This window comes from Psychrobacter sp. NPDC064578 (assembly GCF_044901245.1).
Taxonomy (GTDB): Bacteria; Pseudomonadota; Gammaproteobacteria; order Pseudomonadales; family Moraxellaceae; genus Psychrobacter; species Psychrobacter cibarius_C.
Genome location: NZ_JBJDPI010000001.1, coordinates 296,920 through 354,590, shown reverse-complemented (window position 1 = coordinate 354,590; position 57,671 = coordinate 296,920). Strand labels below are relative to the sequence as shown.

Annotated in this window: 48 protein-coding genes (1 of these 48 running past the window's edge); 35 read left to right on the top strand and 13 right to left on the bottom strand. The window is 41.9% G+C overall.

Going from position 1 to position 57,671, the window contains the following annotated elements; translation table 11 throughout:
* Together ACI2JM_RS01470 and ACI2JM_RS01465 are read left to right on the top strand one after the other, a co-directional pair.
* Positions 1–363 carry the 3' portion of a type IV secretion protein Rhs gene (locus tag ACI2JM_RS01470; protein ID WP_404641716.1) on the top strand. Its footprint begins 144 nt before the window's first position, so 363 of the gene's 507 nt are visible here — the last part of the coding sequence; the start codon falls outside the window, past its left edge; it ends in the stop codon at positions 361–363.
* Positions 364–435: 72 nt separating this feature from the next.
* On the top strand, positions 436–1,386 hold the full coding sequence (locus tag ACI2JM_RS01465; RefSeq protein WP_404641579.1) for a hypothetical protein: 951 nt from the start codon (positions 436–438) through the stop codon (positions 1,384–1,386).
* Positions 1,387–1,558: 172 nt separating this feature from the next.
* Here the strand turns inward: ACI2JM_RS01465 and gltA are convergent, their stop codons facing one another.
* On the bottom strand, positions 1,559–2,839 hold the full coding sequence (gltA, locus tag ACI2JM_RS01460; RefSeq protein ID WP_055123667.1) for a citrate synthase: 1,281 nt from the start codon (positions 2,837–2,839) through the stop codon (positions 1,559–1,561).
* A 1,029-nt stretch (positions 2,840–3,868) separates the two neighbouring features.
* Here gltA and sdhC point away from each other — a divergent pair.
* The 15 genes from sdhC to ACI2JM_RS01385 all read left to right on the top strand — a co-directional run bounded on the left by sdhC (position 3,869) and on the right by ACI2JM_RS01385 (position 24,723).
* Positions 3,869–4,255: a succinate dehydrogenase, cytochrome b556 subunit gene (sdhC, locus tag ACI2JM_RS01455; protein WP_404641577.1), complete on the top strand. Its 387-nt coding sequence runs from the start codon at positions 3,869–3,871 to the stop codon at positions 4,253–4,255.
* A 20-nt stretch (positions 4,256–4,275) separates the two neighbouring features.
* Positions 4,276–4,662, top strand: coding sequence for a succinate dehydrogenase, hydrophobic membrane anchor protein (gene sdhD / locus ACI2JM_RS01450; RefSeq protein WP_404641714.1), 387 nt, complete (start codon positions 4,276–4,278; stop codon positions 4,660–4,662).
* A gap of 463 nt (positions 4,663–5,125) precedes the next feature.
* Complete coding sequence (sdhA, locus tag ACI2JM_RS01445) at positions 5,126–6,976, top strand: succinate dehydrogenase flavoprotein subunit (RefSeq protein ID WP_404641575.1); 1,851 nt, start codon at positions 5,126–5,128, stop codon at positions 6,974–6,976.
* 211 nt (positions 6,977–7,187) lie between these two features.
* Positions 7,188–7,898, top strand: a complete 711-nt coding sequence (locus ACI2JM_RS01440; RefSeq protein ID WP_055123743.1) for a succinate dehydrogenase iron-sulfur subunit — start codon at positions 7,188–7,190, stop codon at positions 7,896–7,898.
* 924 nt (positions 7,899–8,822) lie between these two features.
* Positions 8,823–11,705 carry a 2-oxoglutarate dehydrogenase E1 component gene (locus ACI2JM_RS01435; protein WP_404641573.1) on the top strand — a complete coding sequence of 961 codons (2,883 nt, stop codon included), beginning with the start codon at positions 8,823–8,825 and terminating at the stop codon, positions 11,703–11,705.
* Positions 11,706–11,858: 153 nt separating this feature from the next.
* Positions 11,859–13,100: a 2-oxoglutarate dehydrogenase complex dihydrolipoyllysine-residue succinyltransferase gene (gene odhB / locus ACI2JM_RS01430; RefSeq protein WP_404641571.1), complete on the top strand. Its 1,242-nt coding sequence runs from the start codon at positions 11,859–11,861 to the stop codon at positions 13,098–13,100.
* A 227-nt stretch (positions 13,101–13,327) separates the two neighbouring features.
* Positions 13,328–14,782, top strand: a complete 1,455-nt coding sequence (gene lpdA / locus ACI2JM_RS01425) for a dihydrolipoyl dehydrogenase (protein WP_404641569.1) — start codon at positions 13,328–13,330, stop codon at positions 14,780–14,782.
* A gap of 156 nt (positions 14,783–14,938) precedes the next feature.
* Positions 14,939–16,105: an ADP-forming succinate--CoA ligase subunit beta gene (gene sucC / locus ACI2JM_RS01420; RefSeq protein ID WP_055123662.1), complete on the top strand. Its 1,167-nt coding sequence runs from the start codon at positions 14,939–14,941 to the stop codon at positions 16,103–16,105.
* A gap of 152 nt (positions 16,106–16,257) precedes the next feature.
* Positions 16,258–17,133: a succinate--CoA ligase subunit alpha gene (gene sucD, locus ACI2JM_RS01415; RefSeq protein ID WP_045455414.1), complete on the top strand. Its 876-nt coding sequence runs from the start codon at positions 16,258–16,260 to the stop codon at positions 17,131–17,133.
* Between the two features lie 99 nt (positions 17,134–17,232).
* Positions 17,233–18,264, top strand: coding sequence for a UDP-glucose 4-epimerase GalE (galE, locus tag ACI2JM_RS01410; RefSeq protein ID WP_404641567.1), 1,032 nt, complete (start codon positions 17,233–17,235; stop codon positions 18,262–18,264).
* Between the two features lie 39 nt (positions 18,265–18,303).
* Positions 18,304–19,443 (top strand): non-hydrolyzing UDP-N-acetylglucosamine 2-epimerase, encoded by a 1,140-nt coding sequence (wecB, locus tag ACI2JM_RS01405; RefSeq protein ID WP_404641565.1) that lies wholly within the window; start codon positions 18,304–18,306, stop codon positions 19,441–19,443.
* Positions 19,444–19,482: 39 nt separating this feature from the next.
* Complete coding sequence (wecC, locus tag ACI2JM_RS01400) at positions 19,483–20,730, top strand: UDP-N-acetyl-D-mannosamine dehydrogenase (RefSeq protein WP_404641563.1); 1,248 nt, start codon at positions 19,483–19,485, stop codon at positions 20,728–20,730.
* 2 nt (positions 20,731–20,732) lie between these two features.
* Positions 20,733–22,802, top strand: a complete 2,070-nt coding sequence (locus ACI2JM_RS01395; protein WP_404641561.1) for a glycosyltransferase — start codon at positions 20,733–20,735, stop codon at positions 22,800–22,802.
* A 4-nt stretch (positions 22,803–22,806) separates the two neighbouring features.
* Complete coding sequence (locus ACI2JM_RS01390) at positions 22,807–23,886, top strand: hypothetical protein (RefSeq protein ID WP_404641559.1); 1,080 nt, start codon at positions 22,807–22,809, stop codon at positions 23,884–23,886.
* Between the two features lie 18 nt (positions 23,887–23,904).
* Positions 23,905–24,723 carry a hypothetical protein gene (locus ACI2JM_RS01385; protein WP_404641557.1) on the top strand — a complete coding sequence of 273 codons (819 nt, stop codon included), beginning with the start codon at positions 23,905–23,907 and terminating at the stop codon, positions 24,721–24,723.
* Between the two features lie 153 nt (positions 24,724–24,876).
* On the opposite strand, the gene ACI2JM_RS01380 is transcribed toward ACI2JM_RS01385, so the two are convergent.
* On the bottom strand, positions 24,877–25,593 hold the full coding sequence (locus ACI2JM_RS01380) for a DUF6270 domain-containing protein (RefSeq protein WP_404641555.1): 717 nt from the start codon (positions 25,591–25,593) through the stop codon (positions 24,877–24,879).
* 127 nt (positions 25,594–25,720) lie between these two features.
* Here ACI2JM_RS01380 and ACI2JM_RS01375 point away from each other — a divergent pair, with 127 nt between their 5' ends.
* The 4 genes from ACI2JM_RS01375 (at position 25,721) to ACI2JM_RS01360 (ending at position 30,797) form a co-directional block, all read left to right on the top strand.
* The gene (locus ACI2JM_RS01375; protein ID WP_404641553.1) at positions 25,721–26,740 is read left to right on the top strand and encodes a glycosyltransferase; all 1,020 of its coding nucleotides are present in this window, start codon (positions 25,721–25,723) and stop codon (positions 26,738–26,740) included.
* 51 nt (positions 26,741–26,791) lie between these two features.
* Positions 26,792–27,664, top strand: coding sequence for a UTP--glucose-1-phosphate uridylyltransferase (locus tag ACI2JM_RS01370; RefSeq protein WP_404641551.1), 873 nt, complete (start codon positions 26,792–26,794; stop codon positions 27,662–27,664).
* Positions 27,665–27,667: 3 nt separating this feature from the next.
* Positions 27,668–29,335: a glucose-6-phosphate isomerase gene (gene pgi, locus ACI2JM_RS01365; RefSeq protein WP_404641549.1), complete on the top strand. Its 1,668-nt coding sequence runs from the start codon at positions 27,668–27,670 to the stop codon at positions 29,333–29,335.
* A gap of 79 nt (positions 29,336–29,414) precedes the next feature.
* The gene (locus ACI2JM_RS01360) at positions 29,415–30,797 is read left to right on the top strand and encodes a UDP-glucose/GDP-mannose dehydrogenase family protein (RefSeq protein WP_404641712.1); all 1,383 of its coding nucleotides are present in this window, start codon (positions 29,415–29,417) and stop codon (positions 30,795–30,797) included.
* A 100-nt stretch (positions 30,798–30,897) separates the two neighbouring features.
* On the opposite strand, the gene ACI2JM_RS01355 is transcribed toward ACI2JM_RS01360, so the two are convergent.
* Positions 30,898–32,379 (bottom strand): phosphomannomutase CpsG, encoded by a 1,482-nt coding sequence (locus ACI2JM_RS01355; protein WP_404641547.1) that lies wholly within the window; start codon positions 32,377–32,379, stop codon positions 30,898–30,900.
* A 155-nt stretch (positions 32,380–32,534) separates the two neighbouring features.
* On the opposite strand from ACI2JM_RS01355, the gene mazG reads away from it, so the two are divergent.
* From mazG to yjgA, 8 genes are all read left to right on the top strand, one after another.
* Entirely contained in the window at positions 32,535–33,416 is an 882-nt protein-coding gene (mazG, locus tag ACI2JM_RS01350; RefSeq protein WP_404641545.1) for a nucleoside triphosphate pyrophosphohydrolase, read from the top strand.
* A gap of 71 nt (positions 33,417–33,487) precedes the next feature.
* Positions 33,488–33,787 (top strand): ComEA family DNA-binding protein, encoded by a 300-nt coding sequence (locus ACI2JM_RS01345; RefSeq protein WP_227676043.1) that lies wholly within the window; start codon positions 33,488–33,490, stop codon positions 33,785–33,787.
* A gap of 166 nt (positions 33,788–33,953) precedes the next feature.
* The gene (gene pcnB, locus ACI2JM_RS01340; protein WP_404641543.1) at positions 33,954–36,230 is read left to right on the top strand and encodes a polynucleotide adenylyltransferase PcnB; all 2,277 of its coding nucleotides are present in this window, start codon (positions 33,954–33,956) and stop codon (positions 36,228–36,230) included.
* Entirely contained in the window at positions 36,223–36,744 is a 522-nt protein-coding gene (gene folK, locus ACI2JM_RS01335; protein WP_404641541.1) for a 2-amino-4-hydroxy-6-hydroxymethyldihydropteridine diphosphokinase, read from the top strand. Before pcnB ends, folK begins: the two co-directional genes overlap by 8 nt.
* Positions 36,745–36,883: 139 nt before the next feature.
* Positions 36,884–37,684, top strand: a complete 801-nt coding sequence (panB, locus tag ACI2JM_RS01330; RefSeq protein WP_404641539.1) for a 3-methyl-2-oxobutanoate hydroxymethyltransferase — start codon at positions 36,884–36,886, stop codon at positions 37,682–37,684.
* A 41-nt stretch (positions 37,685–37,725) separates the two neighbouring features.
* Entirely contained in the window at positions 37,726–38,634 is a 909-nt protein-coding gene (gene panC, locus ACI2JM_RS01325) for a pantoate--beta-alanine ligase (protein WP_404641537.1), read from the top strand.
* A gap of 42 nt (positions 38,635–38,676) precedes the next feature.
* Positions 38,677–39,642 (top strand): RNase adapter RapZ, encoded by a 966-nt coding sequence (gene rapZ, locus ACI2JM_RS01320; protein ID WP_314885865.1) that lies wholly within the window; start codon positions 38,677–38,679, stop codon positions 39,640–39,642.
* Positions 39,643–39,742: 100 nt separating this feature from the next.
* Entirely contained in the window at positions 39,743–40,261 is a 519-nt protein-coding gene (gene yjgA / locus ACI2JM_RS01315) for a ribosome biogenesis factor YjgA (RefSeq protein ID WP_045443152.1), read from the top strand.
* Between the two features lie 81 nt (positions 40,262–40,342).
* On the opposite strand, the gene ACI2JM_RS01310 is transcribed toward yjgA, so the two are convergent.
* Both ACI2JM_RS01310 and ACI2JM_RS01305 read right to left on the bottom strand, forming a co-directional pair.
* Entirely contained in the window at positions 40,343–40,999 is a 657-nt protein-coding gene (locus ACI2JM_RS01310) for an IS1595 family transposase (protein ID WP_404641534.1), read from the bottom strand.
* A 186-nt stretch (positions 41,000–41,185) separates the two neighbouring features.
* The gene (locus ACI2JM_RS01305) at positions 41,186–41,806 is read right to left on the bottom strand and encodes a thiol:disulfide interchange protein DsbA/DsbL (protein ID WP_045443155.1); all 621 of its coding nucleotides are present in this window, start codon (positions 41,804–41,806) and stop codon (positions 41,186–41,188) included.
* 449 nt (positions 41,807–42,255) lie between these two features.
* Between ACI2JM_RS01305 and ubiG the strand changes: the two genes are divergently transcribed.
* From ubiG to ACI2JM_RS01285, 4 genes are all read left to right on the top strand, one after another.
* A complete protein-coding gene (gene ubiG, locus ACI2JM_RS01300; RefSeq protein ID WP_404641532.1) occupies positions 42,256–43,095 on the top strand; it encodes a bifunctional 2-polyprenyl-6-hydroxyphenol methylase/3-demethylubiquinol 3-O-methyltransferase UbiG in 840 nt (279 codons plus the stop codon).
* 75 nt (positions 43,096–43,170) lie between these two features.
* Entirely contained in the window at positions 43,171–43,881 is a 711-nt protein-coding gene (locus ACI2JM_RS01295) for an HAD family hydrolase (protein WP_045443161.1), read from the top strand.
* Between the two features lie 99 nt (positions 43,882–43,980).
* Entirely contained in the window at positions 43,981–44,817 is an 837-nt protein-coding gene (locus ACI2JM_RS01290) for a YciK family oxidoreductase (RefSeq protein ID WP_404641530.1), read from the top strand.
* 162 nt (positions 44,818–44,979) lie between these two features.
* Positions 44,980–45,246, top strand: coding sequence for a DksA/TraR family C4-type zinc finger protein (locus ACI2JM_RS01285; RefSeq protein WP_045443167.1), 267 nt, complete (start codon positions 44,980–44,982; stop codon positions 45,244–45,246).
* A gap of 62 nt (positions 45,247–45,308) precedes the next feature.
* On the opposite strand, the gene ACI2JM_RS01280 is transcribed toward ACI2JM_RS01285, so the two are convergent.
* Positions 45,309–46,550 carry a CobW family GTP-binding protein gene (locus tag ACI2JM_RS01280; RefSeq protein ID WP_404641528.1) on the bottom strand — a complete coding sequence of 414 codons (1,242 nt, stop codon included), beginning with the start codon at positions 46,548–46,550 and terminating at the stop codon, positions 45,309–45,311.
* 134 nt (positions 46,551–46,684) lie between these two features.
* A complete protein-coding gene (gene ompR / locus ACI2JM_RS01275) occupies positions 46,685–47,443 on the bottom strand; it encodes a two-component system response regulator OmpR (RefSeq protein WP_055123637.1) in 759 nt (252 codons plus the stop codon).
* Between the two features lie 510 nt (positions 47,444–47,953).
* On the opposite strand from ompR, the gene ACI2JM_RS01270 reads away from it, so the two are divergent.
* Positions 47,954–50,503: a helix-hairpin-helix domain-containing protein gene (locus tag ACI2JM_RS01270; protein WP_404641525.1), complete on the top strand. Its 2,550-nt coding sequence runs from the start codon at positions 47,954–47,956 to the stop codon at positions 50,501–50,503.
* A gap of 175 nt (positions 50,504–50,678) precedes the next feature.
* On the opposite strand, the gene ACI2JM_RS01265 is transcribed toward ACI2JM_RS01270, so the two are convergent.
* From ACI2JM_RS01265 to ACI2JM_RS01255, 3 genes are all read right to left on the bottom strand, one after another.
* A complete protein-coding gene (locus tag ACI2JM_RS01265; protein ID WP_314885873.1) occupies positions 50,679–51,074 on the bottom strand; it encodes a hypothetical protein in 396 nt (131 codons plus the stop codon).
* A gap of 469 nt (positions 51,075–51,543) precedes the next feature.
* A complete protein-coding gene (locus ACI2JM_RS01260) occupies positions 51,544–52,383 on the bottom strand; it encodes a hypothetical protein (protein ID WP_404641523.1) in 840 nt (279 codons plus the stop codon).
* Between the two features lie 459 nt (positions 52,384–52,842).
* A complete protein-coding gene (locus ACI2JM_RS01255; RefSeq protein WP_404641521.1) occupies positions 52,843–54,135 on the bottom strand; it encodes a saccharopine dehydrogenase family protein in 1,293 nt (430 codons plus the stop codon).
* 571 nt (positions 54,136–54,706) lie between these two features.
* On the opposite strand from ACI2JM_RS01255, the gene ACI2JM_RS01250 reads away from it, so the two are divergent.
* Positions 54,707–54,862: a DUF1328 domain-containing protein gene (locus tag ACI2JM_RS01250; protein ID WP_021814049.1), complete on the top strand. Its 156-nt coding sequence runs from the start codon at positions 54,707–54,709 to the stop codon at positions 54,860–54,862.
* A gap of 114 nt (positions 54,863–54,976) precedes the next feature.
* Here ACI2JM_RS01250 and ACI2JM_RS01245 read toward each other — a convergent pair whose 3' ends face one another.
* The 3 genes from ACI2JM_RS01245 to ACI2JM_RS01235 all read right to left on the bottom strand — a co-directional run bounded on the left by ACI2JM_RS01245 (position 54,977) and on the right by ACI2JM_RS01235 (position 57,511).
* Positions 54,977–55,270, bottom strand: coding sequence for a 4a-hydroxytetrahydrobiopterin dehydratase (locus ACI2JM_RS01245; RefSeq protein WP_055123632.1), 294 nt, complete (start codon positions 55,268–55,270; stop codon positions 54,977–54,979).
* A 375-nt stretch (positions 55,271–55,645) separates the two neighbouring features.
* Positions 55,646–55,939 (bottom strand): GNAT family N-acetyltransferase, encoded by a 294-nt coding sequence (locus tag ACI2JM_RS01240; protein WP_404641518.1) that lies wholly within the window; start codon positions 55,937–55,939, stop codon positions 55,646–55,648.
* Positions 55,940–56,161: 222 nt separating this feature from the next.
* Positions 56,162–57,511, bottom strand: a complete 1,350-nt coding sequence (locus ACI2JM_RS01235; protein ID WP_404641516.1) for a fatty acid desaturase family protein — start codon at positions 57,509–57,511, stop codon at positions 56,162–56,164.
* Between the last annotated feature and the right edge of the window lie 160 nt (positions 57,512–57,671).

Genomic DNA, 57,671 nt, shown 5'->3' with positions numbered 1-57,671 from the left:
AAGACTGCTTGGTGGGTGTTGAAACATTATGCCGTTAGTCCTAATGGCCATATTTATTTTAACCAAGCAGATTGGATAATAGATTTTAGCGATGCTCCATTGAGTAAAAAAAGCTGGCTGATACATGAATTGACCCATGTATGGCAATTACAGCAAGGCTTAAAAGTGGTGCGCGGTGCACTTATTGATCGCCGTTATGATTATGTTATCAAGACAGGCAAATCCTTCTTTAACTACGGTATCGAACAGCAGGCGCGTATGGTTCAGGATTATTTTATTCGTCGTCAGCGTGGACAAGACTGTCAAGCATTAGAAGCTTGTATTCCATTTTTAATCGTGAAGTCTGACGACAATATGAAGTGATATCCATTGGCAATGGATTGCCATGACGACTTTGGTTTTTATTATTTTGCCTTAACAAGGACACGTACCCTTATGTTTAAATTTTTGCCAAAAAAGCCCAATTATAAAATGAGTAAAGGTGTGGTTGATGATTCTATCAATCAAAAAAACACCCTTTTACAGCACTCGTCAACCTTGCTTGCGGCAACACTCAGCGGCGTATTGCTGTTAAGTGGTTGTCAGCAGCAAGCAGAGATTCAACCTGCGCCAGAAGACAGTCAGAGCGTTGAGAAAACGAGCACTGAAGACAGTCAGCCTATGCGCCCAAGTGATTCTGCTGCTACCCGTATAAAGCAGTTTCAGCCTATATATGTCGCGCAAGCACAAAGGCTACAGCGTCGTTTACAAGCAGAGTATGAATCCCTACAAGCCGCTGATAGCTCAGATAGTGAGGATTCATTACTGCTGAATGATGATACTGCTGCTAGCGATATTAATACTAATAACGTGATGAAGAATAACAACGACACAGCTGATAGCAGCTCACTATCTGCTGACACCACAGATGATGAAGTGGATATCTCCGCTGAGGCTGATATCAATACCAGTACGGAAGTTGGCGAGCGTGATTTAACGGTGTTAAAGCGCATTAGCCTTGAGCCGCGTAAGCCTGTCATGCTAACAGAAGATCAAATCATCGAAAGCTACCAGCAAGCGATGGAAGCGCTTTATCAGCCTGTGACGACGCCTCTTAGCGCAGAAGATGTTGATACGTTAATTAATATCGCAACATTGGCTCCGCAGTTATTTGAGCATGCAGAAATTGCCGGTAGGCTCAGTGCCAAGAGCCCAGCATTAGCGCGTTTGATTATTCAGCATCAGGTTTGGGAGCAGATAGAAGCTCAGCAAGTGATTGATATGCAGCAGATGAAACTGAATCAACAAAAAGAATTTGAGACGCTTATGACTAAGTTTAATGACACCATTAAAGGTTATGATGAGCAAATTGCCAAATATGAGCAGACACTAAAAGAATTCCAGTAGCCGCAATTTTGTCACTCAACCAGTTATTCATTCAGTAACGGATAGGGTTTTTATAAAATGTAATGTGGCTAACCGTATCAAATGAGACAGTAAGAACCATAAAAAAAGAACCATAAAAAATCCCGCACGATGGCGGGATTTTTTATGGTTCTAAAAACTAAAATATAAGTGACTATTTACGGTCTTCAACTTTAACGAAGTCGCGATGCGTTTCACCAGTGTATAACTGACGTGGACGACCAATTTTGAACGGTGTGCTGTGCATCTCTAACCAATGGCTGATCCAACCAGAAGTACGAGCCAATGAGAAAATAACGGTAAACATTGACGTTGGGATACCGATGGCTTTAAGGATAATGCCCGAGTAAAAATCAACGTTTGGATACAAGTTACGCTCAACGAAGAACGGGTCTTCTAAAGCGATTTTCTCAAGTGCCATGGCAAGCTCAAGCTTAGGATCATTGATGCCCAATGCGCCTAATACTTCGTCACAAGTTTCTTTCATCACTTGTGCGCGTGGATCAAAGTTTTTATAAACGCGATGACCAAAGCCCATCAGTTTCACTTCACGGCTTTTCACTTTTTCCATGAATTCAGGCACATTTTCAACTGAACCGATCTCATCTAACATCTCAAGCACGGCTTCGTTCGCGCCGCCATGTGATGGTCCCCAAAGGGCGGCGATACCAGCAGCGATACACGCATAAGGGTTAGCGCCAGTAGAACCTGCTAGACGTACCGTAGACGTTGACGCGTTTTGCTCGTGGTCAGCATGTAAAGTAAAGATTTTGTCCATGGCGCGAGTGATGACGTCATTGGTTTGGTAATCAACATCAGCAGGCGTGGCAAACATCATGTATAAGAAGTTTTCAGCATAGCTAAAGTCATTGCGTGGATACATGAACGGTTCGCCTTGCGAGTATTTATAACTCATCGCAGCAAGCGTTGGCATTTTAGCGATTAGACGGATAGCCGTGATTTCACGATGCTCTTCGTTACTGACGTCTAATGCTTCATGATAAAACGCGGATAAAGCACCAACGACACCAACCATAATGGCCATCGGATGCGCGTCACGGCGGAAGCCTTCAAAGAACTTGCGCAATTGATCATGAACACCCGTATGCTTACGGATTTTTTCAAAGAAATCTGCTTTTTGCTCAGCGTTCGGCAAGTCGCCATGAATCAAGGCATAAGCCACTTCTAAATATTCAGCATTGTTTGCCAATTGATCGATAGGGTAGCCGCGGTGTAGTAGCTCACCTTTACCGCCATCAATATAAGTAATCTTTGATTCAACAGGAGCGGTTACTTTAAAACCAGGGTCATAAGACCAAAACCCTGATTCTTGTAGAGCAGCAATATCTAGAACTGGACGCCCTAAAGTACCTTCGATAATAGGAAACTCGTATTCTTTACCATTGACGGTTAGTTTGGCATTAGTGTCAGCCATAAATTGCTCTCCATTGGTTTTAGCTTGTTAGAATAAAATTACGACAGACGCATACCCTCGGTCTATCGTTAGTCAAATCATAAAAATGCATTTAACTCATTTAATACGCAGGGTATATTAGCAGTAATTACTTATGATTTGAAAAGACTTTTACCATCAATAGCACCAATTGGCACGGTTTAGTCGTGTTTATTCACTGTAATTTTTGTATCAAAATATGTCTGATTGGTTATTTTGCTTAGAAAGCTTGTTTTTATGACAGTAAGTACAGCTACATTATCCGCATAATTTTTAAAGAATTTTACGATAATAATGTAGCAGGTTTTATTAATATTCGGGTTAAAAACAGACAGAGTATGCGTAGTAGACGAATTGAGTTTGGCGTAAATTTCCTCAAAATTGAGCAATTTTGGCAAATACGTATGACCGCTGTCTATTTATTTGTTAACCCAGCGTTTGCCTTTTACTACTTAGGGGATAAATTTGTAATTATCGCCCAGTCATTTTATAATTGTAGGAACTTAACTGGCACTCGCTTTGTGCGAATTGATAAGTGGTCATGATGTAGTGTCGTTTTTCTATTCATACTCGGTTATGGCTGAGTAGCACAAGAGCAACGACGCACTAGCGTTTTGATAGACAATATCTGTAATCCATGGTTTGAATGCTTTTGTTAACTGTTCTATTTTTAAGTCATTAGTAAAAGGGCTGTATTGATATCGATGACGGAGTAGCGTTGTTTTTATTGATATGACCAGTAAAAATAGACTAGTTAATCGATCTTACTCATGTTTATTTTCTTTGTTGTATAATAGACGGGTTGTTTTATAGACCTGTCGATTTGACGAGCGATATTAAACAGTTTATCAATACCTTGAACCCCACGATCCTTTCTTCATATTTAGCGCAAACTAAACGAAGTCAGCTAGCTCTTCCTTACTTTATTCGTCTCGTGTGTTGCTCAATGCTTAATCGACATCAGTGATATCAAGCGTTGATAGCAGATACAGGAGTATAACCGCAAAAAGGATGCCCGCTGTGAAAAGCAACCGACCTATTGATCTGCCTTTAAGCCAAGTGATTAGCGTTAATCGCTCACCGATTGCGATCGCCTCTATCTTGCATCGTATCTCTGGCATTATTTTATTTTTATTGATTCCTGTCATGCTGTGGTTACTACAGAACTCATTGGCTTCGGCTGAGAGCTTTAAAACCGTATTTGACAACGTACTTGTGCGCTTCTTAGCATGGATATTTGTTGCCGCGATTGCTTATCACTTTGTGATGGGTATTAAGCACTTATTCGCTGATATGGGCATGAACGAAGAGCTAAAATCTGGCCGCACTGCGTCTATGGTTAGTTTTGTGATTGCAGCAATTCTAATTGTCGCGTCATTTGTATGGGTGATGTTCTAATGATAAAAAATGATTCAGGAATCAAAAGTGCGACTGGTCTGACAGGTTCAGGCTCACGCGATTGGATTATCCAGCGTATTAGCGCTGTCGTTTTAGCCGTTTATAGTGTGGTATTGCTGGGCTTCTTTTTGATGCACGGCGAGGTTACTTATCTTGAATGGTCATCATTCATGACCAGTTTGCCTATGCGCCTATTTAGCTTGGTGGCGGTACTTGCCCTAGCTGGTCATGCTTGGGTTGGTATGTGGACCGTGTTCACCGACTATATCACGACTGGCAAATTGGGCTCAAGCGCAGCGGGTCTACGCTTAGTGCTACAATCATTGATGATTATCGCTATTTTAGTGTTTCTATTTTGGGGCATTATGATTTTTTGGGGTACTGGTTTCGGTGTGGTTGCTGTTTAACGATAGCCAATCCCCTATAATCTGGATACGGTGTCAGGCTCGCTTAGTCTACTATTTGTAGTTCTGGTGACATGCCTTCCTTGTATCCATATTATATTGAACAGACTATGTATTGATAATATTTATTTATCTGTAACTTGATTTATCTATAAACAATAACGGACGCGACTAGCAAATGTCAAAGTCATCCGTTAGTAGCCAAAAATAGTCATAGCCAATCATAGCGTTGGACATCATTGACTTAGCCAGTCACTTATATAATAGGTGCGCTATGGTTTAGTCAGTGAGCGAACCCAATATAACGATAGATATGCAAATTAGGTGGTTAAAGGTTGTGAGCGTCATCCACTTTGATAATTGCAAATAGTGGCAAGACAATAAAGTGTTTTGTCCAGCAATAGGATGATTTTGAGACAGCCTTTTTATTTACTTCTAAGCATTAATAGGCATTAGGAAAACCGTAATGGCAACTAGACAAGATAATACCATTAGTAATATTAAGACGCTAAACTATGACGCAGTCATCGTTGGTGGCGGCGGCTCAGGTATGCGTGCTTCACTACATTTGGCAGAAGCAGGCATGAAAGTTGCCGTTTTGACCAAAGTATTCCCAACCCGTTCGCACACGGTTGCGGCTCAGGGCGGTATCGGCGCAAGTTTGGGCAACATGAGCAATGATAACTGGCATTTCCACTTTTATGACACCGTTAAAGGGTCAGATTGGTTGGGTGACCAAGACGCGATTGAATACATGTGCCGTGAAGCGCCTAAAGTAGTCTATGAGCTTGAGCACATGGGTATGCCGTTTGACCGTAACGAAGACGGCACGATTTATCAGCGTCCGTTCGGTGGTCATACCTCAAACTATGGCGAAAAAGCCGTACAACGTGCGTGTGCTGCAGCTGACCGTACGGGTCACGCGCTATTACATACGTTATATCAGAAGAATTTGCAGCAAGGCACTGAGTTCTTTATCGAGTGGATTGCGCTTGATTTGATCAAAGACGAAGCGGGTAATATCAACGGTGTTATCGCGCTTGAACAAGAAACCGGTACGGTTGCCGTATTCCAGTCACCGATTACTGTCCTAGCGACAGGTGGTGCTGGTCGTATCTTCGCCGCTTCTACTAACGCTTATATCAATACTGGTGACGGTATTGGCATGGCCGTTCGTGCTGGTATTCCATTACAAGACATGGAGTTTTGGCAGTTCCACCCAACGGGCGTTCATGGTGCAGGCGTACTGTTAACTGAAGGTTGCCGCGGTGAAGGCGCAATCTTACGTAACAAAGATGGTGAAGCGTTCATGGAGCGCTATGCGCCAACGGTTAAAGACTTGGCACCACGTGATTTGGTTTCTCGTTCTATGGATCAAGAGATCAAAGAAGGTCGCGGCTGTGGTCCAAACGCTGACCATATCGTAATGGATATGACGCATTTGGGTGTAGAAACCATCATGAAGCGTTTGCCATCGGTATTTGAGATTGGTAAAAACTTCGCTAACGTCGATATCACCAAAGAGCCAATTCCCGTTATTCCAACTATTCATTATATGATGGGCGGTATTCCAACCACTATTCATGGTCAAGTCATTAAGCCTGATCTAGAAGCAGGTACGGATGAAGACGGTCTATATGCAAAAGGCAACGTGGTTAAAGGTCTTTATGCTATCGGCGAATGTGCTTGTGTCAGTGTTCACGGTGCCAACCGCTTAGGTACGAATTCACTGCTTGATCTATTGGTATTTGGTCGTGCTGCTGGTAAGCATATCGTTGATGAATTCCATCATGCCGATCATAACTATAAGCCTCTAGATCCACGCGTACTAGATTATACGGTCGGTCGTTTAGACAAGCTGCAACAGTCGATCGAAGGCTATAATGCCCAAGACGTGGCTGACGAGATTCGTGCGACCATGCAAGCGCATGCGAGTGTGTTCCGTACGCAAGCGATGATGGACGAAGGTGTTGAGAAGATTTTAGCGCTTGGTGACAAGATTGAAAAAATCCATTTGGCCGATAAATCACAAGTATTTAACACAGCGCGCATTGAAGCATTCGAAGTGGCTAACTTATATGAAGTGGCAAAAGCGACAATGGTATCAGCGGCAATGCGTCACGAAAGCCGCGGTGCTCATAGTGTGTCTGACTATGACCGTCCAGAAGATGATGATTACGCACCAAATGGCCGTAATGACCACGAGTGGATGAAGCATACCTTATGGTATTCTGAAGGCAATCGCATCATTTATAAGCCAGTTCGTAAAGTACCACTAACGGTTGATTATATCGAACCGAAAGTTCGCGTCTATTAATTCTGGACTGCGCAATTTAGCGATACGAACAGCGTAAACGTTTTATTTTTTATTCATTTATTAAAAGGTGACCGCCAGCTACATGCTCATGCCAGCGTGACAATATGATTAGTTGATATTTGATAATTACTGTCAATATGGGCTAATCAATAGCGCTGATATGATGCAACCTTTGTATGCCCGCCATCACCTACGTGTGGAGTTTAGCATTATGAGCCGAGGTACTCGCACCATCGAAATCTATCGCTACGATCCTGATCTGGACGCAGCGCCGCGCATGCAAACGTATACGATTGAGTTGCTAGACTCAGATCGTATGTTGCTTGACGTGTTATTACGCCTGAAAAAGGAAGATGAAACACTGACCTTCCGTCGCTCTTGCCGTGAAGGTATTTGTGGCTCTGATGGCATGAACATCAATGGCAAAAATGGTCTAGCGTGTCTCATTAACATGAACACTCTGCCAGAAAAAGTCACGGTTCGTCCATTACCAGGTCTACCTGTTGTTCGCGATTTGGTTGTTGATATGAACCAATTCTATGAGCAATATGAGAAAGTACATCCGTACTTGATCAATGACCAGCCAGCACCGCCGACAGAGCGTTTGCAGTCACCTGAGCAACGCGAAAAGCTAAACGGTTTGTACGAATGTATTCTATGCGCATGCTGTTCAACCAGCTGTCCATCGTTCTGGTGGAACCCTGATAAATTCTTAGGTCCATCAGCATTACTGCATGCTTATCGCTTCGTAGCTGATAGCCGTGATGGTGATACGCAAGCACGTTTGGCGCGTTTAGATGATCCATTTAGCCTATTCCGTTGCCGCGGTATCATGAATTGTGTATCAGTTTGTCCAAAAGGCTTAAACCCAACCAAAGCAATTGGTCATTTACGTAATATGCTCATTGACCAAGCAGGTTAATCGTTTATAATTGTCTGGTTTTTTTGCAGATAGCGTACGAAAAACACCACCTAATCATTAGGTGGTGTTTTTTATGAACAATATATCTGAGATTCTTTGGTTGTCTTTCAGTGCCAGATAGGGCTTATAGAGACGATTATTCGACATGGTTAAAGGTAAGGCTGGGCTATCAATACGTTGGTTGTATGTAAGAAGGCATGATATATACGTCAGCAATCTATATAATTGGTGTTAGAAAAAAGTATTCAGCCAGAGATATTCACCACGTTAAATGTTAGAATAGCGCATTATTTTAATAATTAGTCGTTTTGACGAACCACTATCAGTCGTTAATGGTTAACTTACTGATAAATAAGTATTCAAAACAAGTAATAGACTGGAATAATACATCCAAAATGATAGTAGATATTCATTACCTAAATAGTTAGTATTGAACAAACAAACTATGGCGCGAAACGCTGTCATGCTACTCTATACAGCAACGCATGTTTGCCATAAAAGCAATGATAGCTTGGAAATAACCAGACGTTCCAGCGAGAATAGCCAAATGATAGGCCAGCTGAAGGCGTCAATAATTCATCGATCGTTTATCTTTGATGAATTGGTTATAACTAACTTCAGTATATATAAATTAATGTTGTGAGACGAGTCAGATAACAAAACTGGACGTTCACAAATAATTATATTTTTAATATAGCTATTGTAATGGCACTTATTATCACTATTTAGCATCACTGTCTGTCATAAGCAAAAGCACAGACAAGCGTACTTTTCTTTTATAGTAATAAGTGTGGTTCATAGAGCAGTATTGAACAGAATACGATTGAGTTTTTATAGCATTAAGTATTTAGATGTCTCACATACAACAGATTACACAATAATAAGCACGATTCCATTCATTTATCTATCAAATAGACGATTATTATGAATAGTATAACTAAAGAAGCCGCAAGCCTAGGACATACAGAACTGGCTGCTGACAACGCCAGCTATATAGAAGCTCTTTATGAGCAGTACCTAAACGACCCTGATAGCGTTGATACCGATTGGCAAACGTATTTTGAACAATACAAATCGCCAAACGATGCACAGCATAACGCTATTAAGGAACAGTTTTTGTTGCTTGCTCGCAACCAAACTGCCAACAAAGCCAGCACTCAAGCGCCTGATGCAGATGCAGGCTTAGCTGACTGTGCCAACCCTAAACAAATGGGTGTACAGCAGCTAATTTCAGCTTACCGTCGCCGTGGTCATCGCCGCGCCAAGCTTGATCCGTTAAATCTACATCCACGTGCAGAAGTGGAAGATTTGACCCTTGCTTATCATAATCTTTCAGAAGCAGATCTGGATACCGTATTTCCTACCAATGATTTGAACATCGGTAAAGACGAAGCGCCTTTACGTGAAATCATCGAAATTATGGAACGTGTTTACTGCCGTTACATTGGTACTGAATACATGCACGTTACCACCAGTACTGAAAAACGCTGGATGGAAAAGTATCTAGAAACCAACTTAGGTTACATCAAGTTTGATAAAGAAAAGCGCTTATCTATTCTTGAGCGCCTAACAGCAGCTGAAGGTCTCGAAAAATACTTAGCACGTAAATATACGGGTGTTAAGCGTTTCGGACTAGAGGGTGGCGAAAGCTTTATCCCTGCTATCAATGAAATCATTCAACGTGCAGGCGGTTACGGCACTAAAGAGATGGTCATTGGTATGGCTCACCGTGGACGCCTAAACCTACTGGTCAATATCTTAGGTAAAAACCCTGCGGACTTGTTTGACGAGTTTGATGGTAAAGTACAGCCAGAAAAAGGCTCAGGTGACGTTAAATACCATAATGGTTTTTCATCAAACGTGATGACGCCAGGCGGTGAAGCGCATTTGGCTTTAGCATTTAACCCATCACATCTTGAGATTGTCGCACCGGTATTGCAAGGCTCTGTACGTGCCCGTCAGGTGCGCCGCAACGATCAGCCGCTACTGGATAATAAAGGTGGTAATTCAGTATTGCCAATCGTTATTCATGGTGATGCTGCGTTTGCTGGTCAAGGCGTGGTTCAAGAAACGTTCCAGATGTCACAAACCCGTGCTTATACCACTGGTGGTACTGTACATATTGTGATCAATAACCAAGTCGGTTTCACGACCAGCCGTCAAGAAGACGTGCGTTCGACTGAGTACTGTACTGATGTTGCAAAAATGGTACATGCACCTATCCTACATGTGAACGGTGATGATCCTGAGTCGGTCGTATTTGCCGCGCAGTTAGCATTAGATTACCGTCACGAGTTTGATAAAGACATCATTATCGATCTGTTCTGCTATCGCCGTAATGGTCATAATGAAGCCGATGAGCCGTCAGCGACTCAGCCACTCATGTATGCAGTTATCAAGAAGCTACCAACGACTCGTACGATTTATGCACAAAAACTCATCGAAGACGGTATTTTGAATGCTGAAGAAGAAAAGCAGTATGAAGATGACTATCGTGAGTCTTTAGACCGTGGTGACTATGTTGCAAACTCATTGGTTAATGAGCCTAACGAAGAATTGTTTGTCGATTGGAAACCTTATTTAGGTCACGATTTGGTGGATGATTGGGATACCAGTGTCGACATCGAGATTCTAAAAGGGTATGGACGTCGTATGGCGGAAATGCCAGAAGGCTATAAGTTACAACGCCAAGTCCAAAAAGTGGTTGAGCAGCGCTTGGCCATGCAGACAGGCGAAGAGCCATTAAACTGGGGTGCAGCTGAAACGTTGGCATACGCATCACTAGTCGATAACGATAAAGTATTGGTACGTATTACTGGTGAAGACGTTGGTCGTGGTACTTTCTCACATCGTCATAGCGAAATCTATAATATCAATGATGGCAGTATGTATGTGCCATTGGCTCATATGAGTGACACTCAAGCCCGCTTTGCCACTTATAACTCATTGTTATCAGAAGAAGCGGTATTAGCATTTGAATATGGTTATGCAACGACAGTACCAAACGCCTTGATCGTTTGGGAAGCGCAGTTTGGTGACTTCGTCAACGGCGCGCAGGTGGTGATTGACCAGTTTATCTCAAGTGGTGAGACGAAATGGCAGCGCGTTTGTGGTCTAACTATGTTATTACCACATGGTTTTGAAGGTCAAGGTCCTGAGCATTCATCTGCTCGTCTTGAGCGTTTCTTACAGCTATGTGCTGAAGACAATATGCAAGTAATAACGCCAACGACACCTGCACAGATCTATCATGCGCTACGTCGTCAAGCGGTTCGCCCAATTCGTAAGCCATTGATTGTCATGTCACCGAAGAGTTTACTACGTCATAAGCTAGCCACGTCAAATCTTGAAGAGCTAGCGAATGGTAAGTTTGAAACGGTACTGCCAGAGATGGACAACCAAAATGCAGACAAAGTCACTCGTATGGTGCTTTGTGGTGGTAAAGTTTATTACGACTTACTTGAGCAGCGCCGCGCATTAGGTCTAGATCATGTCGCTATTGTTCGTATTGAGCAGCTCTACCCATTACCAGAGCAGCGTTTGATGGCTGAGATTGAAAAATACAGCAACTTGGCTGAGATCGTCTGGACACAAGAAGAGCCGCTGAACCAAGGCGCTTGGTATTATTTAGCACCGCATATGTTCCGTATCGTCGTACCACACCCAACCAAGGCGAAAGTCATGGAGCCAGTGGCGCGTCCTGCGAGTGCAGCACCTGCTACAGGGTCACCGAAACTGCATGCTCAACAGCAGCAAGCGTTGATCGCTGGTGGTCTTGGTATCAGTGTCGATGAGTTGGCTAAGTAACAGATTATTGAAGATAAATGAATCAGGCGATAACAGTCAGTATGTTGTAATAAAATCTAGATAGTATTATCTAAGATCGCTATGCAAGATGGCACTGACTGCCTATCACGACTTAATAACAAATATGAATATCCCAATCTAAGGAGTATATCGATGGCTGATATCAAAGCCCCCGTTTTTCCAGAATCAGTTGCCGACGGTACTATCGTTGAGTGGCATGTCACTGAAGGTCAGCAAGTCAATCGTGATGACCTATTGGCTGAAATCGAAACTGATAAAGTCGTATTAGAAGTTGTGGCGCCTGATAATGGCGTTATGACCAAAATCGTTAAGCAGGTTGATGATACCGTGTTGTCTGACGAGATCATTGGTCAATTCGAAGCTGGTGCAAGCGCCAGTGCAGATAATGCTCCTGCGGTAGATCCAGATCAACCAGCAGCGCCAGTACAAGCTAAGCAAGCAGCAGATGGTGGCGAGCCTGTCCAAGCAACAGATAAAAAAGACGAAGCGGACCATAAAGATCAAAGCCCAGCGGTGCGTAAAGCAGCGAAAGAGTCTGGCGTTGATCCTAAAGAAGTTGAAGGTAGTGGTCGCGGCGGTCGTGTGACCAAAACCGATATGGCTAACCCAACATTGAAAGCAGACAGCAGCATCAAATCTGATAGCGGCCGTCCAGTGGCTGAATCAATGGGTGAGCGTACTGAGAAACGTGTTCCAATGACACGTCTACGTAAGACAGTCGCCAATCGTCTGCTAGCAGCTTCACAAGAAACGGCGATGCTAACGACGTTTAACGAAGTGAACATGAAGCCATTAATGGACATGCGCGCTAAATATAAAGACCAGTTCGAAAAACGTCATGGCGTACGTTTAGGCTTTATGTCATTGTTCGTGAAAGCGGCAACCGAAGCACTTAAACGCTTCCCAGCAGTAAACGCTTCACTAGACGGTGATGACATTGTTTATCATGGTTTCTACGATATCGGTGTTGCTGTATCATCTGATCGTGGTTTGGTTGTTCCAGTACTACGTGATACTGATCGCATGAGCATGGCGGACGTCGAAAGCCGTATCCGTGAGCTTGGTGGCTTGGCTCAAAAAGGTAAACTTGGTCTAGATGACATGACTGGTGGTACGTTCACTATCTCAAATGGCGGTGTATTTGGCTCATTAATGTCTACACCTATTTTGAACCCACCACAAACAGCTATCCTAGGTATGCATGCGATCAATGACCGTCCTATGGCTGTTGATGGTAAAGTTGAAATTCTACCGATGATGTATCTTGCATTGTCTTATGACCATCGTATGATTGATGGTAAAGAAGCGGTACAATTCTTAGTAACCATCAAAGAATTGGTTGAAGATCCAGCCATGTTGCTACTAGACCTGTAAGCTTTTAAGCTTGTATTGGCAACCGCTGATACAAGCTTTTTAACTTTAGTTTAAACAGTGGTGCTCGTTGTTTATTAATAAATAAGAATGCTTCGCTGATATGGTGTATTTACCATAGAGTAGAAACGAAACATATGGACTAAAAAAATCGCTTATTTATTAACGAGACAATCCTCAGTTTAAACGATATTTACAATTAGAACGATAATTAGAAATAGGAACGTACTATGAAAGACAATTATGATTTAGTCGTCATCGGCGGCGGTCCTGGTGGTTATGAAGCCGCTATCCGTGCAGGTCAGTTAGGTATGAGCGTTGCTTGTATCGAAAAGCGTGTCTATAAAGGTGAGCCAGCACTTGGCGGCACTTGCTTAAACGTTGGTTGCATCCCATCAAAAGCACTACTTGATAGCTCGCATCGTTACGAAGCGACTAAGCATGACCTTGCTGAGCATGGTATCAGCACTGGTGATGTCGCTATCGATATCGAGCAAATGATTGCTCGTAAAGAAGGCATTGTTAAGCAATTGACGGGCGGCGTTGCTGCACTATTGAAAGGTAATGGCGTTGACTGGCTACAAGGCTGGGGTACGCTGGTTGATGGTAAAGGCGCTGATAAGCAAATTAAATTTACCGCCCTTGCAGATGAAGCAGAAACGACCATCACTGCTAAAAACGTGATTCTTGCGGCAGGTTCTGTGCCGATCGATATCCCAGTTGCTAAAACTGATGGCGATCGCATCGTTGACTCTACTGGCGCCCTTGATTTCACTGCTGTACCTAAACGTTTAGGCGTGATTGGTGCTGGTGTTATCGGTCTTGAGCTTGGTTCAGTATGGCGTCGTCTAGGCGCTGAAGTGGTTGTTTATGAAGCGTTGCCAAGTTTCTTAGCAGCTGCTGACAAAGATATCGCAAAAGAAGCGGGCAAAATGCTGAAGAAGCAAGGTCTTGATATCCGCGTTGATACCAAAGTAACCAATGCTGAAGTCAAAGGCGATCAAGTTGTTGTCACGAGCGAAACCAAAGGCGAGTCATCTGAAGAAAGCTTCGACAAACTGATCGTTTGTGTTGGTCGCCGTGCTTATTCTGAAAAATTACTTGGCGATGACAGTGGCATTCAATTGACTGAACGTGGTCTTATCGACGTCAACGATCAATGTAAAACCAATCTTGATGGTGTTTATGCCATCGGTGATTTGGTTCGTGGTCCAATGCTTGCACATAAAGCGATGGAAGAAGGCATGATGGCCGTTGAGCGCATTCATGGCGAAAAAGCCCAAGTTAATTACGACACGATTATTAACGTCATCTATACCCATCCAGAAATCGCATGGGTTGGTTTGACTGAGCAAGAAGCTGAAGCCGCTGGCTACGAAGTTAAAACAGGTTCATTCAACCTAGCAGCGAACGGTCGTGCATTGGCTCAAAGCGAAGCGGAAGGCTCTATCAAAGTCGTGGCTGATGCTAAAACAGATCGCCTATTAGGTATGCATGCTATCTCTGCTGGTGCTGGTGATATCGTCCATCAAGGTATGATCGCGATGGAATTTGTCTCTAGTATCGAAGATTTGCAATTGATGACTTTTGCTCATCCAACCATTTCAGAAGCCGTGCATGAAGCTGCTCTGTCTGCTGATGGCCGTGCTATTCACGCCATTCAGCGTAAAAAGCGTAAGAAATAAGTCGTTATTTTGATCAGTACCAACTTATAACCTGATCGCGGTGGGGTTGTTATGGCTTCCACCACGGTCATGAGTGCGCCATATGCTTGTCTAATATGTATATACGCGCACTTGTTTTCACTTTTTATTAATTGTAAAAAATAAAGGATACAATCAATGAATTTACATGAGTATCAAGCAAAAGAGCTATTAAAAAGCTATGGTTTGCCGATTCAAGAAGGCATTATTGCCTATAACGGCGACGAAGCTGCTGCTGCTTTCGATAAAACGCCAACAGACATTGCGGTTATTAAAGCGCAAGTACATGCTGGTGGTCGCGGTAAAGCGGGTGGCGTAAAGCTGGTTAAAACTCGTGAAGAAGCCAAGCAAGTTGCTGAAGAGCTAATCGGTACCAATTTGGTTACTTTCCAAACTGACGCTGATGGCCAACCAGTTAACTTCGTATTGGTTGCAGAAGATATGTATCCAGTACAAACTGAGCTATATCTTGGTGCAGTCGTTGATCGTTCTACGCGTCGCGTAACGTTCATGGCATCAACTGAAGGCGGCGTTGATATCGAAGAAGTCGCAAATGAGACACCAGAAAAAATCTTTAAAGTAAACGTTGATCCTTTAGTTGGTTTGATGCCTTTCCAAGCACGTGATGTGGCATTCAAACTAGGTTTAGAAGGCAAGCAAATCAATCAATTCGTTAAATTGATGACAGGCGCGTATCAAGCATTTATCGATAACGATTTTGCCTTGTTAGAAATCAACCCATTAGCCGTTCGTGAAAATGGCGAAATCGTTTGTGTTGATGGCAAAATTGGTATCGATTCAAACGCACTGTATCGTCTGCCTAAAATTGCAGCACTACAAGACAAGTCACAAGAAAATGAGCGTGAGCTTAAAGCGGCTGAGTTTGACCTAAACTATGTTGCTCTAGAAGGCAATATCGGTTGTATGGTTAACGGTGCTGGTCTTGCTATGGCGACCATGGATATCATCAAATTGTACGGCGGCAAGCCTGCTAACTTCTTGGACGTTGGCGGCGGCGCGACTAAAGATCGCGTTGTTGAAGCATTCAAGATTATTCTTGAAGACAGCAGCGTTGAAGGTGTTTTAATCAACATCTTCGGTGGTATCGTACGTTGTGACATGATTGCAGAAGCGATTATCGCTGCTATCAAAGAAGTTGACGTAAAAGTACCTGTTGTTGTCCGTCTAGAGGGTAACAACGCTGAAAAAGGCGCGCAAATCCTAGAAGAGTCTGGTCTGAAATTGATTTCTGCCCAAGGCCTATCAGATGCGGCTCAAAAAATTGTCGATGCTGTTAAAGCTTAATATATTTGAGGCATAGTCCTCTAAATATACGTGCTTAAGCATAGTAGTCAACGCGTAATAGCAGCTTGTTGGTATAAATTTATCATTAACATTTAATGGATAACACATCATCAAGTGGCTATTGCAAGACAACCGAATACAAGGAATAAATAATGAGTGTATTAATCGATAAAGATACCAAAGTATTGGTACAAGGTTTTACTGGTAAAAATGGTACGTTCCACTCTGAGCAAGCGATCGAATACGGTACTAAAGTCGTCGGCGGTGTAACCCCAGGTAAAGGCGGTCAAACGCATTTAGGCCTACCAGTATTCAACACGATGGCAGAAGCTATGGAAGCCACCCAAGCTGACGCTTCTGTTATCTATGTACCAGCACCATTTGTACTAGATTCTATCGTTGAAGCGGTAGATGCTGGTGTTAAATTGATTATCGTTATTACTGAAGGCGTGCCTACTTTAGACATGCTAAAAGCAAAACGTTATATCGAAGAAGCTGAAGGCGTACGCATGGTTGGTCCTAACTGCCCAGGTGTTATCACGCCAGGTCAGTGCAAAATTGGCATCATGCCAGGTCATATCCATTTGCCAGGTAAAGTGGGTATCATCTCACGCTCTGGTACATTGACTTATGAAGCCGTTGCTCAGACCACCAAGCTTGGTTTTGGTCAATCAACTTGTATCGGTATCGGTGGTGACCCTATCCCTGGTATGAACCAAATTGACGCATTGAAACTGTTCCAAGAAGATCCACAAACTGAAGCGATCATTCTAATCGGTGAGATCGGTGGTACTGCTGAAGAAGAAGCCGCTGCTTATATCAAAGACCATGTGACTAAGCCAGTGGTTGGTTATATCGCTGGTGTTACCGCTCCAGAAGGCAAGCGTATGGGTCATGCAGGCGCGATTATCTCTGGTGGTCAAGGTACTGCTGAAGAGAAATTTAAAGCGTTTGAAGATGCTGGTATCGCGTATACGCGTGACCCATCTAAGCTTGGCGAGAAATTGAAAGAAGTTACTGGTTGGTAAGATAGGCATAAGTCTACAGTTTAACTACCAAAACTGCATTGAAATATCGAGAAGACACCCCTACAATGGGGTGTCTTTTTTTGTCTCGAAAATAAATTTATGAAAAATAAGATACTAGTTACGGGCGGTGCGGGTTATATTGGCACACACACCTGTATCGCACTGCATGAAGCTGGGTATGATATTGTAGTTTACGACAACTTATCTAATAGTAGTCGTGAAGCAATCAATTGCATCTCGGCTCTCATTGGTCAACCTATTGATTTTATCGAAGGCGATATTCGCGATGCTGAGTCACTTAAACAAGTATTTTCGTTCCATCGTTTCTTCGGCGTGATTCACTTCGCTGGACTAAAAGCAGTTGGTGAATCTGTTGCCAAGCCATTGCTGTACTACAATAACAACGTCAGTGGTACCATTACCTTACTACAGGTGATGGCAGAGTATGATGTCAAAAACCTCGTTTTTTCTTCCTCTGCGACTGTTTATGGTGATCCCGAAACTCTACCTATCGATGAGAACTCAAAGCGCTCTTCTACCAATCCCTATGGTCAGAGCAAACTTGCCGTCGAGCACATATTAGAAGACCTTGCCGTATCCGATGACAGTTGGAACCTGATTCCTCTGAGATACTTTAATCCAGTAGGGGCGCATCCATCAGGTCAGATTGGCGAAGATCCAAATGATATACCGAATAATTTGATGCCTTATATCTCTCAAGTAGCTGTTGGTAAGCTTGTCAAACTTAATATTTTTGGTAATGACTATCCAACTATTGATGGTACTGGTGTGCGTGATTTTATCCATGTCACTGACTTGGCAACAGGTCATGTCGCTGCGTTAAATTATTTAGAGCGACAAGTGGCACCAGTAGGATTTTTACCGATTAATTTAGGCACTGGTAAAGGTACTTCTGTATTAGAGTTAGTAACGGCATTTTCTAACGTTTCTGGACAACCAATTCCTTATCAATTTGCAGACCGCCGCGCAGGTGACATTGCTAGTTGCTATGCAAGTGCTGATAAGGCAAAGGAGCTATTAGGCTGGGAGGCAAAACTATCTATCACTGACATGTGCCAAGATACATGGCGGTGGCAAAGCATGAATCCTAATGGGTATTATATAAAATAATTTATATCGAAAATATATTGTAATTAATAAGAGAACTTTATGATAAAAGTACTAAGCATTTTTGGCACACGTCCTGAAGCCATTAAAATGGCACCAGTGGTCAAAGCCTTAGAAGCTAACCCTAATATTCAATCATTAGTTTGTGTGACAGCACAGCATCGTGAAATGCTTGATCAGGTATTGTCGTTATTTGAGATCACACCTGATTATGACTTAGATATTATGAAGTCTGGTCAAAGTTTGACTCAAGCCAGTTCAAGAATGCTACTTGCTCTTGAACCTATTCTTGAAGAGTGTCAGCCAGATTTAGTATTGGTTCACGGTGATACCTCAACTACCTTATGCGGAGCGCAGGCTGCTTTTTATCAACAGATTCCTATTGGTCATGTAGAGTCTGGATTACGTACCTACAATATTTACTCTCCATGGCCAGAAGAAGCTAATAGACAACTAACCAGCATTATTACTAAACTACATTTTGCACCCACCAAAACGGCTGCTCAGCATCTATATGATGAACATAATAATCCTGACTTCATTTATGTCACTGGGAATACAGTCGTTGACGCACTATTAGATGTTAAAAATAAACTAGAAACTAATGAGATGCTGAGATTTGAATTACAGCAACAGTTCTCAGAATTAGACTTTACCAAGCGTCGTGTATTGATTACCGGGCATCGCCGAGAAAATTTTGGTGATGGTTTTGAGTCGATCTGCCAAGCAATTCAGGAGCTTGCTCAAAAATACCCAGATTATGAGTTTGTTTATCCTGTACATTTGAACCCCAATGTGAAAGAACCAGTTGGACGTTTATTACGTGGTCTTGATAATGTTAGGTTAATTCAACCGCAGGACTACCTACCATTCGTCTATTTGATGAGTACCAGTCATATTATCTTAACTGACTCTGGTGGTATTCAAGAAGAAGCTCCGTCGCTCGGTATTCCAGTTCTAGTGATGCGTGAAACAACTGAGCGTCAAGAGGCAGTTGAAGCAGGAACCGTTAAATTAGTTGGTACTCATCACGCTACTATTGTGGCTGAAGTTAGTAATCTCATTGAAAATGAGGCTTTATACTTAAAGATGAGTGAGGCACATAATCCGTACGGTGATGGGCAGGCTTCACAACGTATAGCAAAGACGATTGTTAATTTTTTTGGACATAAAGAAGCTTAGAAAATTGAATCGACTATGAATAAATTAAGTGAGAGAAAGATGAAAAATATTTGTGTGTTTGGTCTAGGATATATTGGTTTACCGACAGCCGCGATGTTCGCACATCATGGTGCCAATGTTATTGGTGTCGATGTTAATCCGCATGCGGTTGAAACGATTAATCAAGGCAAGATTCATATCGTAGAGCCAGGTCTAGAAGCGATTGTCAAACAAGCGGTAGATAATGGTAAGCTTAAAGCTAGCCTTACACCAGTACACTCAGATGCTTATCTCATCGCAGTACCGACGCCTTTCAAAGGCGATGATCACGAACCTGATTTATCCTATATTCATGCTGTTAGTAAAGCATTAGCCCCTCTGTTAGAAAAAGGTGACGTGGTAATTCTAGAGTCAACCTCACCAGTGGGTGCCACTGAGAAAATGGTCGAATGGCTCGCTGAAGAGCGCCCTGATCTTACTTTTCCTAAGTATCATGAGCCTGAAAATGAAGCCGATATCTTTGTTGCTTATTGCCCCGAGCGTGTACTGCCAGGTAAGGTAGTAGAAGAGCTGATTTCAAATGATCGTATTATTGGTGGAATGACCAAAGAATCGACGGAAAAAGCCCAAGAAGTGTATCGTATATTCGTAGAAGGTGATTTGCTCGCAACCAACTCTCGCACTGCTGAAATGGCAAAGCTCACTGAAAACGCCTCTCGTGATGTGAGTATTGCTTTTGCTAACGAGCTCTCTATCATATCTGATAAATTAGATATTAACGTATGGGAACTGATTGAGCTGGCCAATCATCATCCACGGGTGAACATTCTACAGCCTGGTGCTGGAGTCGGGGGTCATTGTATCGCTGTGGACCCTTGGTTTATCGTTAATCAAAACCCAGACGAAGCTAAGATTATTCGTGCTGCACGTGAGATAAATGATAATAAGCCTAAATGGGTAATCGAGAAAATCATTGCTGAAGTAGATAAGCTAAAAGAACAAGGTGTTGAGACACCAGTTGTAGCGTTGCTAGGTTTAGCCTTTAAGCCCAATATTGATGATCTACGTGAGAGTCCAGCAGTGCACATTGCTCTTAAAATATTAAATAATAAGAATATGGATGTTCTTTTAGTAGAACCTAATATATCGATGCTCCCTCCTATACTAGGAGATGGAAAATTGGTTTCACTCGATATAGCTTTAAAACAAGCAGATATTGTGGCAGTGTTAGTGGGCCATTCTTACTTTCAAGATATATTAAAAAATAATTTACATACAGACATCATTAGTTTTATTGGGGAGTTATGAGTATGAGTCTTTTTAGTAAAAAGCTTTCTGATTCTAAGAAAGATAGTATGGAATTTGAAAAATTGAGAGAGGAAATATTAAAGCTCAATGATATGATTATTAATAGTCATAACGATCATACAATCTCTTATTTAGTTGGAAGAGGTTTTTTGGACATTGCTAACGGAAAAGGAGGTTTTCATTCCGCTTATAAAAATTTAAAAAATGCTTATATAATATCTTTAAGAAACAAATTAAATAAAAGACAAGACCTAAAGTTCATTGAGAAATTAGCTATACCTATTCTGGATTTAGATTTGTTAGCCATTATCAATAATAAAAACAACTCAGTACACATTTCTAGTCCAAAAAATATTAATAAAAAAACCAAGATTTTTAAGTCTACAGAAATAAAGATACCAAAAAAAGATAAAAGTAAATTGAAAGATAGTTTTATACAAGGTCTTACCTTGCTTGATCCTATTTCTGAAGAGTGTTGGAGAGATGCTTTTACAGGGTTCGGAATTGTTAAAAGTGATTACGATAAACAAATCGAAAAAACGCAATCTGATTTTGCTTTCTTTGAAAGTGCTTGGAAGGCAAATAATAGCCAATGGTTATATGCATTCAATTCTCCAAATTTACAACATGATAATGCACAAAAGCTTTTAGATGCAATTGGAAAATTAAGAACGAAAAATATACCAGTAATATTCTGGAATAAAGAAGATCCGATGCATTATGAAATGTTCAAGCCAATTGCAAAAGAAGCAGACTATGTATTTACTACAGACTCACAAATAGTAGAAAAATATAGAAAAGAGCTAAATAATCCTAATATCTGGTCTTTGCCATTTGCTGCGCCTATTAACAAAACTAATCCAATAGGAAGATTTTCTACTGACACTGAAAATATTTGCTTTGCGGGGACTTATTATGCTCAAAATCATCCAGAAAGAAAAAAGCAAATGGATGCATTGTTGCCAGCTCTATTAGATAATGATGGCTATATATACAATCGAGCTTCTCAAGACAAATCCGAGAAATATGCTTTCCCTTTTGAATATAATGAAATTATTAGGGAAGGTGTTGGATTTGAGGAGATGATTGAATTATATAAAGAATTCAAAATTTTCTTGAATGTAAACACTATTATTAACTCTCCAACGATGATGTCAAGAAGAGTATATGAGTTATTAGCAAGTGGCACTCCTGTAGTATCCACACCGTCAAAAGCAATAACGGCTCAATTCCCAGGTATTGTATTAACTGCTACCAATAAAAATGAAGCTAATATAGCAGTAGAAAAGCTATTAAAAGATAATTACTTTTGGCATAGACAGTCTGTACTAGGTATACGTGAGATTATGTCCAAACATACCTATCAAATACGCTGGGATTATATCAAAAATTGCATAATTGGTAATGAAGATATTTCTAATGATTTAACTGATTTATCTATCTTAGCTAGGTATACAGGTACTATAGAAATTGAAAGCTTTATATCAATGCTATTAAACCAAAAAGATATAACAATTAATAAGCTTGTTATTATAAATAATAGTAATAAGTCAATTAATTTGAAAAAAATCGTTTCAGAATCTAAATATAGTAATGAGTTAGTTGTTGTAGATAAATATGACGATGCAATTACTCAATTAAATGATATAAGTGACCAGTATATTTACTTTACTGAAGATACTGTTATTAACTTTCAAAATGCTATTTTAGACTTGCTTTTAGCAACCAAATATAGCAGATCTAAAGCCATCTCACGACCAGTTTATTATGAGTTCGAAAGACTTAAAAATAAATCTGTGGATAAAGCTTGTTTAGACATAGGTGATGTTAATTATTATGAAACCGTTAACGAAAGTCCTTTAACAAGCTTACTAATCAATATTTCTCATTTAGATGACTTTATAATTAATATGAATGAGTGGAAGATTAAAAGTAATATAGGAAAAAATGATATCTTTACGATAGATCCTTTTAATATTGTAGCTATCAAGAAGCCTAAAAACAATAGAACAATTAATAACAAGTACATTAATGATTTTATATATAAATATAATAGCTGGTTAGGAGCTTAGATAAATGAAAGTTGTATTATTCGATACTATTCTTGAAAGGCATTTAGCAGAAAGTCTCCAACGTGCTTTAATATATCTTGGACATGAAGTAGATTTTACTGATCTAATATTGCATGGTCATTCAATGATTGAAAAAAAAGCAGATCTAGATTTTATGTGGCAAAAAGTGAAAGAAGTAGAGGATGAGGGATATGATTTATTTATATCTTTTAGACCAATGAATCTGACATCAGAAATGGTTTATCATCTTAGTAAATCAATGAAGACAGCAATTTGGTTATCGGATGATCCAGTTCTATATAAGACTTGTTATAAACATGTTGTTGATGCTTACGATATAGTGCTTCACTGTGGTTACACTGAGGTGTTGGAGTTTTATGAAGCCAAAGGTCATGTAAAAGGTTTCAACTTTCCCTTTTGGACAGATCATACTAGTTTTCCCATAGTATTCAACAAATATGTACCAGAAATGGATTTAGTATTTTTAGGTAATATGCATGGGCAAGTGCGTCGTAAGAGATATCTTGAGTTTGGCGCCCTTCCCTTTATAAAAAAGGTATATGGATTAGTAGACTCTGATCCTTATGGTATTCATGGTGGATTTCTTAAAGAGGCATATATCCATACTGATTTGGTCAGTGATGTTCTTTCACGTGCAAAGATAGGTGTGAGTATACCTCAATTCTTTAAAGACTATGATGGATTAGATTACGACTTCCCTGAATTAGCAGACCTTGGCTATTTTCAGTTTCCTAGTCGCATTATTCAATATGCAGCAAGTGGGTTACCAATAGCAGCGGTAGGTGATAGTAAACTAAAAGAGGTTTATCCAGCAATTCATGTGCAGGAAAATATCGAAGATTTAATCCCGTACTTAAGTAAAGTGGCTAGTGATCAAGAGTTCGCTCTCAATGAGTCAAAAAATATTATTAGCCATTTCCAACAATACTTTTCAGCTTTATCTCGCGCGCAGATGCTGATAGATTTATATAATAATTTAGATACTCTACAAGAGCTTTCGTCTGAGATGCGTGCTAAATTATTTTTGAATTATACTGCAGATTATAATTCAAACACTTACTAGAAGGAATAAATGAGTATCATGGATATATCACAGATTGTTGAAGATAAATTTAAGGATGTTGACACTGGCTCACGAAAAGAGATTAGTTTTAAAGGTGAGATAGGCAACTTACCTTTTTCAGCATATCTATATATAAAACCTAATACTGATAAGTTATTTGTCATGCTCAATGGTGCGATAAATCAAAAACGTGAAGCTGGAATCCCTGTCTATCAACGTTGGTCATGGCATGAAGAGTTTCCGGGTTCTGTTCTGTATATAACTGACCCCACGTTATTAAAATATACCGACATTATTCTAGCGTGGTATGTCGGCGATAAATTAAATAGAGTAGATATTAGATTAGCAGACTTCGTTACTAGAGTAGCAGCAAAATTGAATGTAAGTAAAATCGTACCCTATGGCTCGAGTGGTGGCGGGTTTGCAGCTATTCAACTAGCTTCAAATATAGGTAATGGTTGTATTGCAGTTGCTATAAATCCTCAAACTATCGTATTTAACTATCTTGAAGAAGCTGTAGATAAATATATTCATCTCTGCTGGCATGGTTTTGATAAAGCTAATTTAAGAAATGATTTGAGTTTTAATGCTATAGAAAACTATCAAATAAAAAAACCAAAGATATTATATGTTCAAAATAAAGTAGATATATTTCATTATGATGACCACTTTATACCTTTTGTAAATGCTTTAGGGCTTGATAAGGACCTAATTCAACAGCCTTTAAATGAGCAAAGTGGAGCTGTCAAAGTCTTGCTATATGACCATGAATCAGGGCATGCAGCTGAACCAAAAGATCTCTTACAAGAGATTTTCAGCGCTATTGATGATTTTTAACCTTAAAGCTGTTAAGCAACTTGATATAGTTAATAGTACATCAAAGCCTGTTAGTATTAACGGGCTTTGACTTTGGAGAAATATCTATTAGTCAGTCTATTGATAAAGTATTCTTGGAAAGTTAATAGCAATTTTGCATTAGTACTAGTTTATTTATTTTTTGAGAGTGTGCATATATTTAATGTAAAAGTCATAGACTTCTCTAACATAGTGAAATGGTGAAGCCCCCCATCTGTGTTCAACATCTCCAATTAGGATATCATGTGGATAATTAACAAAGTTTCTTTCAGGGATTCCTTCTTTTTTCGCTATATTATATAATTCTGAAACCATTTTATTGCAACGCTCTACGTTTTCTTTTGTAGAAATGGTCTCTCCGTTATTTAGATTATTTGTCCAATATATATTATTTAAAATTATTTTATTTACTCCTATCTCTTCTATTATTTTTTTCAATCCATTGCGCCAAAAATGATGAAATTCTCTCTCATCACAAGGGATTTTTAAAGCAGTTTTTGTATTAATTAAATCAGCTTTTCTCAACTCATCAGAGTTAGTTAAATAGCTTAAGTGTTTGTAACGAACTAAACCAAATCTCTCATCTACACAGTCTATCACTAAGTAATCAAAATCAGCCCGACGAATATTTTCAATCAAGTTATTGGAAAAGTCGTTCTTTAACAACTTTCTCTGAAATGCCGAAGGAACCTTCTTCTCGAATATAGTGTCAGATATATCAAGAGTAACAGCTGGGTAATTTAGCCTTGCTAATGAATATCGAGCATAATAGTCTATAATTTCAAAATCTATTTTAGTATCTGGTGTAAAAGCATCTCTAGTCACACATGAGCCTGCAATAAAAATTTTCATTATTATATTTCCTAGTTGGCTGTAGAGGTTAGATTTTTAGTATAGTATAATTTATAACCAATTGAGAGTTTTATGCTGTTCTTATATCAGACTCTCTAAAACTCAAACTATTTTGACGTGTTACTAAATGAAATTTCCTAAACTAAGTTTAAAAGTTAAGCGGGGCTTAAAATTTGCCTTAATTAGTGATGAGTTAACTACCACAGCCTTGGATGAAAGTTCATCTAGGGTTTTTAATCTTACTAATAAAAATTGGCTTTGGCTATTTAATGTTTTTATACCAGAATTTATCATAGTAGAATCATGTTGGCGCGGACAAAAAGATAGCTGGCGCTATAAAATTGCTAATTACCCCGATTACCCTGAACGCAATAATGTCGAGTTGCGCAAACTCCTAGAGATGGCAGATAAATACAATATTCCTGCGGTATTTTGGAATAAAGAAGACGGTGCTCACTTTAACCGTTTTATCGATTCTGCCAGTCTATTCAAGTACGTGCTAACCGTTGATGAAAACTGTGTTGAGCGCTACCAAGCTATTTTGGGTAATAGTGTGAAAGTAGGGGTGCTGCCTTTTGCAGTGCAGCCTAAGTTTCATCATCCCACTGATTTTCCACCTCGCTATAATGAAAGTCTGTTTGTTGGTAGTTATAGTCATCATATTCACAATGCGCGCCAGCAATGGCAGGATATGGCGTTTACTGCAGCCTCTCCTTATGGACTGACCATCGTTGACCGTAACTCTGATCGTAAGTCTGATGTCTATCGTTACCCTGACCTACCAAATATGACTATCAAGCCTGCTGTGCCCTACGACCAGACGGGTGAGCTTTTTAGACAGTACTCGCACTGCCTTAACGTCAACACCGTGACCGACTCTCCAAGTATGTTTTCCCGCCGTCTGATTGAGATTATGGCATGTGGGAGACTGGCAGTGACCAATCCTAGCTTATCGGTCAGTACCCGCTTTGAAGGGATGTGCGAAGTCATTGATAGCAAAGAGCAGGCAGATAAATTGTTCGCACAGTTATCTAAAGGCTATACTAAACAACAGGTAGAGATGATGCGCTATGCCAGTGACCATGTATTGCAAAACTATACTTATGATCAATGGATAAAGCGTATTATAGAGTTTATCGAGTTATGATCAATTGCCGCTACTTTCTGAATCCTATTCTTCTATGACAGTTTAAAAATTATGAAAAAAATAACTCACGCCGTTATCCCTGTTGCAGGCTTTGGTACTCGTATGTTGCCATTGTCTAAATCTGTGCCAAAAGAGCTATTGCCGCTTGGCAATCGTCCTGCCATTCATTATGTGGTCGAAGAGGCGATTGCTGCTGGTATTAAGCATATTATCTTGGTTGGTCATGCACAAAAGAGCGCGATTGAAAACTACTTCGATATCAATGCTGAGCTGGACAACCAGCTGCGTCATAAAGGTAAAGATGAGCTAGCCGATAGCTTGAACTGGCTACCAGACGATGTGACAGTTTCGATGATACGTCAAGGTAAGGCGTTAGGTTTGGGTCATGCGGTACTCGCGGCTCGCCCCATTATTGGTGAGCATGATTTTGCCGTATTGTTGCCCGACGTTGTGCTTGATCCTTTTACGGGCGATATGGCTGCTGAGAACTTAGCCTTTATGATTGATGCTTTTGCTGAAGACAACCATTCACAGATATTGGTTGATAAAGTCGCTGATGAAGATGTGCATAAATATGGTATTGCTAAGCTGAGTGATACCAGCAATATTGATGATCAAATAGACATAAATGCCAGCTTTAAAGTCGCGGGATTTATAGAAAAGCCTAACTTAGCCGATGCTCCTTCTAAGTTAGCAGTCGTTGGTCGTTATGTCTTTAGCAATCACATTTTTGACTATTTGGCCAATACCGAAGCCTCGGTCGGTGGTGAAATTCAGCTGACCGATGCGATTGATGCCTTGATTAGTGAATACGGCGTGAATGTCACAACCATGCGTGGCGACAGCTATGATGCAGGCGATATGCGCTCATATATGCAAGCATTTATCTATTTTGCCGAGCAGCAATTAGCAGAAGATGAATAGCTGATGGCTGAGATAAAGGGCAATAGCGCTTATAACAGTGCTCGAAACTCTACATACTGGCAGCAGCTACAAATGCTAGCAAAGCAGCCATGGTCACTGGCAGCTTTGTTTGCACAAGATGATAGTCGTGCAACGCGCTTTAGCATGCAAGCTGGCGCGCTATATATGGACTATAGCAAGCAATGTATTGACGAGCAGGTACTGGCAAGTCTTTTGCAGTTAGCAGAAAGCTGTGAATTGTCCACAAGGATTGATGCACTTATGCAAGGTGCGATGGTCAATACTAGCGAGGAGCGTGCTGCCTTGCATACAGCACTACGATTGCCAGAGTCTGCCAAACTAGACGTTGATGGGCAAAATGTCGTCGCTGATGTGCATGATAGTCTATCGCAAGTAGCACGTTTATCTGAACGTGTCCGTAGTGGTACATGGCGCGGATTTTCTGGTCAAGCTATTACGGATGTGGTCAATATTGGCGTTGGTGGCTCTGATCTTGGCCCGCTTATGGCGACGACCGCGCTAGATGAGTGGGCAGATACCGACATTGAAGTACATTTCGTCTCTAATATGGACGGCACTCAGCTTGATAACTTGCTGAAGCACCTCAATCCTGAGACCACCTTGTTTATTATTTCATCTAAATCCTTTGGTACGGTTGATACGTTATCTAATGCTAAAACAGCATTATCATGGCTGCTTGCCACTGCCAAGCGGCGTGCAGGTACTGAAGACAGTGTGCTACGCCGCCACTTTATTGGTATCTCCGCTAACAGCGAAAAAATGAGTGCTTGGGGTATTCATCCTGAGCATCAGCTACAGCTTTGGGAATGGGTTGGTGGGCGTTTTTCTTTATGGTCGGCGATTGGATTGGCGATTGCCATTCGTATCGGCATGGCAGGGTTTAAAGCGTTATTAGCTGGTGCGCATAGTATGGATGAGCACTTTGCTCAGGCTGATTTTGCAGAAAATTTACCAGTATTGTTGGGTTTGCTTGCTGTTTGGAACAGTACCTTTTTACAGGTGAATGCTCACACTGTATTGCCCTATGATGGTCGTCTTAGCTATTTACCAAGTTATTTAACCCAGCTTGAAATGGAGAGTAATGGTAAGTCGGTTACTCAATATGGCGAGTGTATTGATTATAATACTTGCCCGATTTTATGGGGTGAGATTGGCTCTAATGCTCAGCATGCCTTTTATCAGTTGCTACATCAAGGCACACAGCAGGTGTCTTGTGATTTTATCGCTTGCGTCGGGCGTTATAGTGATAAGGTTGAAAATGCACCATTGCAACAGCAGCATGAATTGTCATTAGCCAACTGTCTAGCACAAAGCCGCGTACTGGCTTTTGGTAATGCGGCGCTCCAAGAGTCTGAGGTTCAAGTAGCTTCTGCCGCTGATAAATACAAATATTACCGTGGCAATCAGCCATCAACGACATTGCTGATCGACGAACTAACGCCGCACAGTTTAGGTGCACTGATTGCGCTTTATGAACATAAAGTCTATGTCATGGCCAGCATTTGGGATATTAACCCGTTTGATCAATGGGGCGTCGAGATGGGTAAGCAGATGGCAGAGTCCGTTCATGATGCCATGCAGAAAGCAGGCGAGAGCCAATTTGACAGCTCCACAAACCAGCTGTTAAAACACATTCAGCAGCTATCTTAATCGTTTTGCTACTGAGTCGATAATCATTAAAGGTGAACGCATGAGCACTGTTTCTATAAATGACAATACACCTAAATATATGCATGAACCTAAACCACAAAGCACTGCAAGCAAGCAAGTTTGTGTGCTTATTGGTCATAGCATTGAGGCCATTACTAGCGCCGTGGTGCTGGCAAGTCTAGGTCAGCGCGTGCATCTTTATGCAGATATTGAGCTATTGACGCAGCAAATACAGCAATACGGCTTTGAGCATCATTTGCAAGCACTGTGGCAGATGTATGAGCAGCAGCAGGTTATTATCAGTACAGCATTACCAGCTAGCGCTGACACGTTAATACAATATTATGAAACGACAAATTTTAGTGACAGTCGTCACACCAATGAGAGCAATGAGATTAGTAAGGTTGACGACCAAAGCACCGTTGCGCTGTATTGGTTATTTTTAGACAGTATCAAGCCAGTATGGGCAGAAGCCAGCTGGATTACTGCCTTCAACCATAGTCATCAGCAATCGTTACCCGTGATTATAAGTGGCATTGAGAAACTAGGGGTTGTCTCAGCACTGGCGAAAAATTTGCAGCGCGCGTGGGTCTACTATGTGCCGTTTGTATTCTTGCAAGACGGTGATGCTTATAGCTCAATGTTAAATCCCTCACTGTGGTTGCTTGGTGAAAAAACAGCCAACAGTAGCCAGCATCTAGTAGTATTGAAGCCGTTAATGCAGCATGCGCGTGCCGCTCATCACACTGATATCGCAACGATAGAGTTTGCCCGTAGCAGTATCATGGCGATGCTGGCGACGCGAGTGAGTTTTATGAATGAGATGTCACGCTTGGCGGACAGTCAACAGGTAGATATCAAGCAAGTCAGTCGTATCATGGGGCTAGACGCGCGGGTCGGCAGCAGTTATCTGCAAGCAGGCTGGGGCTTTGGTGGTAACACACTACCCACTGAATTGGCGAAATTACAGCAGTCCAGCCAAACGCACAGTTTAAATATGCCGCTGTTGCAGTCAGTCATGCACATCAACGAAGATCAAAAAGAGCTGATATTCCGCAAATTTTGGCAATATTTTGATGGCTTTATTGACAATAAAACGGTGATGATTTGGGGCGGTAGTTATAAATCAGGCTCAGGACGTACCGCAGGCTCAGCCATACATCCATTATTAGCGTTATTATGGTCTTATAATATTCGTACTTTGGTGTATAGCGACAAAGCACAAGATGAGATTGCCATGCTTTATCAGCAGCAATCATTACTGCAATTGATTAATAATCCTTATCAGCAGCTAAGTGCCGCACAGGCGATTTTTATCATTAGTTGGTCGTCACAAGATCAACTAGATATTGCCAAGCTTAATCAACACGCGATGCCAGTATTTGATGCGCAAAATGCACTGACACGATTGCAGATCGATAGTCTGGTAGGCGACTATATGGGCATTGGTCGGTCTAAATAGCGTTATTCAAGTTTGTCAGTTGCTAAAAAAGCTCGTTGATAATTATCAGCGAGCTTTTTTTGGTTTTTAATCGAAATCACCCATATTAAGTCGTATTCATTTACGCTGGTACAGCACCTTGGCTAGCAAGCCATTGCTGAATCTCTTGGGTTTTAGTTTGTAGTAAATCCTTATCCCCGCGACTTTCAATATTTAACCTGATCAGTGGTTCTGTATTTGAGGCACGTAAGTTAAAACGCCACTCGCCAAAGTTAAGACTCAAGCCATCAAGCGTCGATTTGGTCGGATTTTCGCTGCTACATTTTTCCTCAATAGCGCTAATAATCGTTGGCGCATCATTTGTTGTGAGCCGAAAGTTAAGCTCGCCTGAACTTGGATAGACTTGAATATAGCCAGTAACCAATTCTGATAAAGTCTTACCAGTGACAGACAACAGCTCAATGGTTAACAACCATGGAATCATGCCGCTATCGCAATAGAAAAAATCACGGAAATAGTGGTGGGCAGACATCTCGCCGCCATAAGCAGCGCCAGAGTCACGCATGACTTGCTTAATAAATGAATGTCCAGATTTACTAATGACCGCCTTGCCGTTATGTCCTTTAATCACTGCTTCAGTATTATAAATCACCCGCGGGTCGTAAACGATTGACTCATTTGGATACTTATTCAAAAATGCTTGCGCCAGCATCCCAACGATGTAGCTACCATCAATAAATTCACCATGTTCATCGAATAGAAAACAGCGGTCAAAGTCGCCATCAAAGGCAATACCAAGGTCTGCTTTATTTTCCAAGACCGCGTGTCGGGTCGCCACTCTGTTGGATTCAATCATTGGATTGGGGATACCATTGGGGAAGCTGCCATCAGGAGAGTGATGCAATTTAATCACTTCAATGGGCGCACCAGCTTGTGCAAGCTGATCAATTAATAAATCAACCACAGGGCCCGCACTGCCATTGCCTGAGTTAATAACCAGCTTTAGCGGTTTTAATTTATCAGTATCAATAAAAGTCATGACATGATCGACATAGGCGCTTTTATCAGTTAATAATTTCAACGTTCCTGATCGGTTTTTAGTGATAAATTGCCCAGACTCTGCCAATGCTTGAATCTCTGCCAAACCATCATCAGCACTGATCGGTTTTGAATGTTCCTTAACCAATTTTAAACCATTATAGTTAATAGGATTATGACTGGCTGTGACCTCAATACCACCCAATGCCTGATAATAGCTGGTGGCAAAGTATACTTCTTCGGTACCGCTCATGCCCAAGTCAATCACGTCGACACCAGCATCTAGCATACCTTTGATGGTCGCTTGTTTTAACTGCTCGCTTGAATGGCGGATGTCACTACCAATAACGACCGCCAGATTTAAGTTTTTTAGTTCCGCTGTGGCATCAGCCGCGCTATAACGCTGACATAAAATCTGTGCAAAGGCACGACCAATACGGTAAGCAATATCTTCGTTGAGATTGACGCCAAGCTCGCCACGGATATCATAAGCCTTAAATGAATCGATAATAATGGGATTGAATTCAGTCGCTGGCTGATAGTTAGTGGTCGCAGACGTAGACATAATGATAAAGTTCCTTGCGCGTGAGCGGTGGTAAAATAATAAAGTAAATAGCACAATTATAGGCTATTAAGGGTTCAATGCTACACTAATGACAAATCGTTATGAAGTTAACGCGATTCTATTCAATAACAACTAAAATTATAAGAGCACCCTTTATGAGTACTGTAGAAAACAAAATCGCAGCACCCAAACCTGTGCAAGGCAATCCAGAAGCAAGCGGGCAACTTGATGACCTGTTGACACTGATGGCAAGATTGCGCGCCGACTGTCCGTGGGATAAAAAACAAAGCAGTCATAGCTTGATTCCGTATGCCATCGAAGAAGCTTATGAGCTCGGCGAAGCGGTACAAAGTGATGATGACGAAGATATCAAGGGTGAGCTTGGTGATGTGCTGCTGCAAGTTGTTTTTCATTGCCAGATGTATGCGGAGCAAGGTCGCTTTGGCATGAGCGATGTTATCACCACTTTACAAGAAAAGCTCATTCGTCGTCATCCGCATGTATTTGAGGCTGAAACCCTTGAAGATGACACGGCGGTAAAAGCTCGTTGGGATGAGATTAAAGCAGAGGAGCAGCAAGCGCGCGCGGCACGAGGCAAACCAAAACGTCGTTTAGACAATACCAAAGCGGGCAGTGCGCTTATGCAAGCGCAAGATGTACAAAAACAGGCGTCAAAGTTAGGGTTTGACTGGGAGGGCGTTAGCGGTGCTTTTGATAAGCTAGATGAAGAGATTGCCGAGTTAAAGGCTGAATTGATAGATAAATCAAAAGATGCTGCTGAATATGACATAAGCAAAGCCAATATTAGCGATATTGAAAAAGAGCTGGGTGATTGTATGTTTGCGCTGGTGAATGTGGCGCGTAAACTCAATCTTGATGCAGAAGCAGCCACTTTAACGTGTGTGCATAAATTCAAATCACGTTTTGGTTATATTGAAGAACAGTTAGCTGCGGCTGGCAAGCGTTTAGAGGATAGTGATATTAACGAGATGGATGCGTTATGGGAAGCGGCGAAACAACATGAACGATCGTCATGAACGCTTATCATACGGCCTCGTTTGTTAGCTTGGTCAATATGGCTGTTTTCAGTCTAATATTGGCGGTTTTTATGTTGAACAGTGTTCAAGCTGCGCCTTGTTTTGATAATCCTCAAAGGGCTTATGAATATCTATTGGCGCAAGAAAGTGCCAAAATACAAGTACGTGACCAAGCCACTGTAAATATCAATCGTGCTAGTGAAGGCGAGCTAGTTTCGCTAGATGGTATCGGCAGCAGCAAAGCCCAAGCGATTATTTTATATCGTGAGATGTTTGGTGATTTTAAGACAGTGGATGAGTTAGCAAAGGTCAAAGGTATTGGTGCAAAAACGGTTGAGAAAAATCGAGGACGTTTACGCGTACAAGATTAAGGGCAGTATTTTGCTTTAATTAACCCCAATATTGACAAAATAGCACGTAAGTATCAGTCATAACACACCTACTAGGCGCAAAATTTGTTAAACTAGCAGGTACATCCGCCTGATAAACGCTGTGTTCATCAGGGGTGGTTAAAGAATACCGGCGAGGAGTAGATGCATGGCCGAGCGTGCCGCCAAGCAGTTAGAACTGAATAAATCTGAATTACCCAATTCCATTACTGAAGTGATTGCCACCTTAAACCGAGCTGGGTTTGATGCCTATATCGTCGGTGGCGGTGTGCGTGATACCTTATTGGGTTTACGTCCAAAAGACTTTGACGCTGTCACTGATGCCAAGCCGCATGAGATCAAAGACGTCTTTGGCAAGCGCTGCCGCATTATCGGTCGCCGCTTTCAGTTGGCGCACGTGTATTCAGGCCGTGAGTTGATTGAGGTTGCTACCTTCCGTGGTCCACCAACCAATGATGCTAATACCAATCAAGACGGTATGATCCTGCGTGATAATGTTTGGGGTGATATCAAACAAGACTTCTCTCGTCGCGATTTCTCTATTAATGCGCTTTATTATCAACCGCTTAAAGGTGTGGTTCATGATTTTTGTGGTGCGCTTGACGACATTGATAATAAAATCATTCGTCTGCTCGGCCATGCGCCAGTGCGTATCGAAGAAGATCCAGTCCGTTTGTTGCGTGCTTTACGTTTCAAAGCCAAGCTCGGTTTTGAGTTTGATGACGAGTTAGCCGATCAGTTTCATGATGGCAACTGGGCATTGCTTGAGCAAATATCACCGCATCGTCTCTATGATGAAACCCAGAAAATGTTTACCGGTGGTTATCTGGTGCCATTATTGCCGCTATTGTTTGAGTCAGGGGCGATTGATAGCTTAATTATCTATCCACCATCTGAGCCGAGTGCACTGGTCAATCAAGTCGCTATTAATACCGACAAACGTATTGCTGCTGGCAAAAGCATCAATCCGGCGTTCTTTTATGCTGCGCTATTATGGGAAAACTATCTGCATCAGTTGGCAAAAGCCAAGAAGCGCAATATGCCGTTTGCTGAAGCGCAAATGCACGCCGCTGGTAAAGTGATTGATCGTCAACGTATCAAGACCGCGATTCCTAAATTTGCAGAGCAGTTTATCCGTGATATCTGGATATTGCAGCCAAGACTTGCCGCCCCGCGTAGCAAACAAATCGTTCAGCTCTCTGAGCATCCACGCTTTCGCGCAGGTTTTGACTTTTTGTTATTGCGTGAGCAATGCGGTGATGCTGAGCATCCGTTATCAGAGTCGACCAATGGTATGGGCGATTGGTGGCAAACCTATCAGACATTGTCTGAACGAGAGCAGCAGCAAGCCATTGATAATTTTGATGAAAATATTCGTCGCGGTGCCTATAAAAAAGGGCAACAAGCGCAGCGTGGTCGTGGGCGTAATCATCAAAATTCAGAGTCAAATAGCATCGATCACTCAATATCTCATCAAAAAAATACCAAGCACAGCAAAGCCAATGATACTGCTGAGCAGGGTAGGAATGATCAGAATATGGTAAATGACCCGTCAAATATTCCAGCACGCCGTCGCCGCGCTGTCAGTCAATCAGACTCTGTTAAGCAATCTGGTGGCAGTAACAACAAGCACTATGAATCGCAGCAAGTAAGTCAAGACAGTCATGAGCTTGCTCAGTTACGACTGCTATCCCTTGCCAATAGCAGCAACCAAGCGGCAAATAAACGCCATCATTCCAAGCCTGCACCACTTTTTGTAATTGAGCACGAAAAAGTCGTGCCGCCATTGCAGAAGCAGCTATCAAATGGTGATAAACCTGATAGTCGTCAAGGGGCGGCGCAGAAAAAACCTGCTCAGAAGAATGTATCGGCTGAGAAAGTGCTAAAAAATCAGGATGCCAATTCTGATGCTAACTTTTATAGTAAGGCTGACAGTAAGCCTGATCGCTCAAATCAAGCTCAGCAGCCAAAAGCAACACAGTCAAAGGTTACGCCTTCATCTGTGGCTCGTTCGGTAGCAAGATCGCCTGCGCTCGTCAGTATGAATAATGAGCCGATACCGCATAAGCGTCGCCGTCGTCAGCCGAGTGTAGAGAGTATAAATCTTGCTAGTAACACAGAGATGCAAGTAACGACTAACAACGATGTTAAAGCTGCAGCAAAGTATGCAAAAAAAGCACCTAAGCCAGCAGCCCAGCCTACTGATAAAACAGATATTCCGGCTAAAAAAACGGCTGAGCGCAAAAAAGTGGCGAAGGTTACGACACCTGCAAGCGCTAAAAAACCAGCCAAAACGACAGAAGTAAAGTCTGCTAAAACCAGCCAAGCTGCTAACGGCAATGTTGGTACGAGTAGTATGAATGACAATAAAGGCCCTGTCCCATCGAAACGTCGCCGTCGCCAACCTAGTACTGACAATGTCTAATATTACTAATGATGCGGGCAACGCGAATTGGGTAACCTGCTACGTAGGTTTGGGTAGCAATTTGTCTAACGACTTGGGTTCACCAGTAGAACATTTGCAGCAGGCAATCGCAGCGATGCAAGAGCATAAGCAAATACGTGCGGTTCGTGTTTCTTCGTTTTACGCTTCAGCGCCTATGGGGCCGCAAGATCAGCCTGATTTTGTTAATGCCGTCGCTGAGTTTGAGACGATATTGCCGCCTTTTGAGTTGCTTGCTTACTGTCAACAGTTAGAAAAAGAGGCTAAGCGTGCACGAATACGGCGTTGGGGTGAGCGTAGTTTGGATGTCGATATTTTGTTATACGGTGAGGCGCAAATCACTGAGCCACAATTAACCGTACCGCACGCTGGATTGTTTGAGCGTAATTTTGTCTTATTACCACTGCGAGAGTTAACCCCAGCGCTTATCATTGCTGGCAAATCGATAGATGACTATCCGCCTAGCAAAGATTGGACAGGCTTAAAACTACTGTAGCCAATCTATTATAAAAGAGTGACAGCGTTCACCTCTTTTAAGGTAAATCACCTATACCAAACGATTGCTAAAAGTTTTGATCACAATCAGAATAATAGCTAGAGACAGCTAAAGGTACTAAAGGTTAATCGAGGATCATATGACGACGTTATCTACTTTAAAAAAATTCAAAAAAGATGGCACCAAGTTCACTTGCTTAACGTGCTATGACTCGATGTTTGCACGCATGATGGAAAAAGCAGAGATTGATACCATTTTAATCGGTGACAGTTTGGGCATGGTGGTGCAGGGTCATGACTCAACGTTACCCGTGACTGTCAATGACATGGCTTACCATACGGCCAATATTGCCCGTAGCAATAAACACGCGCTGATTTTGGCTGACTTGCCGTTTATGAGCTATGTCACCCTGCCAGAAGCGGTTGCCAATAGTCGCCAGCTGATGCAGGCGGGCGCGCATGTGATTAAGATTGAAGGCGGTAGTGAGCTTTGCGATTTAATCACGACTTTGGCGCAAGCAGGGACGCCTACTTGTGTGCATTTAGGATTAACACCGCAATCAGTCAATGTGTTTGGTGGTTATAAAATCCAAGGTCGTGGTGACGAAGCGGCTGATAAATTGCTTGCTGATGCGAAAGCAGTCGTTGCGGCAGGTGCTGCGCTGCTAGTGTTAGAGTGCGTACCTGCTGAGCTTGCAAAAGTAGTGACGGAAGCCGTCGCAGTACCAGTTATTGGGATTGGTGCTGGTGCAGATACGGATGGTCAAGTGTTGGTCATGCATGACATGCTAGGTATGACGCACGGCCGTGTCCCGCGCTTTATTCATGACTTTTTGACCGATAAGCGTAATAGCGCGCACAGTATCGAAGGCGCATTTGCCCTTTACCAGCAGTCAGTACGTGAAGGCAGTTTTCCAACCGAGCAGCACCAGTTTAGCTAATATTTTAGTTTTTACGATTATCAGTAGAAGAATAGTTAACCATGCCAATCATTCATCATCACATCTCCGCATTGCGTACGGCCTTACAGTCTTATCGTGGACAAAAAAATGACAATCAAGATGGCCCACAGCGCATCGCTTTAGTGCCAACGATGGGCAATCTGCATGCCGGTCATCTTGAGTTAGTAAAAATAGCCAAGCAACATGCTGATATCGTGGTGGTTAGTATTTTTGTCAACCCTACTCAATTTGGCGCGGGAGAGGACTTTGATAGTTATCCTCGCACGCTTGATGAGGATGTCGCTAAGCTAGCATCAGTCGATACTGATTATGTGTTTGCGCCCAGTATTGAAGAGATGTACCCAGTCTTACCGCCGCCAACCTCCGTTCTCGCGGGAGCTATTACCACTCAATTATGTGGTCAATCACGCCCTGGGCATTTTGACGGTGTTGGTATTGTCGTCTCTAAACTGTTCAATATCGTACAACCGGATATGGCTATTTTTGGACAAAAAGATTATCAGCAATTAGCGATTATTAAACAATTGGTACGTGATTTAAGTTATCCCATTGAAATTATAGGGGCACCTATTGTCCGAGCTGCAGATGGTTTGGCGCTTTCATCGCGTAACCAATATTTAAGTGCTACTGAACGTGAGGTAGCACCTGTTATCCATCAAGCGCTACAATATTTAGCAAAGCAGTTGGAAAAAGGCGAACAGAGCCAACAAACTGTTCAGTCGTTGCTAGCAGAAACGCATCAGCGTATTACGGATGCTGGCTTCATTATTGATTATTTAGACATTAAAACCGATACGCTAGAGTCACTCACTAATGATACTGTAACTTTTAATGCAGAAAACAAGAATTTGATGATTCTAGTCGCTGCTTGGCTGGGACGCGCACGTTTGTTAGACAATCAATTGGTGACGGTGGATCAATCGTTGTGACATAGTAATTTGCAGGATGCAATGGACTAGAATGGGTGAATCATGGATGTGAGTCAGGGTGAAAATAACAGTCAATCTGAGCAGGCAGCGTGTAAAATAGCAACCGATAAGCTCAGTATCCTAGTGGTATCAGGGCGTTCAGGCTCAGGTAAAACCTCAGTATTGAATATCTTAGAAGATTTAGGATATTATTCTATTGATAACTTACCGTTATCCTTATTGCCGGATGCTGCGCATAAATTGGTCAATGAAAGTGGGATTCGTCGTATTGCGCTTGGTGTTGATATTCGAACACCGCGAGCGGATCTATCCAACTTTGCAGAGATGCATGCATCCCTAAAAAAAACATACGGGGCGCATGCGGTCAAAGTGGTGTATGTGACCGCGCAAGAAAGCACTTTGATAGCACGTTTTAATGCGACACGCCGCGTACATCCGCTGATGTCGCAGGATATCGATAGTGACAATGCCAAGCACATTGCTTTTAATCTACCTGCCGCGATTAAAAAAGAAGTGGAGCTGTTAGAGCCTATCGCAGGTCATGCCGATATCAGAATCGATACCAGCAATTTGAATATTCATCAATTGAAAGACAGCTTGCGTGAACATATCGGCGTGGACAATCAGATTGTGATTAATCTGCTGTCTTTTGGCTTTAAATATGGCAGTCCTATTGATGCAGATTTTGTCTTTGATGTGAGGATTTTGCCGAATCCGCATTGGAACCCTGAATTGCGTACTTCGACAGGTCTAGACATGGAAGTTGCTGCATTCTTTGCCGACTATCCAGAAGTGGCTGAGATGACTGATGATATAGATAAGTTTTTAACCCGTTGGTTGCCCGAATTTTTACACAATAACCGCCATACAGTGACAGTGGCTATTGGCTGTACTGGTGGTAAGCATCGTTCAGTATTCATCACCGATAATTTACAACGTCGTCTTGCCGATGTTATGCCGCAAAGTATAAAAGTGCTGGCGAAACATCGTGAAAAAAATCGTTGGTAGTTATTGGTAAACACTGGGGCATATCTTCATTTTTATGACTATTCCTAAAATGAGGACATGCCCCTGTTAATTTTATTATTTATTATTTTGGAAAGCTTTTATGATTGACTGGAAAGAACAGGATATGCGCGTCTCGCGCACTGAACTCAAAAAAGCCCATGAGCGCTTGCAGAAGTTGTCGATACCACTTGCCAGCTTATCGAAAAAGCAGCTCAAAAATCTGCCAGCCAGTGACTATTTTATGGCAGAACTCATGGCATTGGCCGATATCACCAGCGCTAATGCTCGTATTCGCCAAACCAAGCGCGTTGGTAAGCTGATTAGTGAAGAAAACCGTCACGAATTGGTAAAAGCATTATTTGATGCGTTTTTCCCTAAAGAACAGGTCTCAAAAATAGAAAGTTGGTTTGAGCGTTTAAATATTAATGATGAAGGGACGCTTAAGCAGTTCGTTAAACAATACCAAGCATCTGAACAAAATAGTATGTATCAATTACTATTATGGATTGAATACGCCAAACATACCCAAGATGATGAGCTGATGGCAGAGTCTAAAGCAGACTTAGCCAGTTATATTCGTGAAGTCACTATTTTGTCGCAATTGAAAAAAGAAAAATAATAAGGTGATAGCGGCTAAATAGCTTTGACCACTATTTATACAATATCTCCACTTATAAATTGGGGCTGTAGTAGATAGGGATTAAATATCACACCATTTTCTCAGCGTTTTAAGCTGAGTAGACGGTGATCCATAGTTGAATCTAAACTCGCACTCTTTTAAAAATAAATGGAAGTTCTTCTTATCGATCCCATTATATTTTCTGAGTGTTCTTTTAGACTGATTACAAAAGTTCTCAATGCCATTGATGTGATTGTTTTTACCAGAAGTAAACTCTTTAGAGTGATTGACTCTGAAATGTTTAAACTCGCTCACATCTAACGCATTGTAACTTCGATAACTATCAGTATAAACAAAGCTGTCAGGCTTGATTTTACGCTTGATGACAGGCATTAGAGTCGTCTGTTTGGTGTCTGCTACAACAATGGTATAAACCTTACCATTTCGTTTTAGTATACCAAATACAGCTGTCTTACCAGCAGCCCCGCGACCTCTTTTACCTTTACGTACGCCGCCAAAGTAACTTTCATCTAATTCGACCTCACCATCAAAGAGCTCATCAGCTTCTAATGAGAGATGGTAATCTATCACAAGTCTTATTTTATGATAAAAAAGTGCAGCAGTGTTAGGTTGAATGTCGAGCAAATCTGCGGCTGTTCTTGCCGTTACTTCAGCTGCGAAAAACTCTAACAATCGTCGCTGTACTTTTTTACTTAGTTTACAACGGGTTATCTTCATAAAAGTAGTCTAGCATAGTGCTTATCTACTACAGCCTCTATAAATTAATTTAGTCTGCAAATAAAAAAAGCCAATCATCAAGTGATTGGCTTTTTTATGGGTAAGAGCATTTAGCTACAAATGACACTTGTAGATAAATGCTAGTCCCTAATTTATAACGGTACCTAATTTATATTAGTACTTAACCTATTTCTTTTCAGCACGAACTTTGTCAACCAAATAATCAACGACTTTAGGTACAGTAGCGCTTTCACCAGTTACAACGTATTTGCCTTGTACGACGACTGCTGGCACACCAGAGAGCTGATAACGCTTAGCGCCTGCTTGTGAACGACCAATTTTCGTACCAACAGCGAATGAATTATAAAGGCTATTAAATTTCTTCTCATTAACGCCTTTCGATGCATACCATTTGCTTAATGATGATTGGTCAAAGATTTTCTTACCATCTTTGTGAATGGCATCAAATAGCGCATCATGAGTCTTGTCTTCAAACCCTAGCAGCTGCGCGGCATAGAAACCACGAGCGTTCGCTTCCCAGACAGGGTTAAGCGCTGCTGGCGTTTTGAAAAAGGCAACGTCTTTATCTTTGTTTTTAGCCCATTTTTCCATATGTGGGTTAAGAACGTTACAATGCGGGCAACCATACCAAAAAAACTCACGAACAATGATAGCATCACCGCTGATTTTTTCTGGATTGTCTAGCACGCGATAGTCTTTTCCGGCGACATAGTCGGCAGCTTGTGCGCCCATAGTGGCAAGTCCAATGGCCATGGCCAGACCAGTCAGTGTGATGACACGTTTCATACTTTATCCTTGAGGTGTGAAAACTTAGGGTTTGTTAAGATGTTTTAGTATCGTATGGTTTTGGGTATAGCGCACAGGTTTTTAAAGTGCCCAAACGAGACAGTGTCGAGTATAATCGAACTATAGCGACGTATCGACTATAATAACGTAAAACATGGTCGCTTGTGAATCCGATTCTTAACTAATGGTTGTAAAGCTGTGAGCCATTATTTAAGGCTTATTTCACCGCATTTTTTGGAATTATTTTAGCGTTTTATTATTTAGGTTTTAAGCTGTTTGAAGCATCTATCATCTAAAAAAACGGTACAGAAAGTATGAACGTTTGCTAAGAGCATTCACAATCGGTGACGATGTACTCACGACAAAGCTGCCGCTCTCATGCTAATATTAGGTACATAATTGTGCACTGTATATGATTACAACGATAATGACAATAAAGGAAAAATGCAATGAGCTCAGCTCTATCTTCCTCGCCTTCTTTGAATGAGCAAGCAAACAGCGGTCTTGATGATACAACGGCTACCGCCATTAATGTAGATCCTAGCGAAGTCGACAAGTTTAATCAGTTGGCAAGCGAATGGTGGAGTAAGACGGGTGCATTTGCGACTTTGCATGAAATAAATCCACTGCGTTTAAATTGGATAGAAGAAAACGTCAAGCGCAGTTATCAAAATGACAGTGCTGATACGGATATTCATAAAACGGCTAAAACCGGCTTGGCTGGGAAAAAAGTGCTCGATGTCGGCTGTGGCGGCGGTATATTGTCAGAGTCTATGGCACGTCGCGGTGCGGATGTGACAGGGATTGATTTGGGTACCGAAAATCTAAAAGCGGCAGCGCTGCATGCAGAGCAAAGCGCTTTACATGAGAGGTTGCGCTATCAGCATATTCCAGTAGAAGAATTGGCCAAAACTCATGCAGGTCAGTTCGATGTGGTGACTTGCATGGAGATGCTCGAGCATGTGCCTGATCCCAGCTCGATTGTGCAGGCTTGTTTTGAGTTATTGGCACCAGGCGGTGTTTGCGTACTATCGACGATTAACCGAAACCCTAAATCATATCTATTTGCCATCGTTGGGGCAGAGTATGTATTGCGCTTGCTCGATCGCGGCACTCATGACTATGCCAAATTTATTACGCCAGCTGAGCTAGACAAAATGGCAATTGATGCTGGATTCACACGTCAAGATATCATTGGCTTGCATTATAATCCGCTGACCAAGCGCTATTGGCTGGCTCAAAATGTCGATGTCAATTACATGATGGCAGTACACAAGCCACTGGCTTAAGCTGAATGACTTATTTGGTTGTTTTCATGCCATACTATTTCACTCAACACCTTATTTATATTAAGAGCATTCACTATGAGCCAATTTGTAAAAGCGGTTTTATTTGATCTCGATGGGACATTAATCGATACGGCTGCTGATTTTGTCCGTATTATCGGTAAAATGAGCCGCGAAAATGATTGGCAAGCACCGCCTGAAACAGAAATTCGCGAGCAAGTTTCTGCTGGTGCCTCAGCGATGGTACAGTTGATGCTACGTCATAACGATCAAATTGAGGTTAGCGAAGAAGCTTTGCAGGAGTTTCGCCAACAGTTTTTAGATGATTATGAAGCTGAGATATGCGTCGATAGTTGTGTGTTCGCTGAATTAGAAGACGTATTGACTGCTCTTGAAGAAAAAGGGGTGCCATGGGGTATTGTGACCAACAAGCCGCGTTATCTGGCAGAGAAGTTACTAGACAAGATGCAGTTAGACGGGCGCTGTTCTGCTTTGGTCTGTCCTGATGATGTGTCTCGCTCAAAACCCGATCCAGAGCCTATGTATGCGGCGTTAGAGAAGCTTGGTATCCCTCGCGGCGCCGCTGAAAGCGTGATTTATGTTGGCGATCATATCCGTGACATTGAAGCTGGCAACGCGGCTGGCATGCCGACGATTCTAGCTGCTTATGGTTATATTCCGCCTGAAGATCAAAAAAACCTGAAGAAATGGGGCGCAGATTATATTACTGATACGCCTGAGCAATTAAACAAGCTGTTGCTTTCTTCTGGTAAATTTGACTATTTATAAATCAAATTATAAATCGAGTTCGCCACACCCTATGTTTTTAAAGAAATACGATAAATACTTAGCATCCCAACTATTAAACGATAAGCAGTGAGTAATGCCATGAGTGACAATATTAATCAGCCGGTTAATCAGCAAGACCACCAAAAAACCGTTCAAAGTCTAACTCAACCTTTAACTCATAACGATATTCGCAACTTTGTGCCATCTGATAATTGTTTGGATGGTAAGACTATTCTGGTCACGGGGGCAGGTGACGGTATCGGCCGCGTTGCCGCGCTGACTTATGCTCGCTATGGAGCGACAGTCCTGTTATTAGGACGTACCAGCAGCAAGCTTGAATATGTTTATGATGAGATTGAAAGTCTTGGTGGCAAACAGCCTGCCATGCTACCGATGAATCTAGAAGGAGCAACTTATGCTGAGATGCAGCAGTTAGAGGGGTTGATTAATAAAGAAGTCGGTCAGCTCGATGGTATCTTGCACAATGCGGGTATGCTTGGGCAGCTAACCCCACTTGAGATGTATGACGTCGATACTTTTGCACAAGTTATGAAGGTTAATTTTACCTCGACGTTTATGCTTACCCAAGCGCTGCTACCACTACTTAAAGATGCTGAGAATGGCTCTATTGTTTTCACCTCTAGCACGGTCGGTACACATCCTCGCGCGTTCTGGGGTGCTTATGCGCTGTCCAAGCAAGCCGTAGAAGGCATGAGTGATATCTTTACCCAAGAGACGCAGAATACGACTAATTTACGTTTTAACTGTGTCAATCCTGGTGGCACTCGTACCAATATGCGCGCCCATGCTTATCCAGGAGAGAGTCCTATGAGTTTAAAAACGCCTGAAGATATCATAGCAGGCTATGTCTGTTTGATGAGTGATGCCAGTATCGGGGTACGCGGGCAAGTGGTTGAGCTACAGCCAAAAGATTAGCCATGTGATTTTTTGCTAGGAAATGTCATTATTTAGCGCATTTATTCGCATACTTTCAGGTTGATAGCACGCCCTAGTAGGTTGCAATCAATCATAGATAACCCCATCTATTTGTTATTAAAGCGATTTGTAATATCTAATGATAATAAATAGGATAGGATTATGGCAGGTGGTTGGTCGAGAGATGGTGCTGAGCATGAGCAAATGGATGCAACGGTAAATGATGCATTAGAGCGGGCAAGACGTGCGTTGCCAACTGGCATCAGTGCCGAGATGTGTGATGAATGCGGCAAGCCTATTCCAGAAGCACGGCGGTTAGCAGTGCCTGGTATTCAGCATTGCGTCAGCTGTCAGACAGAACTTGAACAAGAGGCGAGAGCCGCTGAGTTGTTTAATCGGCGCGGTAGCAAAGACAGTCAATTACGTTAAAAAAGAAAAAGAGCAGACATTGCTATATCGAACAGCAATGTCTGCCCTTTTTTTGTCTATTACTATATAACCAGTGCCATTAGTTCACGGTCGCAGGTATCCCAATCGATAGAAGGTAGCGTCTCTATAGAAGATAAAAATGCTGTCCTATCTTTTTCTTCTGAGCGGTCGCTTTCTACCGCTGTATCGTTGTCGTTATTAGCATTTGCCTCCAACTGTAATATAATCTCTAGCCGACTATCAACTTGTGCGCTGACCGTACTGGTGGTTAAGCTGTCAGGGGTAAAATTGATTTGTAGCCAGCCGTCAGAGGTATGCACCACACCTTTGATACGTTGCCAGTTCGGTAGCGTTAATAACCAACTCTGTAACTCATCCGCTTTTAATATGTAGTGCGCTGGCAGTCGCCAACCCGCCAACTGTAACTCTTGCTGTGTCTCATGATAACGATAAGGTAGCTCAATATCTGTGCTGGTCTGCGGATCATCTTTGTTTGTAAAAGCGTCGGATGATAAGGTGGTCAATATCGATAGGGCATTACTCTGTGGTTGCAAGCTAGTAATCGATTTTTGAGGGTGAACAATATTGACTGTGCGCTGTTTCGAGATAACCTGACTGGGCTTGGTTAGCTGGGTTTTCAGCTCTGACACGCTTGATTTAGATAAAAGAATATTGGATGAGTTATTTGTATCATGAGATATCTGCTCAGATGCTGCCCAAATAATTTTTACCTGTGCATTGAGCTTGGCTATCCATTGTTGCAGTGCTTGTTTTTCGCTATCGCTTAATTGAGCATAGCGATTAATGACTAACACATCGGCATCACGGACATGCGCTTGAAAACCGTCATGATGACGATATTTATTTTGTTGCCATTGCACACCACTCAGTACCGTTATTACTGCCTGCATATTGAGCGCTGTTTGCCAATGCGGTGCACTGAGCTGCATGATAAGCTCACGTGGATGAGCAAGCCCTGTGGGTTCGATGAGCAACCGCTGTGGATGATGCTCACTAAGTAGCCGACTGATAGCAATTTGTAATGGCAGCTGACTGGTACAACAAATACAGCCACCACTGACTTCGCGTATAGCAATATTATCTTGCTCAGGCTTACTATCTTGCGCGCTTGCCAGCAGCGCACCATCAATACCGATACGACCAAACTCATTGATTAGTAATGCCCAGCGCTCATCGGCAGGTTTGATAGCAAGCAGCTGATTAATCACTGTGGTCTTGCCAGCACCCAAAAACCCTGTCACCAAGGTGCAGGGTATGTTTTGAAAAATAATAGGTTTTTTCACAGAGACACTCATCATATAGGCCGTATTTGTGAGTAATCAAACACGGCCTATATTAAAAGGAAATGATGTTAGCGTGTGTCCTCAATTCAATCGATAATCGGAATTTTCGAAATGAGGACACACATAGTCAAAAGTTACTCACTTTTAACGGTTTCTACTTCAGCTTCGTCAGGAACGAATACGTAGCCTACACCCCAAACGGTTTGGATGTAACGCGCTTGTGAAGGGTTGTCTTCAATCAAACGGCGCAAACGTGATACCTGTACGTCGATAGAACGCTCCATCGCACCCCATTCACGACCACGCGCAAGGTTCATCAATTTATCACGTGTCAACGGCTCACGTGGATGCTGCACCAGTGCTTTTAGCACCGAAAATTCACCTGTCGTTAAAGTGACAACATTGCCGTCACGTTTAAGCGTACGTGTCGATAAATCAAGCGTCCACGGTCCAAACTCAACCACTTCAAGCTGATGGCTTGGTGCGCCAGGCAGCTCGCGATTTTGACGACGTAATACCGCTTTGATACGAGCCAACAGCTCTTTTGGGTTAAATGGTTTTGGCAGATAATCATCTGCGCCCGCTTCTAGACCAGCGATACGATCGGCATCACCACCTTTGGCTGTCAGCATGATGATAGGAATGTCGCCATTGTCTTCGCGTAGACGCTTACAGATACTGATGCCGTCTTCGCCTGGCAGCATCAAATCGAGTACCACCAACGAGAAAAGCTCACGCTGTAACAGTTTGTCCATTTGACTACCATCATGAGCGGTACGGACGACAAAACCGTCGTCTTCTAGAAAGCGCTGTAATAAAGAGCGCAAGCGTGCATCGTCATCAACGACTAAAATTCGTTGAGTTAAGGTATCAGGGCTGTTATTTTCAGACATACAGGCATCCTCTTATAAAAATTATTATTAGTAGAAATTATCGTTAACAGTCAAGGCTAAAGGTTATATAGTTAAAATGATATAAAGAAAATACGGTGTCAGGCTCGTTGAGTCTACTATTTATAGTATTTTAACGTGCTGTCCTCATCGCTAAATTATCTTGAATCGACTATACAAAAAAACCTGAGCAAAAAAACTGTCTTTATTCAATGAGTGGTCAAAAGTAAAGGTCCGTCTCAATCCATCATAAATTTGAATACTATTGTTCAATGCGTCAGCGCGTACCAATATTTGCGCCTTTGATACTTTAGTGTATAAGATTGCACCACTAATTGCATCACCCATCAGGACAAATGCTGTATGCGTTTGTTTAACAAAGCGACAGAACCTATGATATGAGACGATTTTTGCCATAAAATAGGCGATAAATAACGAAAAGATAAAAAGGATTTTTATTCATGCAGCTTTTGCTATAATGCAAAACTACATTTCTCAACGATTGATACGTCTATGAGTAGCACTGATACCTTAACGCCATCTCAAACCTCGACAAATGCACAGGTTTTGGATGCAACCACACACGCGAATATTCACGACAAGCTTGCTCGCGCGCTTGGCATTAAGACTGCTCAAGTCAATGCGTTTGTCAAACTTTACGATGAAGGCGCGACCGTTCCATTTATTGCCCGTTATCGTAAAGAAAAGACGCAAAATCTTGACGATGCGCAATTGCGCGCGCTTGAGAAGTCTCTTAATTATGAGCGCGATATGGCAACCCGTCGCCTCAAAATTACTGAGCTGCTCAGCACGCAAGGCAATTTGACTGACGAGCTGCAGACGCGTATCGATAATGCGACGTCGAAACTTGAGCTTGAAGACATCTACTTGCCATACCGCCCGCGTCGCCGCTCTCCTGCCGCCAAAGCACGTGCTGCTGGTCTTGATGTGGCAGCGCAAGCCGTCTTGACGCAAGAAGTCACGCCAACTGACGCATTAGCAGACTATCAAGTTCAATCGAGCATTACCGATGATAGTGGTAATGAGATCGAAGTTGATTTTAGTGATATCACCAAGCAACTTGCTGGCGTACAAGCTATCATCGTTGATGAATGGACGCAGGCTTTGGCTTTGCTAGACAACTTGCGCAGTGGCTTTGCCAAGACGGCTAGTATCGTATCTGCCGTTGCCAGTGAAGAAAAACGTGAAGTCGGCGAGAAATTCAAAGATTACTTCGAGCATAGTGAAAGCCTTGCGCGTCTGCCGAATCATCGTTTATTAGCGATGCTACGTGGTCGTCAAGAAAACGTCTTAGGTCTTAAAATCGAAGGCGAAGACGCACCCTTTATCGAAAAAATCATTAAGCACTTTGAGGTTGATACCAAAGCACCTACTGAGCGCCGTGAGTTTTTAGTAGAAGCTGCGACCAGTTTATGGAAAGACAAATGGCGTCCACATATCGAACACCGTTTATTGACGGAAAAACGTCTGACTGCTGAAGCCGATGCGATTGATGTCTTTGCCAATAACTTACAGCATTTACTCATGTCAGCGCCTGCCGGTCGCAAAGTAATTTTAGGTGTCGATCCTGGCATTCGTCATGGCGTAAAAATGGCCATCGTCGATGCTCAAGGTCACGTCATGTTAGACAGTGAAGACAAGCCTGTCGTCGCAACCGTTTATCCATTTGCCCCTGATAATAAAATGGATGAAGCCAAAAAAGTCATCGATGAATTATTAAGTACTTATAACGTTGATTTGGTCGCTATCGGTAATGGTACAGCGAGCCGCGAAACAGATGCGATGATTAAAGAAATTTTGGCTGCCAACTCTGAATTACAAGCCAAATCAGTTATCGTCAATGAGTCAGGTGCGTCTGTTTATTCAGCTAGTGAGCTTGCCACTGATGAGCTTGGTAATTTAGACGTTTCGGTACGTGGTGCGGTTTCTATTGCCCGTCGCTTGCAAGATCCATTGTCAGAATTGGTCAAGGTTGATCCAAAAGCCATTGGCGTTGGTCAATATCAGCATGATGTCAACCAAACGCAATTGGCAGATAGTCTTGATAAAGTTACGCAAGATAGCGTAAATGCGGTTGGCGTTGATGTAAATACCGCAAGCCCTGCTATCTTGGCACATATCGCTGGTTTGAATAAAAACGTCGCGCAGCAAATCGTGACCTATCGTAAAGAGCATGGTGCTTTTGACAGTCGTGAATCATTGAAAAATGTCCCACGCTTAGGCGCTAAGACCTTTGAGCAAGCAGCAGGCTTCTTGCGTATCCATGGTGGTAGTAATCCCCTTGATGCCACTGGTGTGCATCCAGAAAGCTATGCGCTGGTCGATAGCTTATTGGCACAAACTGGTAAAGCATTGCCAGAAGTCATCGGCAATGACGGCGTACTAAATACGATAGATACCACTGCATTGGCTGCTAATGATGACAATATTAGTGTAACTGCTATCATCGAGGAGCTAGTCAAACCAGCACGCGACCCACGTCCTGAATTTAAGACTGCTAACTTCCGTGAAGACGTTAACAGTATTAAAGACTTGAGCGAGGGCATGCAGCTTGAAGGCGTGGTGACCAATGTGACAGCCTTTGGTTGCTTCGTTGATGTTGGCGTCCATCAGGACGGTTTGGTACATATCTCTCAGATGGCCAACGACTTCGTTGCAGACCCGATGAATCGCGTCAAGCCGGGCGATATCGTCTCGGTACGTGTCATCTCTATCGATGAAAAACGTGGTCGTATTGGCTTTAGTATGAAGCCAGAATCTGAAAAGCCTGCGCGCCCAGCAGCGAAATCGGCTGAAAGTACTGGTAATGATGAGAAAGTCAGTCGTCCACGTAGCGATCATACAAATAGCAAACGCCCAAACAGTAGCCGTCCAGCGACTGATAAGCGCCCGTCGAAATCTCGCGGTAATCGTCAGGATAAAGACCATGCTAATAACGATCGTAGCAAAGCGCCAAGGGCTGATAAAGCAGAAGCACCTAGCAAAATGGGTACGTTTGGGGCGCTGTTACAGGAAGCTGGCGTGACTAAAACCAAAAAATAGTTAATATCAATAGTGATAAAAAAGGCAGCCATTAGGCTGCCTTTTTTATGGAATGGATCTAAAAATAGAAATTGTTAATGAACACTAATAACTACTCAAAACTTAACTCGCTGAATAACCTCTTCTGCGTGATTTCAGTTAACAGCGGGGTTCATATCGTACTTTATTTCGTATTCTATAATTCTTCTGTGGCTTCTTCAGCTTCTTGTAATTTTTCTTGTGTATCTAACGAGTCTTCTTCTTGCATCGCTTCTTCAGAATCTTGAATCAGCTCTTGCTCGGCATCCATTGCTTCTTGCTCAGCTTGAAGCTCAGTAGTCATCGGCTGTTGATTAGCGCTGTTGTTAACGCTTGCTCTTGAGATAATCTGTGTCTCACTAATCTGAAATGGGCTAGATTGATTGTCTGCTGAAGCATTATTTGTATTGTCACCTTCCATCTCAAGTGTGGTGGCGGTAGCCGCTGCTTGCACATCTACTGCCGCAGTATCAGCAGGTGCTGCCATCGCCAAACTTGGGATAGTGAGCGCAGCGCCAATCAGTAGCGATAAAGATAAAGTACTTTTTTTCATTAATCAATTCCTTAATTTACAATCTTATAATGTCAGTTTAAAGAATTTCAAACTTGACGCTTATGTTGCTAACTGCTGTATATAGCCGTTGTATATTACACATTCATTTAGTAATTCAAATATATATATTTAATATATATAACATTTGATTGGTAGACAAAATAAAATCATGATAACCATTAAGAGACTATCATGATGGATTTGGATAAAGAGCTTTATAAGCTGACCTAAATCAGTGATAAAAATCTAAAAGGGAGAATACCAATTAAACAAGCGTTAGTTCAGTAGTCCATAGATTAAAATTCTAACAGACGGATGTTAGCAGGTGACTTTGTGCAACTATTGTATGGTTATTGTCAGATAAGAAAATAGCATTATTTTCTACTTTCCCATCTCTAATTTTCCTATCTCTAATTCTTATACCAATGATGTCTCAACGAATCTTGTTCGTTTATATTTCATTAGAGTCTTATTCAATAACGATATACTTGCCAGTGTTTGGATCAACGACGCGTTGTTGAGTGCTGCTACTAGGAACACGAATGACTGGGAAGGTTTGATTGATTTCAGTATTGTCGATGACATCCGCATCTGCTTCTTCACCAACGATTACAGTACGGTTAGCCTCGTCTTCGATAGCAATGGCTGTACCTGACGCTGTGTTTACTCGCTTGATTTGATCTTTCGGTACGATGATGACTTCTTTGACACTATATTTAGTAGGGCGGATAACACGTGTGGTTTCAACGATGACAGGCTCTACACGGCGATCTTCGATAATCGCGAGTTGTGCTTCTGGTGCTGTAGCTTCTTTTGTTTCGCTCATAATAGGCGTTGGAAACTTGGCACCGAAGTGGTTATCGCACTGCTGCATGCTTAAGCGTACTGGATTGCCAGCCTTATCCATATAGACGTTGACAGGCATATCAGCGGCGATAGGGACGTATTTCCCAACTAATGCACCCGAAACACCATAGCGACCATTTGACTGCCCAACCCCTAAATCACAAGCACCTGCTGAGTAATCACTGGCTGTTAAGTTGTTTGCATTGACCACTGTTTGAGGAATCATTACTTCAGACAAGCGCATTTTTTTGACAGTCGCTTCACCTGCTTGGCGCTTTGGGTTTTGATAAGTATAAGGGGTATAAAATTTGACCGAACCGTCTTTGACAGCGGTGACACACTCCTCATAACTGTCATAGCCAACATTGCCGTGGCTATCGGTAGTCATAGCGGCGTTAGCAGAGCTTGCAAACATAGCAAGACTGGATGTCATCACAGCAGCGGTTAATATATTCATTTTCATTATTATGTCCTTTTAATTAGATTGAGGTCTATTGATTTATTCTAAATTTACGATAAATAAGTAAAACTTAATTTTTATTAATATGATTTTTATTGCACTAGAAAATTACTCTGACGCGTTTAAAGTCTAAATGAAATATTAATGAGCCAATTATTCGTTTCAAAGCTGCTATGCAATATGGGGTAAAAAATTGCCTAACTTCTTTTATCCTACGTCATTCATTGCAATATGGCTGTGACATTACTCTAGAAATGTGTAGCTTAATGTATTAAAAAGGCAAGAAGTGCCAATATCGTTTACCAAAGAATCACGTTATTATTATTTATTAACAATCGCTCAAAATATTTAAATCTGAATAATGAGAAAAAATAGACAATAAAAAACCGTATCTCGTTGCTAAGATACGGTCATTAATTAGATATTAAGAAGTAGATTGCTTCGATTTATAAATGGGTAATCTTACGAATCGACAACTTCAAAACTAAGACCCGCATGCTCTTCTAAACGTGCTAGTAGATGATTACCCATGGCAGAGGCTGGCGTCCAAAAACCACCACCAACTTCTTCTTTGCTGATATCTTGTGCTAAGCATAACGCTGCTTGCGCTAGCATACGCGAGGTACTGCCGTAACCTGGATCTTTGTCACCCGTTACTTTCGTATTGATGGTGTCTTTATTAGCCGTTTCCCCAAAGAGGCGAATGTCAAAGTAGCCGTTTGCTTGCTCTTCTGCAGACGGACCAGAACCTGACTTGGGTAGCACGTGCTTAGCTAATAATTCACGGCTCGGTTTGACCATCATAGCAGTAGCAAATCCAAACAAGCCTGCGCTCATTGCATAGCTTGATAATTGACCTTTCACACCATCTTGCATCCACATTGCTTCGTCATATTTAAAGTCACGACCATATTCATAGCCAAGCAATTGGTTGGTGCGATGCACGATACGGGTATTGATACTGGCCATGACAAAAGGCGCAAGCCAGCGTTTGTGCTCACTATCGTATTCTGGCTTACTGACATTAGCTTGGCGCACGTTTGGCGCATCTTTATCATCGTTGAGTAGATAAGGATTTGCTACCTGCTTACGACGTGACTTGTTCTTTCCAACTTCTTCAAAAATAGTCGCCATCGAGGCAATGGTGCCACCCGATAGACCGCCTTTCGCCGCTTTGACACGCATATGAATCACATCACAAGCGCGACCAAATTTTTCTTCTGCTTGGGTTTGGGTAAAGTAGACGCCCAAATCTGATGGAATCGAATCAAAGCCACACGAGTTGACAATACGAGCGCCGCTTTGCTTTGCCGCGTCCTGATACTTATCCATCATGTCTTTGATAAAGATAGCTTCACCGGTGAGATCGACATAATCTGTCCCATGAGTGGTACAAGATTTGATCAGCGGCTCACCGTATTTGAGATAAGGACCGACGGTTGAAATGATGACTTTGGTGTGTTTGGTCATCTCATCAAGGCTGTCCGCATCGTCACTATTAGCAAGAATAATATCGATAGTGATGCCAAGTTTAGATTGCAATTCGTTCAATTTTTCTTCATCACGCCCAGCAATCGCCCACGTGACATCGGCGCCCTCTTTGTCTTTAGTATTAGATAAAAACTCTGTTAAATAGTGCGCTGTGATTTGACCAACAAAGCTGGTTGCGCCATATAAGACGACCGCGTAAGGACGCTTTTCATCGCTGCGCTGTCGTGTATTGTTTGAGGTATCCGTATTAGTATTGGTATCCATATTTATTATCCTTAATAGCTATTTTGATGAGTTGTGTGACGTTTAAAATTTGTTGCCATTTAACAGTCAGAATTTGAAGTCTGATTTTTTGATAGCAATTAGGTTAACTATATATATAAGTCATGACTAAATGAGTCATGACTTATATCTGCCTGAAAAAGATATATTAAAGTATTTTTGACCAGTAAAAATGACTTGTAAGTTACTGTTTATAGCAGATTATATGATGGAAATGTGGATGGCTAAGTGATAACTAACCATCTATACACATAACTCCCATAAAGGGAGGAAAAAAAGGTTCGATGTTAAGATTTGCTACAAAGGTTACATAACCTACCGATATTATTACCAAAATGAACGTTTTCTAAAGATAAATATTGCTAATCTATGGTCGTAAGCATTATTAATGGTTAAAAAATTAATAAATATCAAAAAAACAAAAAGTAAAGAAAAAGGAATCTTAGAGAGAGCAAGGCACTCATTAATAATAGTAGTTATTTCTTATTAATAATTGTCCATTATATCAATCTAAATATCTGGTTTTCTAATAATAATTTTTAAGGAGAAGGTTATGTTTCGCTGGGCTATTATTTTTGCCGTGATCGCATTGTTAGCAAGTTTATTGGGTTTTGGCGGTGTCGCAGGATTGTCTGCTAATTTGGCATATATTTTCTTAGCAGTCGCTGTCATTCTATTTATTGTGGCATTTGTAAGCCGCAAGATGTAATTAATACCTGTAGATTGTTAAATAAAAAAAGTCCTCAATTGAGGACTTTTTTTGGTATTTAAGAATGTATTTACTAATGAAAAATTTTTATAAACATTATAAAAAAACACATTACTATAAACGTTTCGGCTGAACAATGTGTTCCATCCGTTTAGCCAGACGAATATCATGGCTGGTTATACCGCCAGTATCGCCAGTAGTCAAGCGCACCTCTACCACGTTATACGTGTTGCGCCATTCGGGATGGTGCTCGAGCGCTTCCGCATGGAACGCGGCTTGATTCATAAAGCTTATGGCTTCGATGAAATCGCTAAAGTGATATGTTTTTACGATAGCATTGCCCTCGCGCTGCCAACCGGGCAATTCCTCTAGCTGCAAATTTACTTGCTTATCAGATAAACTACTCATATTAATCACCTTTATTATTATGTTGATTTGGTTTATTAAAAACTATATCAGGCACTACATTGTAGCTGTCAAAGCTATTGTACGAAACTTCAATCCTCTTTTTCAGCTATATCATTGACGCTATTACATCACTGTAAAGACCTTTTGGTCTATCTGCATTATAGGTCAGAAAACCCGCCTATATTTGCTATATTGCCATATATTCAAAGATAAATATACGAGGGCAGATAGCAAATAAATAGGAGGGTAGTAGCGTATTAACACTTCAATTTTATTAGCCAAGCTGAACCATAGTAGATGCTTAAAACATTTCTAAAGAAATTATGACGCTTATTAGCATGATGCATTTTCTACGGCTTATTGCTAAAGAGTGGACTATAGCAAGTCTTGGTAATCAGGATGTTTGCTGATATATGACGAGACAAATGAGCACTGTGGTATCACTTTTTTATTCTGTTCACGAGCATAGTTGAGGGCATGCTTGACCAATGCTGAGCCAATACCGCGCCCGCCTAGCTCCTGAGGTACGATAGTATGATCATAAACTAATGTATCGTCACGCTCTTGATAGCTAATATAGCCAGTATGACCGTCAATAGAGGTCTCAAAGCGTTTAGCCTGTTCATCATGGATGATGGTTAGGTTTTGTTCAGAGTTTTGATTTTTCATGAATATTCTCCGTTATTATTGATTATTATCATTAAATATTATTGGTTTTTTTTAGTATGGATCAAGCGTATTTTTAAATGAAAAGAGCTTGAATGACCGAATAGATTATTCACTAAAGTATGAGTCCTTTCGATTCACATTTATAGTTCTTTAGCGTAAGAGTCGATAGAGTAAATGTTAAGACTAAAGGGGTCTACCAGTGATCTCCATATGAGCTGCACATCAAGCATAAAATAAGGCTTGGCGCATGACAGGGGAAAGATACTTACCCAATCCACGTATAGCGGGCAGCTCTTTTGGTCTTTCTGTTACGGCATGATTTGTTTCAGCGATTGACGTAGTTTGTGAGTGTAAATAAGACTGCCATTCTTCAGCACTTGGCTTGCTAAAGTAGCGGATACGTCCCAGCATTTGCCGGAATTGTGTACCAAAGCGCCCAGTATTATAGGGTAGATTGTACTTGCGGCATATCGCCTGTAATTGTGGTGCGATACGAACATAGTGACTGGCTGGCATATCAGGGAAAATATGGTGCTCGATTTGATGCGATAAATTACCCGTCAAAATGTGAAACAGCTTACCGCCTTGAATATTGCTGGAGCCCAGAATTTGACGCACATACCAGTCACCTTTAGTCTCATCGGCATCGAGATGGGTATAGATGTGTGCTTGTTCGGTAAAGTGTCCACAGAATATCACCGCCCATGTCCACAGATTACGAGCGATATTGGCAGTAACATTACCGCTCAGTGTCGTCATCGCACTACCTCGACCTAATGTCAGCCCTACTAACGTGGGTAGCACAATATGATCTTTGCCTACTTGCCGGGCGATTTTGGCAAATAATGCGCGAGATTTCTGTTGCATGGTTTGGTGTCTATCAGGGGAGTCTGCGTATTCGTCGACACTGATTTGAATATCATGAAAGGCGACCGCCCACTCAAAACCTAAAGCCAATATCGCTGTTTTAGACATATTATGGCGGTCGCTTGGCGTCCAAGGTTGCTCATCAGTCACGCGAATTAAGTGATAGCCAACATCATGGTCACGACCAACGATATTGGTAAAAGTATGATGCAAATAATTATGAGAGTGTTGCCACAATGGGGCAGGACAGACAATGTCCCAATCAAACTTTTGGCTATTGAGATACGGGTGCTGCATCCAGTCATACTGACCATGCATGACATTATGCCCAAGCTCCATATTGTTTAGGATTTTGCTGAGACTCAGTAGTGAGGTACCCAATAGCCAAGTCGCGACAATTTTACGTTTTGACTGCATGCATCCAGCCGCTGCCAGTAAGCCACGTGCTGTCATTTCACTATAGACTACCGCGGCATACACTCGTTTAATGTATCGTGCGTCATCACTACCTAACGAATCCATCACGCTTCGGTAAAGCACATTTAATTCATGAGCGAGGGCATCAGATTGCGCCTTTGGTAAGGGCGCTCCTGTCAACGTTGGGTAGCGAGTCAACTGCTTTGCTTTTTGCTGTTTTGCATCAGTTAGTGGGGTCAAACCTGGTACAGCAGATTGTGCAGTAGTGACGGGTGGTAGCAAGCGCATAAATAATCCTTAACCGAAATGGTACGGAGAGTCGGTACTGGGTTCGGTTCAATAAGTTGTTTAAGTTTTTTACCGTAGGCTATAAGGTAACAGCAGGCTGTGTTTCTATCTTATGAGCCGTTATGAGCATTTATGAGCATTTATGAGCATTTATGAGCAT

Excerpts from the sequence above, each read along its gene's own strand:
- ompR (WP_055123637.1), bottom strand. The coding sequence starts at position 47,443 with ATGTCTGAAAATAACAGCCCTGATACCTTAACTCAACGAATTTTAGTC.
- galE (WP_404641567.1), top strand. The coding sequence starts at position 17,233 with ATGAAAAATAAGATACTAGTTACGGGCGGTGCGGGTTATATTGGCACA.
- ACI2JM_RS01255 (WP_404641521.1), bottom strand. The coding sequence starts at position 54,135 with ATGGATACCAATACTAATACGGATACCTCAAACAATACACGACAGCGC.
- folK (WP_404641541.1), top strand. The coding sequence starts at position 36,223 with ATGTCTAATATTACTAATGATGCGGGCAACGCGAATTGGGTAACCTGC.
- ACI2JM_RS01440 (WP_055123743.1), top strand. The coding sequence starts at position 7,188 with ATGAGCCGAGGTACTCGCACCATCGAAATCTATCGCTACGATCCTGAT.
- ACI2JM_RS01295 (WP_045443161.1), top strand. The coding sequence starts at position 43,171 with ATGAGCCAATTTGTAAAAGCGGTTTTATTTGATCTCGATGGGACATTA.
- ACI2JM_RS01235 (WP_404641516.1), bottom strand. The coding sequence starts at position 57,511 with ATGCGCTTGCTACCACCCGTCACTACTGCACAATCTGCTGTACCAGGT.
- ACI2JM_RS01265 (WP_314885873.1), bottom strand. The coding sequence starts at position 51,074 with ATGAAAAAAAGTACTTTATCTTTATCGCTACTGATTGGCGCTGCGCTC.
- ACI2JM_RS01375 (WP_404641553.1), top strand. The coding sequence starts at position 25,721 with ATGAAATTTCCTAAACTAAGTTTAAAAGTTAAGCGGGGCTTAAAATTT.
- ACI2JM_RS01360 (WP_404641712.1), top strand. The coding sequence starts at position 29,415 with ATGCATGAACCTAAACCACAAAGCACTGCAAGCAAGCAAGTTTGTGTG.
- ACI2JM_RS01250 (WP_021814049.1), top strand. The coding sequence starts at position 54,707 with ATGTTTCGCTGGGCTATTATTTTTGCCGTGATCGCATTGTTAGCAAGT.
- sucC (WP_055123662.1), top strand. The coding sequence starts at position 14,939 with ATGAATTTACATGAGTATCAAGCAAAAGAGCTATTAAAAAGCTATGGT.
- panB (WP_404641539.1), top strand. The coding sequence starts at position 36,884 with ATGACGACGTTATCTACTTTAAAAAAATTCAAAAAAGATGGCACCAAG.
- sdhA (WP_404641575.1), top strand. The coding sequence starts at position 5,126 with ATGGCAACTAGACAAGATAATACCATTAGTAATATTAAGACGCTAAAC.
- ACI2JM_RS01270 (WP_404641525.1), top strand. The coding sequence starts at position 47,954 with ATGAGTAGCACTGATACCTTAACGCCATCTCAAACCTCGACAAATGCA.
- ACI2JM_RS01435 (WP_404641573.1), top strand. The coding sequence starts at position 8,823 with ATGAATAGTATAACTAAAGAAGCCGCAAGCCTAGGACATACAGAACTG.
- sdhC (WP_404641577.1), top strand. The coding sequence starts at position 3,869 with ATGCCCGCTGTGAAAAGCAACCGACCTATTGATCTGCCTTTAAGCCAA.
- pgi (WP_404641549.1), top strand. The coding sequence starts at position 27,668 with ATGGCTGAGATAAAGGGCAATAGCGCTTATAACAGTGCTCGAAACTCT.
- gltA (WP_055123667.1), bottom strand. The coding sequence starts at position 2,839 with ATGGCTGACACTAATGCCAAACTAACCGTCAATGGTAAAGAATACGAG.
- ACI2JM_RS01390 (WP_404641559.1), top strand. The coding sequence starts at position 22,807 with ATGAAAGTTGTATTATTCGATACTATTCTTGAAAGGCATTTAGCAGAA.
- ACI2JM_RS01285 (WP_045443167.1), top strand. The coding sequence starts at position 44,980 with ATGGCAGGTGGTTGGTCGAGAGATGGTGCTGAGCATGAGCAAATGGAT.
- ACI2JM_RS01290 (WP_404641530.1), top strand. The coding sequence starts at position 43,981 with ATGAGTGACAATATTAATCAGCCGGTTAATCAGCAAGACCACCAAAAA.
- panC (WP_404641537.1), top strand. The coding sequence starts at position 37,726 with ATGCCAATCATTCATCATCACATCTCCGCATTGCGTACGGCCTTACAG.
- mazG (WP_404641545.1), top strand. The coding sequence starts at position 32,535 with ATGAGTACTGTAGAAAACAAAATCGCAGCACCCAAACCTGTGCAAGGC.
- ubiG (WP_404641532.1), top strand. The coding sequence starts at position 42,256 with ATGAGCTCAGCTCTATCTTCCTCGCCTTCTTTGAATGAGCAAGCAAAC.
- ACI2JM_RS01305 (WP_045443155.1), bottom strand. The coding sequence starts at position 41,806 with ATGAAACGTGTCATCACACTGACTGGTCTGGCCATGGCCATTGGACTT.
- ACI2JM_RS01465 (WP_404641579.1), top strand. The coding sequence starts at position 436 with ATGTTTAAATTTTTGCCAAAAAAGCCCAATTATAAAATGAGTAAAGGT.
- sucD (WP_045455414.1), top strand. The coding sequence starts at position 16,258 with ATGAGTGTATTAATCGATAAAGATACCAAAGTATTGGTACAAGGTTTT.
- wecC (WP_404641563.1), top strand. The coding sequence starts at position 19,483 with ATGAAAAATATTTGTGTGTTTGGTCTAGGATATATTGGTTTACCGACA.
- odhB (WP_404641571.1), top strand. The coding sequence starts at position 11,859 with ATGGCTGATATCAAAGCCCCCGTTTTTCCAGAATCAGTTGCCGACGGT.
- ACI2JM_RS01310 (WP_404641534.1), bottom strand. The coding sequence starts at position 40,999 with ATGAAGATAACCCGTTGTAAACTAAGTAAAAAAGTACAGCGACGATTG.
- ACI2JM_RS01370 (WP_404641551.1), top strand. The coding sequence starts at position 26,792 with ATGAAAAAAATAACTCACGCCGTTATCCCTGTTGCAGGCTTTGGTACT.
- ACI2JM_RS01385 (WP_404641557.1), top strand. The coding sequence starts at position 23,905 with ATGGATATATCACAGATTGTTGAAGATAAATTTAAGGATGTTGACACT.
- ACI2JM_RS01260 (WP_404641523.1), bottom strand. The coding sequence starts at position 52,383 with ATGAAAATGAATATATTAACCGCTGCTGTGATGACATCCAGTCTTGCT.
- ACI2JM_RS01355 (WP_404641547.1), bottom strand. The coding sequence starts at position 32,379 with ATGTCTACGTCTGCGACCACTAACTATCAGCCAGCGACTGAATTCAAT.
- lpdA (WP_404641569.1), top strand. The coding sequence starts at position 13,328 with ATGAAAGACAATTATGATTTAGTCGTCATCGGCGGCGGTCCTGGTGGT.
- ACI2JM_RS01380 (WP_404641555.1), bottom strand. The coding sequence starts at position 25,593 with ATGAAAATTTTTATTGCAGGCTCATGTGTGACTAGAGATGCTTTTACA.
- pcnB (WP_404641543.1), top strand. The coding sequence starts at position 33,954 with ATGGCCGAGCGTGCCGCCAAGCAGTTAGAACTGAATAAATCTGAATTA.
- ACI2JM_RS01395 (WP_404641561.1), top strand. The coding sequence starts at position 20,733 with ATGAGTCTTTTTAGTAAAAAGCTTTCTGATTCTAAGAAAGATAGTATG.
- wecB (WP_404641565.1), top strand. The coding sequence starts at position 18,304 with ATGATAAAAGTACTAAGCATTTTTGGCACACGTCCTGAAGCCATTAAA.
- ACI2JM_RS01245 (WP_055123632.1), bottom strand. The coding sequence starts at position 55,270 with ATGAGTAGTTTATCTGATAAGCAAGTAAATTTGCAGCTAGAGGAATTG.
- rapZ (WP_314885865.1), top strand. The coding sequence starts at position 38,677 with ATGGATGTGAGTCAGGGTGAAAATAACAGTCAATCTGAGCAGGCAGCG.
- ACI2JM_RS01345 (WP_227676043.1), top strand. The coding sequence starts at position 33,488 with ATGTTGAACAGTGTTCAAGCTGCGCCTTGTTTTGATAATCCTCAAAGG.
- ACI2JM_RS01240 (WP_404641518.1), bottom strand. The coding sequence starts at position 55,939 with ATGAAAAATCAAAACTCTGAACAAAACCTAACCATCATCCATGATGAA.
- yjgA (WP_045443152.1), top strand. The coding sequence starts at position 39,743 with ATGATTGACTGGAAAGAACAGGATATGCGCGTCTCGCGCACTGAACTC.